Origin of the sequence: Nitrosomonas marina (assembly GCF_900111605.1) — a bacterium.
GTDB lineage: Bacteria > Pseudomonadota > Gammaproteobacteria > Burkholderiales > Nitrosomonadaceae > Nitrosomonas > Nitrosomonas marina_A.
The window spans coordinates 1-47,722 of record NZ_FOIA01000028.1; the positions used below are offsets into that span (position 1 = coordinate 1).

Annotated in this window: 42 protein-coding genes and 1 tRNA gene; 32 read left to right on the forward strand and 11 right to left on the reverse strand. The window is 47.8% G+C overall.

Features of this window, described 5'->3' with window-relative positions; translation table 11 throughout:
* Positions 1–284 precede the first annotated feature (284 nt).
* On the reverse strand, positions 285–1,652 hold the full coding sequence (locus tag BMY62_RS12080; protein ID WP_090660282.1) for an FAD-binding oxidoreductase: 1,368 nt from the start codon (positions 1,650–1,652) through the stop codon (positions 285–287).
* A 73-nt stretch (positions 1,653–1,725) separates the two neighbouring features.
* The gene (locus tag BMY62_RS12085) at positions 1,726–2,313 is read right to left on the reverse strand and encodes a BON domain-containing protein (RefSeq protein WP_090660285.1); all 588 of its coding nucleotides are present in this window, start codon (positions 2,311–2,313) and stop codon (positions 1,726–1,728) included.
* A gap of 281 nt (positions 2,314–2,594) precedes the next feature.
* On the opposite strand from BMY62_RS12085, the gene BMY62_RS12090 reads away from it, so the two are divergent.
* The 6 genes from BMY62_RS12090 (at position 2,595) to BMY62_RS12115 (ending at position 6,774) form a co-directional block, all read left to right on the forward strand.
* The gene (locus BMY62_RS12090; protein WP_090660288.1) at positions 2,595–3,338 is read left to right on the forward strand and encodes an MlaA family lipoprotein; all 744 of its coding nucleotides are present in this window, start codon (positions 2,595–2,597) and stop codon (positions 3,336–3,338) included.
* Positions 3,339–3,594: 256 nt separating this feature from the next.
* A complete protein-coding gene (locus tag BMY62_RS12095) occupies positions 3,595–3,759 on the forward strand; it encodes a rubredoxin (RefSeq protein WP_090660291.1) in 165 nt (54 codons plus the stop codon).
* A 3-nt stretch (positions 3,760–3,762) separates the two neighbouring features.
* Entirely contained in the window at positions 3,763–4,914 is a 1,152-nt protein-coding gene (locus tag BMY62_RS12100) for an NAD(P)/FAD-dependent oxidoreductase (protein WP_090660294.1), read from the forward strand.
* A 67-nt stretch (positions 4,915–4,981) separates the two neighbouring features.
* Positions 4,982–5,587 (forward strand): septation protein A, encoded by a 606-nt coding sequence (locus tag BMY62_RS12105; protein WP_090660297.1) that lies wholly within the window; start codon positions 4,982–4,984, stop codon positions 5,585–5,587.
* A gap of 8 nt (positions 5,588–5,595) precedes the next feature.
* Positions 5,596–5,898: a YciI family protein gene (locus BMY62_RS12110; protein WP_090660300.1), complete on the forward strand. Its 303-nt coding sequence runs from the start codon at positions 5,596–5,598 to the stop codon at positions 5,896–5,898.
* Between the two features lie 81 nt (positions 5,899–5,979).
* Complete coding sequence (locus tag BMY62_RS12115; RefSeq protein WP_090660303.1) at positions 5,980–6,774, forward strand: peptidyl-prolyl cis-trans isomerase; 795 nt, start codon at positions 5,980–5,982, stop codon at positions 6,772–6,774.
* Between the two features lies 1 nt (position 6,775).
* Here the strand turns inward: BMY62_RS12115 and alr are convergent, their stop codons facing one another.
* A complete protein-coding gene (alr, locus tag BMY62_RS12120; protein WP_090660306.1) occupies positions 6,776–7,897 on the reverse strand; it encodes an alanine racemase in 1,122 nt (373 codons plus the stop codon).
* A gap of 376 nt (positions 7,898–8,273) precedes the next feature.
* Between alr and lplT the strand changes: the two genes are divergently transcribed.
* From lplT to bamC, 4 genes are all read left to right on the forward strand, one after another.
* Positions 8,274–9,542 carry a lysophospholipid transporter LplT gene (gene lplT, locus BMY62_RS12125; RefSeq protein WP_090660309.1) on the forward strand — a complete coding sequence of 423 codons (1,269 nt, stop codon included), beginning with the start codon at positions 8,274–8,276 and terminating at the stop codon, positions 9,540–9,542.
* Positions 9,543–9,664: 122 nt separating this feature from the next.
* Complete coding sequence (gene clpB, locus BMY62_RS12130; RefSeq protein ID WP_090660312.1) at positions 9,665–12,250, forward strand: ATP-dependent chaperone ClpB; 2,586 nt, start codon at positions 9,665–9,667, stop codon at positions 12,248–12,250.
* A gap of 89 nt (positions 12,251–12,339) precedes the next feature.
* Entirely contained in the window at positions 12,340–13,227 is an 888-nt protein-coding gene (gene dapA / locus BMY62_RS12135) for a 4-hydroxy-tetrahydrodipicolinate synthase (RefSeq protein ID WP_090660316.1), read from the forward strand.
* A gap of 1 nt (position 13,228) precedes the next feature.
* Complete coding sequence (bamC, locus tag BMY62_RS12140) at positions 13,229–14,374, forward strand: outer membrane protein assembly factor BamC (protein WP_090660318.1); 1,146 nt, start codon at positions 13,229–13,231, stop codon at positions 14,372–14,374.
* A 199-nt stretch (positions 14,375–14,573) separates the two neighbouring features.
* Here the strand turns inward: bamC and BMY62_RS16215 are convergent, their stop codons facing one another.
* Positions 14,574–14,720 carry a hypothetical protein gene (locus BMY62_RS16215; protein ID WP_177167616.1) on the reverse strand — a complete coding sequence of 49 codons (147 nt, stop codon included), beginning with the start codon at positions 14,718–14,720 and terminating at the stop codon, positions 14,574–14,576.
* 665 nt (positions 14,721–15,385) lie between these two features.
* Between BMY62_RS16215 and BMY62_RS16550 the strand changes: the two genes are divergently transcribed.
* Entirely contained in the window at positions 15,386–15,508 is a 123-nt protein-coding gene (locus BMY62_RS16550) for a hypothetical protein (protein ID WP_256207594.1), read from the forward strand.
* A 268-nt stretch (positions 15,509–15,776) separates the two neighbouring features.
* Here the strand turns inward: BMY62_RS16550 and BMY62_RS16220 are convergent, their stop codons facing one another.
* From BMY62_RS16220 to msrB, 4 genes are all read right to left on the reverse strand, one after another.
* Positions 15,777–15,923 carry a hypothetical protein gene (locus BMY62_RS16220; RefSeq protein ID WP_177170380.1) on the reverse strand — a complete coding sequence of 49 codons (147 nt, stop codon included), beginning with the start codon at positions 15,921–15,923 and terminating at the stop codon, positions 15,777–15,779.
* 161 nt (positions 15,924–16,084) lie between these two features.
* On the reverse strand, positions 16,085–17,230 hold the full coding sequence (locus BMY62_RS12145) for a cupin domain-containing protein (protein WP_090660321.1): 1,146 nt from the start codon (positions 17,228–17,230) through the stop codon (positions 16,085–16,087).
* Positions 17,220–17,888 (reverse strand): peptide-methionine (S)-S-oxide reductase MsrA, encoded by a 669-nt coding sequence (msrA, locus tag BMY62_RS12150; protein WP_256207595.1) that lies wholly within the window; start codon positions 17,886–17,888, stop codon positions 17,220–17,222. The genes BMY62_RS12145 and msrA overlap by 11 nt, the downstream gene beginning before the upstream one ends.
* A 6-nt stretch (positions 17,889–17,894) precedes the next feature.
* Positions 17,895–18,413, reverse strand: a complete 519-nt coding sequence (gene msrB / locus BMY62_RS12155; RefSeq protein ID WP_090660323.1) for a peptide-methionine (R)-S-oxide reductase MsrB — start codon at positions 18,411–18,413, stop codon at positions 17,895–17,897.
* Between the two features lie 325 nt (positions 18,414–18,738).
* On the opposite strand from msrB, the gene BMY62_RS12165 reads away from it, so the two are divergent.
* From BMY62_RS12165 to BMY62_RS12185, 5 genes are all read left to right on the forward strand, one after another.
* Complete coding sequence (locus BMY62_RS12165; protein WP_090660390.1) at positions 18,739–19,707, forward strand: acetyl-CoA carboxylase carboxyltransferase subunit alpha; 969 nt, start codon at positions 18,739–18,741, stop codon at positions 19,705–19,707.
* Entirely contained in the window at positions 19,676–21,049 is a 1,374-nt protein-coding gene (gene tilS / locus BMY62_RS12170; protein WP_090660329.1) for a tRNA lysidine(34) synthetase TilS, read from the forward strand. The genes BMY62_RS12165 and tilS overlap by 32 nt, the downstream gene beginning before the upstream one ends.
* Positions 21,050–21,079: 30 nt before the next feature.
* Positions 21,080–22,165: a dTDP-glucose 4,6-dehydratase gene (gene rfbB, locus BMY62_RS12175; protein ID WP_090660332.1), complete on the forward strand. Its 1,086-nt coding sequence runs from the start codon at positions 21,080–21,082 to the stop codon at positions 22,163–22,165.
* Positions 22,143–23,075 carry a dTDP-4-dehydrorhamnose reductase gene (gene rfbD / locus BMY62_RS12180; protein WP_090660335.1) on the forward strand — a complete coding sequence of 311 codons (933 nt, stop codon included), beginning with the start codon at positions 22,143–22,145 and terminating at the stop codon, positions 23,073–23,075. Before rfbB ends, rfbD begins: the two co-directional genes overlap by 23 nt.
* A 79-nt stretch (positions 23,076–23,154) precedes the next feature.
* Positions 23,155–24,657, forward strand: a complete 1,503-nt coding sequence (locus BMY62_RS12185) for a porin (protein ID WP_090660338.1) — start codon at positions 23,155–23,157, stop codon at positions 24,655–24,657.
* A gap of 257 nt (positions 24,658–24,914) precedes the next feature.
* Here the strand turns inward: BMY62_RS12185 and BMY62_RS12190 are convergent, their stop codons facing one another.
* Entirely contained in the window at positions 24,915–25,538 is a 624-nt protein-coding gene (locus BMY62_RS12190) for an HNH endonuclease family protein (protein WP_090660341.1), read from the reverse strand.
* Between the two features lie 139 nt (positions 25,539–25,677).
* Here BMY62_RS12190 and BMY62_RS12195 point away from each other — a divergent pair, with 139 nt between their 5' ends.
* Both BMY62_RS12195 and BMY62_RS12200 read left to right on the forward strand, forming a co-directional pair.
* Positions 25,678–29,070: a M20/M25/M40 family metallo-hydrolase gene (locus BMY62_RS12195; protein ID WP_256207596.1), complete on the forward strand. Its 3,393-nt coding sequence runs from the start codon at positions 25,678–25,680 to the stop codon at positions 29,068–29,070.
* 365 nt (positions 29,071–29,435) lie between these two features.
* Complete coding sequence (locus BMY62_RS12200; RefSeq protein WP_090660347.1) at positions 29,436–31,202, forward strand: tetratricopeptide repeat protein; 1,767 nt, start codon at positions 29,436–29,438, stop codon at positions 31,200–31,202.
* Between the two features lie 58 nt (positions 31,203–31,260).
* On the opposite strand, the gene BMY62_RS12205 is transcribed toward BMY62_RS12200, so the two are convergent.
* Complete coding sequence (locus BMY62_RS12205) at positions 31,261–32,514, reverse strand: YfiM family lipoprotein (RefSeq protein ID WP_090660349.1); 1,254 nt, start codon at positions 32,512–32,514, stop codon at positions 31,261–31,263.
* 385 nt (positions 32,515–32,899) lie between these two features.
* Here BMY62_RS12205 and minC point away from each other — a divergent pair, with 385 nt between their 5' ends.
* The 10 genes from minC to ychF all read left to right on the forward strand — a co-directional run bounded on the left by minC (position 32,900) and on the right by ychF (position 40,167).
* The gene (gene minC / locus BMY62_RS12210; RefSeq protein WP_090660352.1) at positions 32,900–33,721 is read left to right on the forward strand and encodes a septum site-determining protein MinC; all 822 of its coding nucleotides are present in this window, start codon (positions 32,900–32,902) and stop codon (positions 33,719–33,721) included.
* A 21-nt stretch (positions 33,722–33,742) separates the two neighbouring features.
* The gene (gene minD, locus BMY62_RS12215) at positions 33,743–34,555 is read left to right on the forward strand and encodes a septum site-determining protein MinD (RefSeq protein WP_090660354.1); all 813 of its coding nucleotides are present in this window, start codon (positions 33,743–33,745) and stop codon (positions 34,553–34,555) included.
* On the forward strand, positions 34,552–34,830 hold the full coding sequence (gene minE / locus BMY62_RS12220) for a cell division topological specificity factor MinE (RefSeq protein ID WP_090634483.1): 279 nt from the start codon (positions 34,552–34,554) through the stop codon (positions 34,828–34,830). The genes minD and minE overlap by 4 nt, the downstream gene beginning before the upstream one ends.
* 106 nt (positions 34,831–34,936) lie before the next feature.
* Positions 34,937–35,599 carry a lipoprotein insertase outer membrane protein LolB gene (gene lolB / locus BMY62_RS12225; RefSeq protein WP_090660357.1) on the forward strand — a complete coding sequence of 221 codons (663 nt, stop codon included), beginning with the start codon at positions 34,937–34,939 and terminating at the stop codon, positions 35,597–35,599.
* Positions 35,600–35,635: 36 nt separating this feature from the next.
* Positions 35,636–36,493 (forward strand): 4-(cytidine 5'-diphospho)-2-C-methyl-D-erythritol kinase, encoded by an 858-nt coding sequence (gene ispE, locus BMY62_RS12230; protein ID WP_090660360.1) that lies wholly within the window; start codon positions 35,636–35,638, stop codon positions 36,491–36,493.
* Positions 36,484–36,558: transfer RNA gene (locus BMY62_RS12235), tRNA-Gln, on the forward strand. The genes ispE and BMY62_RS12235 overlap by 10 nt, the downstream gene beginning before the upstream one ends.
* Positions 36,559–36,694: 136 nt before the next feature.
* Entirely contained in the window at positions 36,695–37,645 is a 951-nt protein-coding gene (locus tag BMY62_RS12240; protein ID WP_090660363.1) for a ribose-phosphate pyrophosphokinase, read from the forward strand.
* Between the two features lie 65 nt (positions 37,646–37,710).
* Complete coding sequence (locus BMY62_RS12245; RefSeq protein ID WP_090660366.1) at positions 37,711–38,349, forward strand: 50S ribosomal protein L25/general stress protein Ctc; 639 nt, start codon at positions 37,711–37,713, stop codon at positions 38,347–38,349.
* Between the two features lie 103 nt (positions 38,350–38,452).
* Positions 38,453–39,019 (forward strand): aminoacyl-tRNA hydrolase, encoded by a 567-nt coding sequence (gene pth, locus BMY62_RS12250; protein ID WP_177170382.1) that lies wholly within the window; start codon positions 38,453–38,455, stop codon positions 39,017–39,019.
* 56 nt (positions 39,020–39,075) lie between these two features.
* The gene (gene ychF, locus BMY62_RS12255; RefSeq protein ID WP_090660371.1) at positions 39,076–40,167 is read left to right on the forward strand and encodes a redox-regulated ATPase YchF; all 1,092 of its coding nucleotides are present in this window, start codon (positions 39,076–39,078) and stop codon (positions 40,165–40,167) included.
* A gap of 130 nt (positions 40,168–40,297) precedes the next feature.
* Here the strand turns inward: ychF and BMY62_RS12260 are convergent, their stop codons facing one another.
* Positions 40,298–41,839 carry a PQQ-binding-like beta-propeller repeat protein gene (locus tag BMY62_RS12260; protein WP_090660374.1) on the reverse strand — a complete coding sequence of 514 codons (1,542 nt, stop codon included), beginning with the start codon at positions 41,837–41,839 and terminating at the stop codon, positions 40,298–40,300.
* A gap of 174 nt (positions 41,840–42,013) precedes the next feature.
* Between BMY62_RS12260 and BMY62_RS12265 the strand changes: the two genes are divergently transcribed.
* Genes BMY62_RS12265 through BMY62_RS12280 form a run of 4 tightly spaced genes read left to right on the forward strand, consistent with a single transcriptional unit; the run spans position 42,014 to position 47,127 of the window.
* Entirely contained in the window at positions 42,014–43,162 is a 1,149-nt protein-coding gene (locus BMY62_RS12265) for an ATP-NAD kinase family protein (RefSeq protein WP_090660377.1), read from the forward strand.
* A 17-nt stretch (positions 43,163–43,179) separates the two neighbouring features.
* On the forward strand, positions 43,180–44,532 hold the full coding sequence (gcvPA, locus tag BMY62_RS12270) for an aminomethyl-transferring glycine dehydrogenase subunit GcvPA (RefSeq protein ID WP_090660396.1): 1,353 nt from the start codon (positions 43,180–43,182) through the stop codon (positions 44,530–44,532).
* Between the two features lie 18 nt (positions 44,533–44,550).
* Positions 44,551–46,056 (forward strand): aminomethyl-transferring glycine dehydrogenase subunit GcvPB, encoded by a 1,506-nt coding sequence (gcvPB, locus tag BMY62_RS12275; RefSeq protein WP_090660380.1) that lies wholly within the window; start codon positions 44,551–44,553, stop codon positions 46,054–46,056.
* A gap of 36 nt (positions 46,057–46,092) precedes the next feature.
* Positions 46,093–47,127: a patatin-like phospholipase family protein gene (locus BMY62_RS12280; RefSeq protein ID WP_090660385.1), complete on the forward strand. Its 1,035-nt coding sequence runs from the start codon at positions 46,093–46,095 to the stop codon at positions 47,125–47,127.
* Positions 47,128–47,722: the final 595 nt, after the last annotated feature.

The following is a 47,722-nucleotide window of genomic DNA, read 5'->3' on the forward strand; positions in this document are numbered from 1 at the left end:
ATCTGTCACTGGCAATTCCTCTCTTTTATACAGACTAGGTAACTGAATTATAAAAGATTTAAGGGGAATTGCCTCAACCATTCATGCAATATTCAGGTTAGCTTGTTATTCTGCACTAATCATTCAGTGCATGACAGGTAAACAATCTAACGAGCTGCGTGCGGAAAATGGGCTGAACATAATGAGATCTGAAATCATATCCATATAGAAAGGCCCATGACAACGATTCCGTTGCACAAATGAGTGTTTTTCTGTTATTAACTGAAAGCACAGTACGCGTGCCATTATGGAAAGAGTTTTCCGGGATTCAGGATATTGTTAGGATCAAACAGCAATTTTATGTTTTTCATAAGTGAAAGCGTTGGCTGATCGATTTCCTTGTGAATAAATGCCCTTTTTTCGCTGCCGATGCCATGTTCGCCCGATAAAGTGCCGTTCAGTCGAATGACCAGATCGAAAATCCTGTCCAAACACGCCTCAGCACGGGCAGCTTCTTCTGTGTTATCCGGATCAATCAGCAGATTGACATGAATATTACCGTTGCCGGCATGACCAAAATTGACGTTGGCAAGTTGATACTGCCTGCTCAGCTGTTCGAGCGAATTGAGGAAATCGGGTAAAGAACTCACCGGAACCACGACATCCTCATTGATTTTTTTGGGAGCAATTTCGCGCAACAGCGGCGACAGAGCTTTGCGCGCTTTCCAGAGTGCCGCAATGTTTTCGGCCTGGTTGGCCGCAATTAATCCGTCTGTTTTGCAGGCGTTCAGGATGGAAGAAACTGTTGTGCTGATTTCATTCTCTGTACCGTCTGCTTCGATCATCAGCATGGCACTAGCGTCGTTTGGCAGCATCCTGGGATGGTGATTTCGGATCAGATTCAACGAGCCGGCGTCGAGAAATTCAAGTGCGCTGGGTAGTTGCGGTAATGCCATAATTTGTTTGATCGCAACAGCGCAACTGGCTGAATTACTGAAATACGCGGTTATACCTGCAATCATGGTTGGCAGTGCGGTAAGCTTTAGTGTTGCTTCCGTGATGACGGCCAGTGTACCTTCAGAGCCTATCAACAGGCGTGTCAAATCATATCCGACAACTCCCTTGGTTGTATAACAACCAGTTTTAATGATTTCACCTGCGCCAGTTACGGCTTTCAGGCCCAAAACATGATCGCGTGTCGTACCATATTTTACTGCATGTGGCCCGCCTGCACCGGTAGCGATATTGCCGCCAATACTAGAATATGTTGCGCTGGAGGGGTCGGGTGGCCAGAAAAAACCGTGAAGTCTGACAGCATCCTGAACTGTCTGGTTTAGTACGCCGGGCTCAGCAACGATAACGCGGTTGGCTGCATCGACAGACAGGATGTTGAGCATGCGCTCAAGTGACAGGGCTATACCGCCCTGTTCGGGCAGACTGCCGCCGGATGTGCCGGTGCCGCGTCCACGCGGAACCAGAGGCATTTTGTGTTGATTGCATAACATTACAATTGCTTGAACTTCATCGGTGGTCAGTGGAAATGCGACAGCATGTGGAGGAAATATTTTGCGGCTGTTGTCGTAGGCGTAGGTGTAGCATTCTACGGGATCGGTGTATAACCGATCTGACGGTAACAGATTGTTTAAGGCGGATACCAGTTCAGCGGGTAGCATAGAGAATGGTATTCAATGCAATAAAATAAATAATTTCATGATCGACAATTGAAAATGATGCGGATGTTTGCGTTTAGTCAAGATACTCGAACACTTTGACAACTTTGACAACACCCGATGTCGAGCGCGCGATTTCTGTAGCGTTGTCCGCTTCTGCCCGTTTAACAACGCCGAGTAAAAATACAACGCCTTTTTCGGTAATGATTTTGATATGGTTGATTTGAAATTTTCCGGATGCAAGAAAACGACTTTTAACTTTTGATGTGATAAATGTATCGTTGCTGCGTGAACCCAGCGAGCTTTTTTCGCCAATGGTGATTTCGTTGATGACATTGCGGACGTTTTCTATACTTCTGATCAGCCTGCTGGCTTCCTCTTTCATGGTTTCTGTTGGTACCTCGCCGGTGAGCAGAACGATTCGGTTGAAGCTGGTGATGTTGATATGAGCCTGATTGTCAAACTGTTCATACAGGCGTTTTGAACCTTTCAATTCAATTGATTCGTCTTCGATGAAAATGCCGCTGGTTCTTCTGTCTTCCGCCACCATGGCGCCCGTTCCGGCGCCGGCTCCGACACCCACAGCAACCATCGGCGCACAGCTTGTCAGCAGCAATAGTGGGAAAATCATCAATAAACATGACTGATTGAAAATAGGCCGCATGGCTTGTCTCCTGATATGTTCGGTGTTTAGTAGTATTCTAAGTTAATCACGTACAGCCTGTATTTCGACGTTGTCGGTTAAATTCAAATGTGCTGGCATGGCTGTTGCCGGGTGTCCAGATGATCAGCCTGCCGGTTACATTGAAGTATGAGCTGTACATGTCGATATTACATTGATGGTATTAGTTTATCAGTGTAAAAGAAATTGACTGATATTTTATTGAACCTGATATGTAAATATGGCAACATGCGAAGTAAACATCAAAAAAATAAATTCAATCTATGAAATATCTTGTAAATTCTAAAATTATTTTATTGCTGTCGTTTGGCGTTTTTCTATCTGGCTGCGCATCAACACAGAATCCGCAGGATCCATTAGAATCGATGAATCGGGCTGTTTTTGAATTCAACGAGATAGTCGATGACAACGTTATCGAACCGGTAGCAAGAAATTATGTAAGATTTGTGCCTGAGCCAATTCGTCTGGTTGTCGGCAATGCATTTTCAAATGCAAACGATGTCGTTGTGACGGCCAACTCAATTTTGCAGCTGAATTTTGAAAGCGCTGCAGCGAGTGCGACACGTTTCGTTATCAATACCACGTTTGGTCTGTTTGGTGCGATTGATATTGCCAGCGATATCAGTGAAGCCAGCGATCTTAATATCAGTAAGCGCAATGAGGATTTTGGTCAAACAATGGGTCACTATGGTATTGCTACGGGGCCATATCTCGTCATTCCTTTTCTAGGCCCGAGCACAGTGAGAGATGCAGTGGGCGTTGGCGTCGACAGCCTGGTTGCGCACCCCGTTACCACAATCGTTTATCTTGACAGTATCAATACCCTTGATGCTGCAATCCGGACTCCGGTAGCAATGGGTATGGCGCTTGATGCACGCGCACAGTTACTGGATGTTGATAAAACGCTGGAAGAGGCTGCGCTGGATAAATATGAGTTTGTGCGCGACGCTTACCTGCAGCGTCGAGACAGTCTGGTGAACAACGAAGATGTTGAGTTAGCAGACTAAGCAAATGGGTTGATGTTTTCTGGCATTTTTTCCTTTTTACTCAACTTGTGAATCGTTAATGGCAATGTATACTCGGAACATTCTGTTTTGAGATACGTTTTTTTCTTGCGAGATCAATTGATTCGCGTTTCTCTTTTCTTAAATACATTTAATCCCGTTTAAACTACATTAGCTACCAACTCACAGGAATTCTTCTGTTGAAAAATCTATAGCTATTTGTTTGTTACCTGCGAATCAGACGGGATGGTAATATCAGATGAAGAAATATCAATGTAATATTTGTGGATTTATTTACGACGAGTTATTGGGTGATCCCGCGCATGGCATAGAAGCCGGTACCCGCTGGGAAGATATTCCGGAAAGCTGGAGTTGTCCGGAATGCGGTGTGAATAAGACTGATTTTGAGATGGTGGAGATATAAGTCATGTCACAGCCAATAGTCATTATCGGTAGCGGGCTTGCAGGTTATGCGGTGGCGCGGGAATTGCGGCGGTTGACGACTGATAAAGCCGTTGTGATGGTAACAGCTGATCATGGTGGTTTTTATTCCAAGCCAATGCTGTCCAATGCACTGTCCACTGGAAAAACACCGGAATCGATTATCAATGGTGATGCCGAGAAAATGGCGGCGCAACTCAACATTACCATTTATTCACACACCCGGGTCGAGGCCGTAGACACCAGCAATCAATCGGTTGAATTGTCAAATGGGGAACGATTGTCATACAGCGCACTTGTGATGGCTATCGGTGCGGATCAGGTAAGACTGCCGTTGCAGGGAAGTGGCGTGTCAAAAATTCTTACAATCAATGATGTTGATGATTACAAACACTTTCGTGACGTACTGGTAGATAAAAAGAGGGTCGCTATCATTGGTGCAGGACTGATTGGTTGCGAATTTGCCAATGATCTTTCTGCGACAGGCTATCAGGTCGACGTAATTGATATTTCGCCCCAGCCGCTCGGGCGGCTACTGCCGCCTGAAGCAGGCGCTTATCTGCAACAGAAACTGGAAGCTGTCGGCGTCAATTTTCATTTCAATATGACGGTGGAATCGGTGGATCAAACCGACACAATGATGCAACTGAGGTTGACGAATGGCGAGAAAATCGAAACTGAAATTGTCCTGTCCTCTGTCGGGCTGACGCCGCGTATTAATCTGGCAAAGAAGGCCGGATTGCTCGTCAATCGTGGTATTGTTGTCAATCAATTGTTGCAGACCAGCGATAAGAACATATTTGCGCTGGGCGATTGTGCCGAGGTGGAAGGCAAGGTGCTCCCTTTTGTGATGCCAATTACGCATGCTGCCCGGGCACTGGCGGCAACATTGGCTGGGAAACCAACGCCAGTTGTTTACCCAGCTATGCCGGTTCTGGTGAAAACACCTGCCTGTCCTACGGTTGTTGCACCTCCTGAGTCGGGTCATGCTGGCGAATGGCGCGTCGAATCGAATGGAGAAGGTGTGAAAGCGGTATTTCAGAATAATTCCGGTAGTCTGCTAGGTTTTGCGCTTCTGGGTCAGGCGACTGCAATGAAAAACGAATTGGCCACGAAGTTGCCTCCGATTTTAAACTGATGAAAGGGCGTGGTGCGCAACCGGCTTTTTTATAACCCGATGGGCTGCACGCCAGTGTTGTGTGACGATGAAATTTTTTTTCGACTTATTCCCGGTTATACTTTTTTTTGTAGCGTTTAAGGCATATGATATCTATATCGCGACGGGCGTGGCTATGCTTGCAACGGTTATACAAATCGCTTGGGTGAGATACCGTCACCACCGGATTGAGAACATGTTATGGATCAATTTGATCGTTATAATGCTGTTTGGTGGTGCGACCCTGGCATTTCAGGATGAAACGTTTATTAAGTGGAAGCCATCAGTACTTTACTGGTTGTTTGCAACGATACTGCTGGTATCTAATCAATTTTTTTCCAAAAATCTTATACAAGCATTGCTGGAAAAACAGCTGGTACTACCGTTACAGGTATGGCAGAAACTTAATTTAAGCTGGATTGTTTTTTTCATGTTCATGGGGTGTGTTAACCTATATGTCGCATATGGTTTTTCAGTGGATACCTGGGTGACATTCAAGCTGTTTGGCGTAATGGGATTGATGTTGCTTTTTGTTGTACTGCAGGTTGTGCTGCTAAACAAGTATCTGCGCTCCGCGGATTTTGTAAAGGCTGATTTACATACAACTCAAAGGGGTATTGCTGAAGCTGGTGAAAATCGAGAACAGGATAAGTAAGGACTGATATGTTTTATGTGATTTATGCGGAGGATGTGCCTGACAGTCTCGAACGCAGGAAGACTGCGCGTGCCGCACATTTGGAGCGGTTGCAACAGTTACAGGAGAATGGGCGATTGCTACTGGCTGGGCCATATCCAGCAATCGATTCAGCTGATCCGGGTCCGGCCGGTTTTTCCGGTAGCCTCATTGTTGCTGAATTCGAATCGCTACAGGCAGCGAAAGACTGGGCAGATACCGATCCATACGTTATTGCTGGTGTTTATCAGGCCGTAACGGTGAAACCCTTCAAAAAAGTTTTTCCGAAATGATGCCGCTACATTGGTATTTGTTACATTGAAGCGTATACTTACCGCCGCCATACTATCCAAATTTTTCAGAAAGGAAATTTCATGCGTTTGACTAGATTGTCGCAATATTTAATTGTTGGTTCTTTTGGTTTCATGGTCATGACGGCTCATGCCCAGTCAGCTTCGACAATGGCTACTGTCAATGGTGTAGCGATTCCGCAATCGCGACTTGATTTGATGGTCAAGGCAAGTGGCGCCCAGGGACAGGAGGACGGACCGGAATTGAGAAAGGCGCTAAGAGAGAATTTGATAACGGAAGAGATACTGACGCAGGAAGCGATCAAAAAAGGGCTGGACAGAGACCCTGAAGTGGTATCTCAAATAGAGATTGCAAGGCAGGCAGCGTTGATTCGCGCGCTTCAGGCTGACTACATCAAGAACAACGCGGTAGGCGAAGACACACTGAAACGCGAGTATGATATGTTGAAGGTGCAAATGGGTGACAAGGAATACAAGGCGCGCCATATACTTGTGGAAAATGAAAGCGAAGCCCGCGATATTATTGCAAATTTAAAAAAAGGCGGTGATTTTGCCAAAATTGCAGCAGAAAAGTCCATTGATGACGGTAGCAAAGTTAATGGTGGGGAGTTGAACTGGAGTCCGGCTGCTGCTTATGTCCGTCCTTTTGCAGAAGCTTTGGCTAAACTGGAAAAAGGAAAGCTCACAGACAACCCTGTTCATACCAATTTCGGCTGGCACGTTATACAACTGATCGATACGCGGCCGATGGATGTCCCGCCTTTCAATGAAGTTAAGGAAAACATACGGCAGCGGGTATTGCAACGCGAATTTGCTGCATATGTGCAGGAGTTGCGCAGCAAGGCCAAAGTTGAATAAATTATTTTGATTCCACACAGATGCGGGTAGCGCTGCTCTGAGACTCTTCTTGCGAAATCTCCAGTTCTACCCTCGTTGGCAGCGCGCAAAGCAGCTCATAGCTGATGGTATCAGCTGCGCGCGCAATATCTTCAACGGGTAATCCGTTTCCCCAAAGTGTTACTGTGCTGTTGATCGATATGTTGGGCAACTCTGTCAAATCAACGGCAAGCATGTCCATCGAAACTTTACCAATCAAACGGCTTCTGAGATCGTTAACCAGTACTGGCGTGCCTGTTGGCGCATGCCGTGGATACCCATCTGCATAACCACAGGCAACAATTCCAATACGCATTGGTCTGTCAGTCTGGAAATTGCCGCCATAGCCCACAATGTCGCCTTGTTTTAAATGCTGTATGGCAATGATTTTGCTGGTTAGAGACATCACAGGCTTCAATTTGAAATCCTCTCCCCTGTGTGCAGCAAATGGAGAGGCACCATACAACATCAGTCCCGGACGGACCCAGTCACGGTGTGCTTCCGGGTAACGGATGGTTGCGGCTGAATTGGCGAGTGTACAGGGCATTGCGGTCAATCCGGTGATTTGATCAAAAACCTGTAATTGTTTGTGAAACTGTGTGTTATCAGTAGTGCCGTCCGCGGTTGCAAAATGCGTCATCAGCGTTATCTGAGAAACGGCAGGATTGCCTGATAACTGCTTGATGATTGACGGGAACCGTTCAGATGCAAAGCCCAGACGGTTCATGCCGGTATTGATTTTTAAAAAAATATCCAATTCCCGGTGGTTGCAGCCTGTTAGCATAGCAAGTTGTTCATCATGGTGTATGACTGTGCTCAACCTGTATTTTTCCAGTAATGCCAGCTCGCGCGTCGAAAAAAACCCCTCCAGCAATAAAATAGGGTGTCGAAAACCAGCCTCGCGCAGACAAATTGCAGCTTCCAGTTCGAGCAATCCAAAACCGTCCGCGTTCCTTAACGCGTGGGCTGTATGCAATAATCCGTGCCCGTAAGCATTGGCTTTGATGATGGCCATAATTTTTGCGTTGGGTGCATAGTGACGCGTTATCAATAGGTTGTGTGTTAATGCGGGTAGATCGATATAAGCTTTAATGGGACGTTGCATCGGGTATGCTAGCTGGAGAAAAAAGTATGTCTATTACGATGGATTTACGTCAATCAATGCGAAAATACTGACCCTGGCTTGTCGCGGTATTTATATAGAGACTAATGTATAAATGTCGCATGGTCGTTGATTGATGAGAATTTATTTGCAATGACCGTGACACAAAAGCCTACTATGATAATGTAAATTGGCTTGTTTTCGTACCTGCTTTTATCAGATAAATCTACTTTCCTTATTATATTTGCGGCCGATTGAGAACATTTTTCAATTTTGAGGGGACGTGGTGTATTTCTTGCTATTGTTTCATGGTATAACCCCATTACTGACTAACTATTGCGTATCAAAAAAAACAATAACATTCTGAGAGGTGGGACGTTTGAATCGCGGTTTTTACACCATTATGGCTGCGCAGTTTTTCTCTTCTCTTGCTGACAATGCACTGCTGGTTGTGGCCATAGCATTACTGATTGAATTGCATGCACCGGCTTTTCTGACACCGCTACTCAAATTCGTTTTTGTGCTGTTTTACGTGATTCTTGCTCCTTTCGTGGGCGCATTCGCTGACTCAATGCCAAAAGGGAGGGTAATGTTTATCAGCAATACCATCAAGGTATTAGGCTGTACTCTCTTGTTCTTTGCCATGCATCAGTTTTCTGCCCTGGCTGCATACGCCGTTGTCGGATTGGGTGCAGCAGCCTATTCACCTGCAAAATACGGCATATTGACAGAACTGTTGCCCCCCGAAAAACTGGTGGTTGCTAATGGCTGGATCGAAGGATTGACAGTTGCTTCAATAGTGCTGGGGACCATGTTGGGTGGAATTCTAATCACGCCCGTTGTATCCCAGATGCTGCTGGCTTTTCAGCTTCCTTTTATACATTCCGATACGGAAATGAGTATTTTCGTAGTGGCTGCAATTTACGTGATTGCCGCGGTTTTTAATTTGTTTATTCCCAATACCGGTATTGATCATCGTATGCCCCAGAAAAACCCGCTGTATCTGATTCATGAATTTTCTCATTGTGTGAAATTACTATGGGTGGATAAGCTTGGACAGATCTCTCTGGCGGTAACGACGTTATTTTGGGGTGCAGGAGCAACGCTACAGTTTATTGTAATAAAATGGGCTGAAACGGCGCTTGATTATTCGCTGAGCAAAGCAGCTCAATTACAAGGTATTGTTGCACTCGGTATTGCGATAGGCGCTGTAATGGCAGCACGCACAGTTTCGCTCAAGCAATCTTTGTCTGTTATTCCACTCGGATTTGCTACCGGCCTCGTGGTAATGCTGATGGTTTTAGTACATAACTTTTGGCTGGCGGTAATATTTTTGATCGTAATTGGCGGTATGGCCGGTTTTTTTGTAGTTCCCATGAATGCTTTGTTACAGCACCGGGGCTACATTCTAATGGGTGCGGGCCATTCAATCGCAGTACAGAATTTCAATGAAAATCTGAGCATACTCATGATGCTGTCACTGTATGCGCTGCTGATTTATTATGAGGTACATATCTATGTGGTCATTGTGTTATTTGGTTTGTTCATGTCGATCATCATGGCCCTGGTGCGCAAATGGCATAGGTATAACCAGAGCAAGGAAGATTCGCTGCATTTGATTGGTACTAGAAAGATTCACAGACACTGAAGTTGCAACATTCAGTATTGCATTCGATCCGCACTGACCAGTGGTAAATTAACATGACAGTCAGCTTGAAATTTTGAATCGACTCCCCCACGTAGTGATCAGTGACCTTTTAGGAGAAATGAATGCGTTTTGACAAATTAACCACGAAATTTCAGCAGGCTTTGGCCGATGCGCAAAGTATCGCTGTCGGGCAGGATCATGCCTATATTGAACCCGGCCACTTATTGCTCGCCTTATTACAACAGGAAGATGGCGCGACTGTGTCGTTATTGCAGCGGAGTGGCGCCAATGTTGCCCCGTTGCGTGAGGCCGTAAAGCGCGACATTCAACGGTTGCCAAAGGTTGAAGGAACGGGTGGAGAAGTCAACCTGTCACGAAATCTCGCCAATCTGCTTAATATAGCGGACAGGGAAGCGCAGAAAAGGGGAGATCAGTTTATTGCTTCAGAGATGTTTCTGCTTGCATTGTTGAAAGACAAGAGTGAAACAGCTGCGCTGCTAAAGGAATTTGGTGCTACCTATGAAGCATTGGAGCAAGCGGTAGCTGCTGTCCGCGGTGGCGAGCAGGTTGACAGTGCAGAAGCAGAAAGCAGCCGTGAAGCCTTGAAGAAATATACGCTGGATCTGACCGAGCGCGCGCGTCAAGGGAAGCTTGACCCGGTTATTGGGCGTGACGATGAAATTCGACGTGCTATTCAGGTTTTACAGCGGCGAACCAAAAACAATCCCGTTTTGATCGGTGAGCCCGGTGTTGGCAAAACTGCTATTGTTGAAGGTCTGGCCCAGCGTATCGTCAATGGTGAAGTGCCTGAGAATCTGAAGAGCAAGCGTGTTTTGTCTCTAGATATGGCTGCGTTGCTTGCCGGGGCAAAATATCGAGGTGAATTTGAGGAACGTCTGAAATCCGTGCTGAAAGAACTGGCACAGGATGAGGGTAACACGATTGTGTTTATCGACGAACTGCATACCATGGTTGGTGCCGGAAAAGCAGAAGGCGCGATGGATGCCGGTAATATGCTCAAGCCGGCGCTGGCGCGCGGTGAATTGCATTGCGTGGGTGCGACGACACTGGATGAATATCGTAAATACATTGAAAAAGATGCCGCACTGGAGAGAAGATTTCAGAAGGTGTTGGTTGAAGAGCCGAATGTTGAGGCGACGATCGCAATTCTGCGGGGGTTGCAGGAAAAATACGAAGTGCATCATGGTGTAGACATCACCGATCCGGCTATCGTCGCAGCTGCTGAATTATCTCATCGCTACATTACAGATCGGTTCTTGCCTGATAAAGCGATTGATTTGATTGACGAGGCTGCTGCACGGATTCGTATGGAAATCGACTCCAAACCGGAAGCGATGGATAAACTTGATCGCCGTCTGATTCAACTTAAGATTGAACGTGAAGCGATTAAGAAAGAGCAGGACGAGGCCTCACGAAAGCGCTTGCAATTGCTGGAAGAAGAAATTGCACTCAAGGAACGTGAGTATGCTGATCTTGAAGAAATCTGGAAAGCGGAGAAATCGCATATTCAAGGTTCACAGCAAGTGAAAGAAGAAATCGAGAAAATCAAGCTGGAGATTGAAGCCGCGACACGCAAAGGTGATTGGCAAAAAGTATCCGAGTTGCAGTATGGGCGTTTGCCTCAATTGGAATCTCAACTGAAATCGCAGGAAAGTCCTGTACAGAAAGTTGACACAGAAAAGCCTAAACTGCTGCGAACCCAGGTCGGCGCCGAAGAAATTGCAGAAGTTGTTTCGCGAGCAACTGGTATACCGGTCGCCAAAATGATGCAGGGAGAGCGTGAGAAATTGTTGCTGATGGAGGAGAAGCTTCATGAGCGCGTTGTCGGCCAGGACGAGGCAGTACGGCTGGTTGCCGATGCAATTCGCCGTTCACGCGCGGGCCTGGCCGATCCAAACCGCCCTTACGGTTCTTTTTTGTTCCTGGGCCCGACCGGTGTCGGCAAAACAGAATTGTGCAAGGCACTGGCCGGCTTTTTGTTCGACTCGGAAGAACATCTGGTTCGTGTGGATATGTCAGAGTTTATGGAAAAGCATTCTGTGGCGAGACTAATAGGCGCACCTCCTGGATACGTGGGTTATGAAGAAGGCGGCTACCTGACTGAAATCGTGCGCAGAAAACCTTACGCAGTAATTTTACTGGATGAAGTCGAAAAAGCGCATCCGGATGTTTTTAATGTCCTGCTGCAGGTGCTTGATGACGGGCGGATGACAGATGGCCAGGGGCGTACGGTTGATTTTAAAAATACCGTTGTTGTGATGACCTCCAATCTGGGTTCGCATATGATTCAGGAAATGCACGGGCAGGAATATCAGACGATCAAAAACTCGGTCATGGGGGAGGTGAAAACACATTTCCGTCCGGAGTTTGTCAATCGTATTGATGAGGTGGTTGTATTTCACGCGTTGAGCGAAAAACATATTCAATCTATTGCGCGGATACAGCTTCAATATCTGGAAAAAAGAATGACTGCGATGGAAATGCATTTGCAAGTCAGCGATGCAGCGCTTGCCGAATTGTCTCAAGTCGGGTTTGATCCCGTTTTTGGAGCCCGTCCACTCAAGCGGGCTATTCAGGCGCAGATAGAAAATCCATTGGCCAAGGAAATTCTTGAAGGTCGTTTTGCCGCCAAAGATACTGTAGTGGTTGATTACAGGGATGGCATTATGCAATTTACTAAAATTTAACGGCTAGATTTGGGGCTGTTTAAACGGGGGTATCACTTTTGTATGTTCAGTTCAGGTAAAATACACAATTTGCACATGGAAAAGTAATCATGTTTAAAGGTAGTTTGGTTGCCCTCGTTACACCAATGCATGAGGATGGCAAATTAGACCTGGAGCGTTTTCGGGCTCTGATTGATTTCCATATTGATCAAGGTTCGGACGGTATTGTTGTAGTTGGAACGACCGGTGAGTCTCCGACGGTCGATTTTGAAGAACACCATTTATTGATGCGCACCGCAGTAGATCATGCTGCCGGGCGTATTCCAGTTATTGCCGGGACGGGGGCGAATTCAACGCGTGAAGCGATTGACTTGTCAGTTTACGCAAAGGATTCCGGGGTTGATGCCTGTCTCTCTGTGGCACCTTATTACAATAAACCGACTCAGGAAGGGTTGTATCAGCATTTCAAGGCCATTGCTGAAGCTGTCGATATTCCGCACATTCTTTACAATGTACCGGGAAGAACTGTAGCTGATATTGCCAATGACACCTGCTTGAGGCTGTCGCAGATTCCGAATATTATCGGGATAAAGGATGCTACCGGTGATATGGCCCGAGGAAGTGACTTGATACTTAATTCGCCAGAAAATTTCATGATATGGAGTGGTGATGATGTTTCTGCGCTGGCTTTGATGCTGCTTGGTGGTCACGGTGTGATATCCGTCACAGCCAACGTTGCACCGGCACAGATGCATGCCATGTGCAGTGCAGCTGCAACAGGAGATCTTAAAGCAGCACGCGCGCTGAATAACGCACTCATGGGTCTGCATACCGATTTGTTTGTAGAGGCAAATCCGATTCCGGTTAAATGGGCGGTTGCGCAGATGGGGCTTATGGAGGCTGGTATTCGACTGCCTTTGACTCCGCTATCTGAAAAATATCATCAGCGAGTACGCATAGCAATGAACCAGGCGCAGATTCAAATTCCAAAGGAGTAACATGTCAGGTAAACGGTGGCGCACATATCTTGTTGCAACGGTAATGGTGCTTTCAATAACATTTTCCGGGTGTACTATTTTTCCGGAGCAAAAACAGATTGACTATAAATCTGCTAGTAAATTGCCACCACTTGAAGTCCCGCCTGATTTGATCGCGCCTTCAACAGATGATCGTTATTCCATACCCGGAGGGGCTTCAGGCAGTGCAACATTTTCTTCATACAGTAATGAGCGTATTGCTCAGCCTGGTACTGGCACTTCTTCACTACTGCCGATATCGGTGCAAAGTGTTCATATTGAGCGTGCAGGTACACAGCGCTGGCTGGTTGTGCCACAGCCACCCGAAGCAGTCTGGCCCATTGTGAAAGAGTTCTGGCAGGAACTGGGTTTTCTCATCAAACTGGAAATACCGGAAGCGGGCATCATGGAAACAGACTGGGCGGAAAACCGGGCAAAAATCCCCCAGGATTTTATCAGAAACATACTCTCCACATTTCTTGATAGTTTCTATTCAACGGCTGAACGTGACAAATTCCGTACGCGACTTGAACGTACCGAAATGGGAACCACAGAGGTGTATATCAGTCATCGTGGTATGGATGAGATTCTGGAGACAAGTGGCGCAAACCGGACAATCTGGCAGCCGCGTACGGCAGACCCGGATTTGGAGGCTGAAATGCTGGCGCGTTTAATGATGCGTTTTGGCGTTGAAGAAGAACGAGCCAGAATGGAATTGGCCAGCACAGGCGGAAACGTGCAGGAAAAAGCCTATATTGACAAGGAGAAAGGGAATGTGCTGGTTGTCAATGAAGCGTTTGACCGTTCTTGGCGGCGTGTCGGTCTGGCTTTAGATCGTATCGGGTTTACGGTGGAGGATCGTAATCGCGTGGATGGCATTTATTTTGTTCGTTATGTGAATCCTGAAGATGACAGCTATAAAAAAGGAGACGATGATGGGTTACTGTCTGGTCTCATGTTCTGGAGGAGTAAAGATGATAAAGATGCCAGAGCTGCCCGGTACCATATAATGGTCAAGGAAACCGGTACCCGTACGAGCACGCTGACTATTTTAAACGAGGATAATACGCCGGTTCGTTCGGCAGTAGCAGGAGGTATTCTCAAACTGCTGCACGAGCAACTTAAATGAGTTTTTTAAAACCGGATTAATAGCTCCGATATCTGTGAACCGCCCATCCAAACAGAGCCAGTTGGGTGTGGATAAAAAATAATTGCCGCTACTGGCAACTGAAGAAGGAATGATAAAAAATAAAAAAAACCGCCATTTGGCGGTTTTTTTATGGAAACATCATTAAATAAATATGACGTCCTTTTGAAACTGCTTATACTTATTCGTTGTTGTTTTTTGCAGCTTCTTCTTGAAGAATTCTTTCAAAATTCTCTTTCTCTTGTTCAGGTAACGCCTGACCTGGTCTGCCACCACATGCTGCTAAAAAGAAAGATGCTAATACCAAAACTAGAAAAGCTTGTTTCATTATTGAATTTCCCTATTATTTATGTATAAAAATTAAAGTCCGAAAACGAAGCAGCTTATACCATCGCTCCAAGCAATGTCAACAGTGTCAAACTCAACTGCTCAACTCGGAGTCAAACCTACTTATTATTTTTAATATATTTATAGTGAGGAAAAACTAAACGATATAGTCATGCTGCTAGCATAAGTATAAATCTTTTAGTAACAAGATACTACCCATTCTGTGATTTATTTGGTCTGGTCGAAGTGTCGTTCCAAACAAGAAGCAGGGTTTGATAAGTTAACGAGAGGAACCGCCCATAAAACAGAGCGGCTTCTCGATATTATCAGCAAAAGATCATTACTCGGGTTCTGAGCCGCGTTCATCCATGAACCCTGGGAGATATTATCCAGGCCCGGGATCGCCACAACCCACTAAAAACATTGCCAGCAAAGCAACTATCAATAAAGCATATTTCGTACTTAAAATCTCCTGTACTGGAATTTTTACGAATTTATTTTTTTGTTAAACAGCTCTATTGTCCATTAAATATCAAGGGATTATAAGTTAATTACCAGATTCAAATATTATCGCACAGTCAAGTGGCAAATAATATGTCGGGCTGATCGTAAACTCGGGGATGGTGTGTGATGAGACGAGCGGAATGGCAACAGGAGAAATGGAAAATGAGATTTGAAGTAACCGGTGGAAGATGGAAGAAAGGCGGTTTTACGCAGACGACTGGTTTGCAAGGTGTATGTGATCGTACATTTAAATGTTACATGGACAGATACGGACAGATACGGTGAAAGTGGCTTGGATGTATTGATGGATAAGCGACTAATTAAGGATTCATCGCACTTACATTAAAAGTGGATAATTTTATTTGTTGCCAAAGGTATTTTGGCGCTGAATGGTAGATGAAGGAAACAATTTTGAATGATTACTGTGATGATGTGATTGTTACGAGAAGTTTTGAGTTGAATTGTTATAAAGAGAATTGTTTCAGCTGCTAATCCTGAATAATAAAACGGCTCCTGACAATCGGCAGGAGCCGTTTGCTAGTTAATCAGTCAATTATTTCTGACCGGCAGGTGCGCCCAGTCTTTCGCCTGTTTCATCTTCATACAGGCTTGGTGGATATTGGCCTGGTTTCCCCCCGTCACCACCACAACCAACTAAAAACATTGCCAGTAACGCAGCTATAAATAAAGAGTATTTCATACTTAAAATCTCCTATTCTAGAATTTTTACGAATTAATTTTGTTAAACAGCTCTATTGTCCTTCAAATAACGAGGGACCATAACCTTAATACCAGATTCAAAAATTTCTGTCCAGTACCTTTTAAAAAAGATCAGCGAAAATATTTTGAGACATGACGTGCTCAGGAGTGTGAAGTTACCTCGATAAAGCCGTTAACATACCATTGATAAAGAATTTTTCTTGATTCGTCATTCAACGGACTGTCGATCGAGATTTCTTCACGGTTGGCGAGTATGCACAGTGCATTTTTTGTTGCCGGACTGACCGGGTAATTTTCGCCATTGAGAAAAATCTGGCGGTGACCGGTGAGCATCCGGCTTTTTAAATTAAGCTGGAATTTTCTTGTGTGGATAGCGGTATTAAATACTTCAAATGGTAAAGGGTCCTTGGGTCTGTCAAAAAAAACATGCGCTTTGGGTTCCGTCAGGTAGATACCGAGAAATTTTTCCACGTCCGCCGCCTGCCATTCGATTTTGTTTAGAATCTGACCGGTCTGCTGCAAAAGATCAGGATGGATTTCCCAAGGCCTGCTCTGACACTTTAAATCGGGGTCGTTATACCAGCCTTCGGTATGCAAATGATCCTGTAGATAAATCAGAAACTGATGAATCAATTCCTGATGGCTGGGTGCCCGGAAACCGATGGAATAGGTCATGCAGGCATCCACTGCAACACCATGATGAGCATAGTTCGGTGGCAGGTATAACATGTCGCCCGGTTCCAGCACCCATGACTGTTCAGCATTAAATTGTTGAAGAATTTTTATCGGAGCATCTGCAACGAGCTGATTGTCATAATTAGCAGCTATCTCCCAGCGTCGGCGCCCGGGACCCTGCAACAGAAAAACATCATAGGAGTCATAATGAGGCCCGATACCACCACCTGCGGGCGCGTAGCTTACCATCAGGTCGTCCAGTCGTGAATACGGAATAAATCCGAATTTCAATAGTAAACGATTAGCCGATGGTAAAAAATGATTGACGTCCTGCACCAGCAATGACCAGGTGTTTTCAGTTGAACCCGGAAGATCTCGTTTTCTCAAGGGACCGTGCTTTAACAGCCATTGCCTATCCTTTTGAATCACCAGGCGTGATTGTGCCTCGTCATTGGCGGCCAGCTGAAACAGCTCCTTGCGGGACAACAATCCCTGAAACCCCGGTAAAGCATTACGAACAAACAGTGGTTTTTTCTGCCAATGTTGCTGCAAAAATGCATCGGGTGTCAGGTTGCCCAGGGAAATATAGGACGTGGCAGGATTAATGTTCATCTCCCCAAAGCTGTTGCAGGCGGTCGTCGCGTCCGCAATTGCTGCGGTAGAATGTATAGCGCAGCGGATTCTTCAAATAGTAATCCTGATGGTATTCTTCGGCAGAATAAAATTGAGTGGCCGGTAAAATTTCAGTTGCAATGGGCTGTTCAAAACGTCCACTGGCTTCCAGAGCTGCCTTGGAAGCTTCGGCCAATGCCTGTTGTTCTGGACTTAGATAAAAAATAGCGCTGCGGTATTGCGGACCGATATCGCAGAACTGGCCGCCTTTAAACACTGGATCAATCGTGGGCCAGAAAGCTTCCAGCAGCGCTGCGTAAGTGGTGATGGTCATATCGTATTCAATCCTGACTGCTTCGATGTGTCCGGTGTTGCCGACTACGACCTGCTTGTAGGTCGGATTGGCAACCGTGCCGCCAATAAATCCGGATGTTGTGGAGATGACGCCAGGTACTTTATCAAAGTCCGATTCGGTGCACCAGAAACAACCGCCGGCAAAAATAGCGATGCCCAGGTTTTCTTCAGGTATTGAACGTGCAATGGACTTTTGCAGAGTACCGTTGCCGGACTGCTGACATGCGGTTGCCAGAACCGCTATGATCGCCAGCATGAAAAAAGCGGTGCTGCTGATGATATGGTATCTGTTTGATCGTACCATCTGTCCTTATCCCCTCAATGGCGGAAGCGATTCCGTGTGAACAATAAATTTCAACGCCAATCCGTTGTTGCACCAGCGTTCGCCACGTGGTTTGGGGCCATCATTAAATACATGCCCCTGATGCCCGCCACATCGTGCGCAGTGATATTCAGTGCGTGGAATGATAAGTTTGTAATCCTTTTTGGTGCCGGTATGTCCAGCAATTGGTTGTGTGAAGCTCGGCCATCCGGTACCGCTGTCGTATTTATACTGACTTTCAAATAAAGGCAAATAGCAAGCTGCACAAATATATGTGCCTTCGCGGTATTCGTCATTAAGTGCGCTGCTGCCGGGTGGTTCGGTATGTTCCTCGAACAATATCTTATAAGCTTCCGGTGAAATCATATCGCGCCACGCTGTATGCGGTTTCTTCAAACGTTGGACTGTCGCAGGCGTTATTGCCTGTGCCTGTCTTGAAGGGTAAAAAACAGCCAATGGTGACAATGCCGTCACGCCTGCACCGATCAGGAAAGTTCTTCTTTTCATGTTTCCTCCGTATCTTCTTGCGCTGAAATTTGCCGGGTAAACTACGCGAAATTATTCGTGCAGTACACACCGCGAGCAGTGCCAGGTTTTATTTATTTAACTTCTTTTTTATTTTGCTCATTGAACGCAGCAACCGTGCATTATGCTTTGAAAATAAATTAAGTTACTGCTGTTTGACACATAAAAATGATTTGAGTTTTTTACCGCTGGAAAAACACGGCAGGGTTGTTGAAAAGTGATAATAACAGCTCAAAATGCATTGATGCCTGCAGATTCAAAGCTAAATCCTGTATCATCACGTTTTAAAACTTTTTTTTATGCTTACATGAAAATCACTTTTCTGGATTTTGAGCAGAGTATTGCAGAGTTTGAATCAAAAATTGAAGAACTGCGATTCGCCCAGGAGGATTCCGCGCTGGATATTTCAGCAGAAATTGAGCGACTGAAGACAAAAAGTGAAGCTTTGACCAAAAGTGTTTACGCGAAACTGACGCCATGGCAGATTTCGCAAGTTGCAAGACACCCGCAGCGGCCTTATACACTTGATTATATTGAACATATTTTTTCAGACTTTGAGGAGTTGCACGGCGACCGTAACTTCGCTGACGACCATGCCATTGTTGGTGGGCTGGCACGTTTTAATGGTCATGCAGTAATGGTGATTGGCCATCAGAAAGGGCGGGATACGCGAGAGAAGATTCATCGAAATTTCGGTATGCCAAAACCGGAAGGATACCGTAAGGCATTGCGATTAATGCGTTTGGCCGAGAAATTTTCCATACCCCTGATTACCTTTATTGATACCCCGGGTGCATATCCTGGTATAGATGCTGAAGAACGCGGGCAATCCGAGGCGATCGGAAAAAACCTGTATGTGATGGCTGAACTCAACGTGCCTATAGTGTGCATCGTCATTGGTGAAGGCGGTTCGGGTGGTGCACTGGCGATCGCCGTCGGTGACATGGTACATATGCTGCAATACGCCACTTACTCAGTCATATCACCTGAAGGATGTGCGTCGATACTCTGGAAAAGCGCGGATAAAGCGCCAGAGGCGGCAGAAATAATGGGCATCACTGCCGAGCGGCTTAAAGCAGCGCATTTAATTGACAGTATTGTTGTCGAACCGGTTGGCGGTGCACACCGCAACTATCCCGCTATGATGCAATCTGTAAAATCTGTGATACAGGATTCACTCAGAAAGCTGCAGGGTTATTCTGGTGATGCGCTTATTGAGAAGCGTCTGGAACGATTGATGATGTATGGTTCGTTCAAGGAGGAAAAAGTCGAATAATACAGATTATCTGGTAGACGATGTCGAAACAGTATTACGGGCAACCACCAAGCCGGGAGATCGCCTGACTGTCGGTCTGAGCGGCGGTGTCGATTCAATCGTACTGCTTGATGTGTTATCGATAGTATCCAGGCGCATGCCGTTTGAATTATCTGCAGTGCACGTGAATCATGGAATCAGCTCACAGAGTAAAGCCTGGAGTCATTTTTGTTGTCGTCAATGCTATGGATACGATATTCCTGTTTTGGTTGCGTACCTGAAAGTTGAGAAACCCCGGGGAATGAGTCTTGAAGCTGTTGCGAGAGAAAAAAGATATCGCATTTTCAGTCAATTGAATGGAGACTATCTGGTATTGGCGCAGCATCGGGACGATCAGGTGGAAACACTGCTGTTGCAACTGCTACGCGGCGCGGGTGTCAGGGGATTGAGCGCCATGCCTGTCATGCGCAAGCAGGCTGAACATACGGCGCCAACAATTTTAAGGCCGCTTCTAAACGTGCCTCGCGCTGATATTGTTAGCTATGCGCGCCGGCATGGACTGAACTGGATTCATGACGAAAGCAATGATGACCGGAATTTTAACCGAAACTTTCTTCGCCATGAGTTATTGCCGGTCTTGCGCAGGCGTTTTCCGGCTTATTCGAAGACGCTGCTGCGATCCAGCCGGCATATGGCCGAGGCGGCCCTATTGCTCGACGAACTGGCAGCAATGGATGCAAAAAGCTGCCTGAATGGCGACAATCTATATGTCCCTGCACTGCGTGAACTCAATCTGCCGCGCGCCAGAAATCTGATACGGTTTATGTTACACAGACATAATATCCAACTGCCGGCAACGGTCAAGCTTGACGAGATACTGAACCAGCTGCGTTGCGCCAAAAAAGACACACAATTGCGGGTAGTGATCGACAATGCCGAAATTCGATATTTTAAGGACCGTATGTATATCCTGCCTGTGCAAAAACCGCCACCCAGACATTTTCAGCATACATGGCAAGGGGAACAGTGCATGCAGCTTGCGGAACTGGGTGGCTCGCTACGTTTTGTATCGATACAGGGCAGGGGGCTGAGCGCGTTCAAATTAAGGCAGGAAACGGTGTGCATCCGGGTACGAGAGGGCGGTGAACACTTTACACCCGATTGTAAGCGGCCGCGACGCAGTTTGAAGAACCTGATGCAGGAGGCCGCTATTCCACCCTGGCAGCGATGTTCCATACCATTAATTTTCTGCGGCGAGAAGCTGGCGTGGGTGCCGGGTATTGGCGCAGATTGTGAATTGCAGGCTACGCCCCAAGAGATGGGAATTGTGCCCGAATGGCTACCGGAAAATCCCGGGGAATAATTTTTTCGTGGTTAACTATAGGCAGATTATATGATTTTAGTGACAGGCGGGGCGGGTTTCATCGGTTCAAATTTCATTCGGGAGTGGTTGATGCACTCAAATGAGACCGTTATCAATCTGGACAAATTGACGTACGCGGGAAATCTGCAGAATTTGGCGTCGATATCGAATGACAGCCGTTATATTTTTATACAGGGGGATATCGGCTGTCAGGAGCTTGTATCAGGGCTGCTTGAGCAGTATTGTCCAAGAGCGGTGATCAACCTTGCGGCCGAGAGCCATGTCGATCGGTCGATCCACGGGCCCGGTGAATTCATTCAGACTAATATTGTAGGCACGTTCCAGCTGCTTGAAACGGTTCATGCGCACTGGTTAACGCTTGATGGGCAGGCAAAATGCGGTTTCCGTTTTCTGCATGTCTCGACTGACGAAGTGTTTGGCTCTCTGGAGTCGGAAGAAGCGGCCTTTACGGAAACGCACCGATATCAGCCGAGCAGCCCGTATTCAGCCAGCAAAGCATCCAGTGACCATCTGGTCAATGCGTATCACAAAACGTACGGTTTGCCGACACTGATGACAAATTGCTCCAATAACTACGGGCCATACCAGTTTCCGGAAAAACTGATTCCACTTATGATCACTAACGCTCTTGTTGGCAAGGCGATGCCTGTTTATGGTGATGGCAGGCAAATACGCGACTGGCTATATGTATCCGATCACTGCAGTGCGCTGCGTCGTGTGCTGGAGACCGGAAGGCCGGGTGAAACATATAATATCGGGGGGTGGAACGAAAAACGAAATATCGACATTGTGCAAACCATCTGTGCATTGTTGCAGGAATTGGTCGTGCCATCCCCAGTTGGTGACTATCACAAACTGATCACGTATGTGGCGGATCGGCCGGGTCACGACACACGTTACGCCATTGATGCCCGCAAAATAGAGCGTGAATTGAACTGGAAGCCCGCTGAAACATTTGACAGTGGTATTCGCAAAACAGTGCAATGGTATCTGGACAATCAGGACTGGATAGCCAGTGTTCAGACCGGCAGCTACCGTCAGTGGATTGACCAGCATTATGGTCGGAGCGTTCATGAAAATACTGCTGTTCGGTAAAAATGGCCAGGTTGGCTGGGAGTTGCAGCGCAGCCTGGCGCCGCTGGCTGCGCCGGTTCAGTTGATTGTTCTGGGATCGGACAGTTCTGTTTTATGCGGTAATCTGACGAAACTCAAGGGTATTCGCCAGACAGTAGAAACTGTCAGGCCGGACATCATTATCAATGCGTCGGCGTACACCGCGGTTGATAAAGCGGAGCAGGAACCCGAACTGGCGCAAATCATCAATGCCGAGGCACCGGCTGTGCTCGCCGATGAAGCCCGGCGGATAAAAGCATGGCTGATTCACTATTCGACTGATTATGTGTTTGACGGTAGTGGTGACCAGCCCCGAACAGAAACTGCAGCGGCAAATCCGCTGAGCGTATACGGCAAAACCAAATTGAGTGGGGAAAAACATATCATCGCATCAGGTTGTGCGCATATCATTTTGCGCACCAGCTGGGTATATGCCACTTATGGCAACAATTTTGTCAAGACCATGCTCAGGCTCGCCCGAGAACGCGATCAACTGCGAGTTGTTGACGATCAGTTCGGCGCTCCAACGGGCGCTGAACTGATCGCTGATGTGACTGCGCATATTATTCACGCGTTACATACCCGAAAAAAAGAATCTTCTGTCAGCGGACTGTATCATCTGACCGCGCAAGGCTGCATATCCTGGTTCGGATTTGCGCATTTTATTCTTGCTCATGCGGCCAAAACCGGTTTGCCCTTGAACGTACTGCCGCAGGCTTTGCATCCGATTCCCAGTAGTGATTATCCGACACCGGCAAAACGTCCATTAAATTCACGGCTGGATACAGCAAAGATTCAGAAAACGTTCAACCTGTATCTGCCTGAATGGCAGCACGGTGTGTCCAGAGTGCTGACTGAATTACTAGTCGATTCTGTCTTTGTTACCCGATAAATATTACTAATTTGTTAATGTAATATAAATGTAACACTACTGTAATAACCTTCTCTCCGGAATTTTCACTGGAGAAAACATGAACATTTTTGGACGAAAGGGAAGGGCAAGTCTGTTCGGTTCGGGACGAAAAATATTGTCGTGCTCTGCGGCAATCCTGTTGTTGACAAATGCTACCTATGTGTTGTCGGCATTGACGCTCTATGTCGATACGAAGACCAATCAGGTGTATACCACGCCGGGCAAAAACCGGGTAAAGCTGGGCGATTTCGAGCCCGTGAGACAGGCCGAAAATGCAACTGTTCAGGCTGATGAGAAAAACGCGCAGGCGATTGAGGCGAGAATCGATCATAAGATGCAAGAGCTCAAAGCGCTTGAAGCCAGGCTGGAAGAACAACAGCAGGCAATACAGGCGGCAGCTGAACAGCCTGAACCGGTTCTGGTGCCTGAAACCGAGCCGGAAAAAACTGCAGCCAAAGAAGAAACGAAATGGTATGACAAAATCAAGATTGGCGGATATACGCAGTTTCGTCAAAGTGCCGGCCTAGGTGGTGATCTGGAAAATCTGTCGTCGCCCGGTGACAAATCGATCGAAGAGGATACCAATTATTTCATTCGTCGTGCACGCCTGGTATTCCAGGGCGATATCACTGATCATTTGAAGCTTTATATGCAGACAGAATTTGCAGGCGGCGATGTTTCGGTGCGTGATATGTATGGCGACCTGTACTTCGATAAGAAAAAGGAGTTTCGCGTGCGTCCGGGTATGTCTAAGATTCCGAACAGTTTCGAATTGTTGCAGTCTAGCCGTGACCGTCTGGCTTTCGAACGCGCCGACGCGCTCAGTACTGGAGTTCGCAACGAACGGGACACGGGTGTGTTCTTTTACTGGACGCCCGAACATATCCAGAAGCGTTTCAGTTTCCTGAGAAAAGGACTTAAGGGGTCGGGAGATTATGGCGTAATCGGCTTGGGCGCGTATACTGGCCAGGGTATTAACGAACGCGACAAGAACGACAACCTGCACTTTGCCGCGCGGCTGACATATCCGTTCCAGTTCAGTAACGGGCAGATTTTCGAAGCTGGCGTGTATGGTTACACCGGTCGTTTTGTGCCGACTGTCGCGGCAAACGCCGATGCCGGCATTCTCGCAGCGCCGGTCTTCAATAAAAAAGGTTATCGTGATGCACGTATCGGGCTTCATGCGATTTTATATCCGCAGCCATTTGGTCTCCAGGCTGAATGGAACTGGGGCAAGTCACCACAGTTGAATGATGACAGGACGCGCATCGTATCCGGCGACATCAACGGCGGTTACGTACAGGCGATGTATAAATACGACAGTTCGTGGGGTCCCCTTATTCCGTATTTCAAGTGGCAAAAATATGATGGTGCGGAGAAGTTCGCGGATAATGCTCCATTTGCCCGCGTCCGGGAAATCGAAGCGGGGCTGGAATGGCAGATACGGCCGGAAGTTGAATTCGTTATCGCTTATTCGCACATGGACAGAACCAACGTCAAAAACCTGATCCATGTGAAAGATGCGAATTTGATGCGGTTTCAATTGCAGTGGAATTATTAGCCGGTAACTGAGAAACAGTCTGTATAGCCGCTGCCATGTCTGCAGTGGACGAAAACAGGTTTGGCTATTGGTTGAATAACATGTTTTCGTCCGATTCAGTTTCGTATCATTTTTTTCAGCCTAACGCTGCTTATCGATTTTTCGGCAAACAATATGTCAATCAGGCTGAGCTGTGCGCCATTCGCAAAATGAATTATTGCAAATAACGCTGTCCTGTGACATGTCTGTTGACCGACGTCGCCGTGTCATCAATGCTTTTATCTAGGCGAACAATCGGCAGCTAGCCGTTTTAGAATGGTACGTTCCTCTCTGCTGTATATCAGCCGGTACTTGTCCTTGACATGTTGCCAGCGGCGGCCGTATTCGCACCAGAATGATCTGTCTGGCGGCAGCCATTCATGTGGAGCTTTGTCGGATTTGGCCTGGTTGGTGGCATCATCGACAACGAGCAGATTGTCGAAATCGTTGGCGAATGTGCGGCGCTGCGCGCGCGTCCAGTTGTCTGCACCATGCCTGTGGGCATGCGCGAGCGGCACGATATGGTCGATATCGACATCGGAAGCTTTGGTGAATTTCCTGCCGGTGTATGGACCGACCCATACACCAGTCTTGACAGTACACCGACGTGCGTCTTTGAATTGAACAGGTATACGGCTGGTTGCAATGAGCATTTCCTGTCGGGTGTTCTGGCAGTCCCTGTCCGCATCAATCCAGTGCGGCCAGTCTTTGCGCTGATAGGGAGTACTGGCTGCCTGGATACCGTCGGCTGGTTGTACTTGCTTCGCAAGCTGCTGACAGCCGGACAAAAAAATCAGCGCCAGTAGCGTAAGCGCGGTAGCAAATCTGGCCGAGGCCACTGTTTTTCCGAGTTTGCTATGCATGTTCAGCTACCAGGCTTTATCGCGCGGATGGATTTACCAAAATATATGGGTTATGCTTGAACGCCAAACAGCCTTGCTGCAATTCAATGCCGCCGTCTGCGGTTCTGTAATTTGATATGACCTGGATAAATCTGAATACATGAATGTATATAAAGCGCGTCAATTATTAATTGTTCTTATAGCCGGTCTTGCTATGCTGTTTTGCAGCATGACCGCAGTGGGCTACGGTGAGAGATTTCATCATCAGATGGATGTGTCAATCATACCGGATTCAGCAGAAATCAAAGTTGTCGACCGGATCAAGATTCCACAACGCTACCTCGAGAGCGCTTCAACAGCGATTCAATTCAGTCTGCATGCGCATCTGACGATCGATGCCGTAGGAGGCGGCAAGGTGGTCCCCGCTGAAACAGGTACGCTAAAAAGCGCATCTGTACCATTGCGTCATTATACGTTGATACCGAAATCCTTGTCCGAACCGGTTACGCTGCATTACAGCGGCACCATTCATCATGCTGTTCAGGAACCAGGGCAGGAATATGCGCGCAGTTTCAGTTATACGCCTGGTGTCATTTCATCTGAAGGGGTATTTCTTGCCAGTTCGAGTGTCTGGTATCCTCATTTTAGTGAACCGATGGTGTCGTTTCGCATGAATGTGCGATTACCGTTCCAATGGGATGCGGTCAGCCAGGGTTCGTTGATCAGCGAACATGTTGATGAATCCGGTACTGTAGTTGTCTGGGAGGAATTGAATCCGCAGGATGATATTTACCTTGTTGCAGGTCGTTACCAGCGTTACAGTCAGCCTGCCGGCGCAGTGCAGACACTGGTATATCTGCGTGAGACGGATGAGCTGCTTGCGCAGCGATATCTGGATGTCACGGCGCAATATATCGGTATGTATGGCAAGTTGATCGGTGCTTACCCTTACGGCAAATTCGCGCTGGTCGAGAATTTCTGGGAAACCGGTTATGGCATGCCTTCGTTCACTCTGCTAGGGCCAAAGGTGATTCGCTTTCCGTTTATTCTACATTCGTCGTATCCGCATGAGATCCTGCATAACTACTGGGGTAATGGTGTGTTTGTTGATTACACCAGAGGCAACTGGGCGGAGGGACTCACGGCGTATCTAGCCGATCATCTGGTTAACGAACAGCGCGGCAAAGGCGAGGAGTATCGGCGCGACGTGCTGCAAAAATACGCCGATTTCGTCGGCAAGAAGAAAGATTTTCCTATTGCACGTTTTGTTGCACGGCACAGTTCGAGTTCTGAAGCGGTCGGGTACGGCAAAACCATGATGTTTTTTCATATGCTGCGAAGGCAGGTTGGCGACGAGACGTTTATTCGTATGCTGCGGCAGTTGTATGATCAGTATAAATTCAAGCAGGCTGGTTTTGACGATTTGCAGACCCTGTTTGGTGAACTGGAGCCAGGCGGTTTTTCCACATTTTTCGAGCAATGGGTACATCGCACCGGTGCACCTGAACTGACTTTGCAGGATGCAGTCGCAAAAAAAACACCGCATGGTTACGCACTTAAAATCAAACTCGAACAATCACAGCGAGACGAGGTGTATCAGCTACAGGTGCCTGTTGCGGTCCACCTGGAGGGTGAAGCGCAGGCATATCAGACGCAGGTGAACATGAAACAGCGTGAGCAGGCCATTGAAATGGATTTTCAGACGCGTCCGTTGCGTGTGGAGATCGATCCGCAGTTTGATGTTTTCAGACGTCTGGACAGCCGTGAAATACCGCCAGCGCTTTCGCAGGGATTTGGCGCCGAGTCACCGCTGCTGATTTTGCCCAGTGGTGAAGGCGCGCACATGCGGCAGGCATATACAAAACTGGCTGAAACCTGGCAGCGGTCGCAACCGGGCCGGTTTGAAATAAAGCGCGATGATCAGCTGGAAAACCTGCCACCGGACCGTATGGTCTGGATCATGGGCTGGCAGAACCGCTTTGCCGAACAAGCTGCAGACATATTGACAGAACATGCTGTGCGATTTGAAGGAAGGCGGTTGAAATTGAACGAACAGACGTTTACAGATGATGCCCATGCGATAGCATTGACCGCGCGTCAACCGTCGCATGCGGACAAGACGATCCTTTGGGTGGCAGCACATAATCCGCTGGCTGTTGCCGAACTGGCCCGAAAGCTGCCGCATTATCGCAAATACAGTTATCTGGCTTTTGAAGGCGACGACCTTGTGAATATCCATAAAGGTCAATGGCCGGTTATTCAGTCGCCGTTATCGGCTGTTGTCCGGCAACCGGACGATGAATCAGAAAATCCCGTTTATACGGCCAAACTGGAAAAACGCGTGGCACTGGCGCAATTGCCACCGGTTTTTTCGTCCAGCCGTATGATGAAGGATATCACCTATCTGGCTGGCGAAGCATTGATGGGGCGCGAATTGGGAAGCGCCGAGCTCGATGAAGCCGCTCACTATATTGCACAGCAATTTCAGCAGGCAGGCTTGCAACCAGGCGGTGACGGTGGCAGTTATTTCCAGAATTGGCAGCAGAATGTCGGCAAGGCCAAGGGGACAATTGCCTTGCGCAATGTAGTCGGTATTCTGCCTGGTAAAAATCCGCAATTGACCGAGGAGAGTGTAGTGATCGGTGCACATTACGATCATCTTGGTACGGGCTGGCCGGATGTGCGTACAGGTAATCAGGGAAAAATTCACTATGGTGCAGATGATAACGCCAGCGGTGTGGCTGTAATGCTTGAGCTGGCGCGCGAGGCCGCTTCTAAGTGGCAGCCGGAACGCAGTATCGTGTTTATCGCCTTTACCGGTGAAGAGTCCGGATTGCTGGGATCGAAGTATTATATAAATCATATGAAAGATTATCCGGCTGAAAAAATAACTGCCATGCTGAATCTCGATACCGTGGGGCGTCTGGGTGAGCACCCGGTCACTATACTGGGGGCAGGCAGTGCGCAGGAACTGGTGCATGTCTTTCGCGGCGCGGGCTTTGTGACAGGCGTTCCGGTAAATGCGGTGCTTGACGACTTTGGGTCCAGTGACCAGGCAGCCTTTATCGAAGCGGGCATACCGGCAGTGCAGTTTTTCGCGCGCGCCCACGAAGACTATCATGCGCCTGGCGATACGGTTGATAAAATTGATGGTGCCGGACTTGTCAAGGTTGCGGCTGTACTTAAAGAAACAGCTGAATATCTGGCCAGCCGTATCGAACCGTTGACTGTGACGCTGCAATCCGGCACGGCTCACGGTGCACAACAGACAGGCGAGCCAAAAGCCAGACGCCGCGCCCGACTGGGTACCGTTCCTGATTTTGCATACCGCGGACAGGGCGTGCGCGTTGACAGCGTCATAGCCGGCACTCCCGCGCATCATGCGCGACTACAGACTGGGGATATCCTGATACGTTTGGCCGATCAACAAATCAGCGATCTGGCCTCATATTCCGAGATTCTGAAAACGCTGCAAGCGAGACAGTCGGTCGAACTGCACTATCATCGCGAAGGGCAGGTGCATATGGTTGAAATCATACTCGATGTACGTTAACCACTTGTTTTGTAATTATTCATCTCAATGAACTTTTGTGGAACAACGGTGTTCTCAAATACAATTAATGTGATCATGGATGAATGTCCATAGATTTTTTCGGTCATGACCTGTTTGTGCAGACAAAGTGTATGAACAATAATATCAATTGGAAATTATAAGCCCGTTTTATACATATGCTGAATGCGATTTGCTCTGATTGTCCAGTGTGTTAGAAATGCACGGTTTTGCCGGGTTATATTCAGTGAAAAGTAAAACAGAATCTATTAAAATAATAGGAAACAACGAGATTGTTCATCTGTCCTGTCAAGGTTCAAGCATTGTCAGCGCACTGTTTTTTTACTTTTATCGTCTCTGGATTTTTAATGAAACTTAACATTCTTGTTCTTCTGTTGATATTTGGTCTGACTGCGTGCGCCCAGCTTCCCGTACAGGAAGATAGCGAGATAGCGAAAAAATCCAGCCAATCCGAAAAAGCCGCTGACTCGGATAATTCCAGTCATGACAACGCAGAAGAACAAATCGATGAAACAAAGTTGCCCAGGCAGGAACTGACCGCGCCGATATTATTTGATTTTCTGCTTGCCGAAACTGCATTGCAGCGTGGCAATCTTGAGATTGCTGTCAGTCGTTATCTGAAGCTGGCGCACATGACTCGCGATCCGCGTATTGCCAAACGTGCCAGTGAAATTGCGCTGCATGCACGCCAGCCGTTTGCGGCCGAAAAAGCTGCATCGATGTGGGTCGAGTTCGATCCGGATTCACTTGATGCACGACAGACATACGCTGCGATGCTGGTTAATTTCGGTAAACTTGATGCAGCGTTTCCTCACCTGGAAAAACTACTGGCCTCAGACAAGGAAAATGTCGGCGCGGCGTTTATGCAGCTCAACCAGTTATTGTCCCGTAATCCAAATAAAAGTGAAATACAGCGATTGATCCAAAAGCTGGCTGTACCGTATCCAAAATTGCCGGAGGTGCATTTTGCTATTTCGCAGGCGGCCTGGTTTGCAGGGGAATATAAGACGGCTCAGGCTGAGATGGAACAGGCGCTTTCACTGCGCCCCAACTGGGAGATTGCCGCCGTACAGAACGGCAGAATGTTGCAACGGCATTCCAATATTGATGCCGCCAATTTTTACCGCGCCTTTCTTAAGAAATATCCGGAAACAACCGAAGTGCGAATTGCTTATGCACGGCTTCTGGTTGAACTGAACGAGAAAGAACTGGCACGGGAGCAGTTACGGGTTCTCTTTGACAGGAATCACGAGGATGCGGAAATCATGGTGGCAATTGGGCTGATTTCAACGGAACTGTATGATTTTGATATGACGGAAATGAGCCTGAAAAGAGCCCTGACTTTGGGCTATAAGGACGCCAGTGCGATACATTTTCATCTGGCCAGAGTTTATGAGGAAATGCAACAGTCCGACCTGGCGATGGAATCTTACCGGCAGGTCAAGCGAGGCGGGCGATATTTACCCGCGCAGATTCGTTATGCTGACCTGCTGGCGCAAAAAGGACAACTGGATGATGCGCGTTCGCATATTCAACAGTTACCGGCAGCAAACGATCAGCAAACTGCACATCTGATTCTGGCCGAAGCTCAGATTATGCGTCGCGCGGGCTCGCATCAGGAAGTATTCAGAATCCTCGATCGCGGGTTGGAAAAATTGCCCAATTACCCGGAATTGCTGTATGACCGTGCGCTGGCGGCTGACAAAATCGGAAAGTTTGAAATTCTGGAAAAAGATTTACGGAAATTAATCGAGCTCAAGCCGGATAATGCGCATGCCTATAATGCACTGGGATACAGTTTTGCTGAGCGTGGTCTGCACTTGCCCGAGGCGCTGCAGCTAATTAAAAAAGCAGTCGAGCTGTCGCCAGATGATCCGTATATCATGGACAGCCTGGGCTGGGTTTATTACCGGATGGGGAATATATCAGACGGATTGAATTATTTAAATCGTGCTTTTGCAATCAGTCAGGATAGTGAAATCGCTGCGCACCTGGGTGAAGTGCTATGGGTTCAGGGTGCGCGCGAAGACGCTGAGGACGTCTGGCAATCCGCGCTCGAAAAAGACCCGGACAATGAAGTACTGCTGGAAACTATTAAACGGCTGAAACAGTGATTTATGCTCAATAAAGCAATAACTATCAGGCTGTAAAAAGGATAGTCGTCATAGGGATTCAGTATACAAAGGGCAATGATTCCACGCGCTGTTCAATCGTACTGACCAGCTGTTGATATGCCGGTGTATCAAAGTTACCGTATTGTTGCCTGAAAACGGTTTTGGACAATGATTCGGGAAGGTCGTCCCATTTCGGCATGAGACCTTTGTCATCAATTCCCTGATTGATCAATTGCTGTAATCGAACCGCGTCTGTATGACTGGCTGTGGCAATTTCCCCGAACCGGGTGCCGGCACGGTCTGCCGCGATATCATTAAATGAGAAACCGCTGCCACTGCGTTTATCTTCAATTTCCTTGTAAAGTCCGATGGCGTCAGACAAAGCCGTGTCAGCGTAAGCAGTAATAGCCGCTGAAATAATAAAATGCTGGGCAAAATCCTTGCGACCATCAAGGGTTACGACCGGACGATGGAGAAAAGAGGGGGGTGCTGTCTCAGGAACCAGAAAATTGAGGGGCAGACCCATGATGTAAAATGTTGCTGCAAGTATGGCTGCGCGATTTTCCTTTTGTGCAGAATTATTAACTGAATATCGTGCAGCCATTTGCATGAGCGGCTGTAAGATCTGCGACAGGTCAAGTTCAGTCTGGTGCCGGTTGCTTTGGGCAAGCAGATTGTAATAGCGGTTAACGCGTTGTTGCTCAGATTTGCGGAGTACGGGAAAATGGCCGTTTGACAAATTGAGCCCCCCTTGCCACTGATACCGGATTCTTAGCGCGGTGGCTGAAATGCGCATGTGTTTGACTGCAGATAGTATCGTGTCGTAGCTGGAATAATTGTGCAGCCAGCTGATTGCCTGATTGACTAAAAACTGGCTGACAGAATCCGGTATTGAAATGTGACCGATACTGACCGCGTGTGGTTTTGGCAGCCAGTCGCTTTCCACAAAGGTGGCTTCAAGGTTAATAAATCCCGGGACGGCATTGAAAGGTAGTGGCAGGCTGGCCCGGATTTTTGCCTGGCGATGTGCCATGTGCATTTGTGCCTGACCGTTAGCCAGATGCTTTACCAGATAATTTGCTGCGATATCTGCATCTTCTGGATGAATACTGATTGTCACAATACGGTTGTTCAGTATACGCTGGCGGTGCTGATCAAACGCTTGCCTAAAGCGTTCTATATGTTCAGGAGAAACTTTTGTCTGTTGTTCGACATACGGTTTTTCGTCAATGATCAAAAAAATCAACAAGCCGAACAGTAATGATGCGGTGCAGGCAGTTGCGACCAGGAAAAATAACAATTTTCGAACCATAGTCGTTATAAATCACTCGTACAGTAATTGTGTATTAACGCCACAATATCATTAAAACTGTATTGTGGGAAAATTACATTTTTCTGATATCCGTACTGCTGGTTTATAAACAAGTTATAATTACCCACGTATGGTCAAGTGGCATGTTTTCGCCTGAATGGATCCAGACATCAAATAATTGATGAACGTATCAAATAGTCGTGAAAAGACCGTATCAGGCTCGCAATGCAAGGGTATGGATTATTGTTGAGAAATTTGCTGAAAATATTCTGCGGACTAAATATTAATGATGGCATCGATATGACCAATTCTGATCTATCTGTATAATTACGAGAGCCAATCCCAATCCAACAATTGATGAAAGATGTCGACGAGTCCACAAAAAATGCTTAATTCATCGTCTGTCCTTGAATTCAAAAGTACTACTTTTTTTACGCCTATCTTGATTTTGAATACTAATGACATCGCTGCCATCGAGCAGACATTGCAAGAAAAAATCAGTATGGCGCCGGATTTTTTTAAACATTCTCCACTAGTGATCGATGTGCGCGAACTGAATAAATCAGAGCTGGATTTTAGTGTAACCGAGATTGTTGAAACGCTGCGCAGAATCGGCTTGTTTCCGATTGGTCTTCGCGGCGGCACTGAGCAGCAAAACAGTCAGGCACAAAAACTATCGATACCAGTTGATGCCGGACGTGATCATGATGCCGGAGCTGCTGCACAGCACGACAGGCGTGCCGCTGTAGCTACGGACGCCGGTGCCGAAAACCCGGCTGCAGAATCAATGAATGGGGAAGACAAAAGTCCGAAAGCAGCTGCAACTGCAGCTTCAGCAACTGCGGGCCTAACGGCTCAATCCGCGGTACCTGTTCAGCCTGTCAGGACTATGCTTGTTACACAGCCTGTGCGTTCAGGGCAGCGTATATATGCGCCAGGGGATTTAGTGGTGATGTCGCAGGTTAGCGCCGGTGCAGAGATTATGGCTGAAGGAAATATTCATGTCTATAATACTTTACGTGGCCGTGCGTTAGCGGGTGTACAGGGTAATACCAGTGCACGGATATTCTGTCTGGATTTGCAGGCTGAACTTGTTTCTATCGCTGGAGATTACAAGACCAGCGAACATATTACCAAAGCAATACAAAAGAAACCGGTACAGATTTATTTGCAGGACCACGCGTTAATTATTAATGAAATTGCCTAAATTTTAGCTAAGGAGACTCAATTGGCAAGAATTATTGTTGTGACATCAGGAAAAGGTGGTGTTGGTAAAACAACAACAAGTGCGGCGATTGCCATGGGATTGGCAAAAAAAGGCCATAAAACCGCTGTAATCGATTTTGATGTGGGATTGCGCAATCTCGATTTGATTATGGGCTGTGAGCGTCGTGTTGTTTATGATTTTATTAATGTAATCAATGGGGAAGCGAGTATTAATCAGGCTCTGATCCGTGATAAGAACTGCAACCAGCTTTATATTCTGCCGGCTTCGCAAACCCGGGACAAGGATGCGTTGACGCTGGAAGGTGTTGGTAGGGTTCTGGAAGAGCTGGCAAAAGAATTCAAGTATATCGTTTGCGACTCACCTGCGGGAATCGAGAAAGGCGCGAATCTAGCGCTTTATTTTGCGGATGATGCATTTGTTGTAACCAATCCTGAAGTTTCGTCAGTACGTGATTCGGACCGCATGCTGGGTATTCTGGCCAGCAAATCGCGTCGGGCCGAGCGGAATGAGGAGCCGGTTCGAGAATATTTGTTGTTGACACGTTACGACCCGAATCGGGTGAAATCTGGTGAGATGCTTGGGCTCGACGATGTGCAGGATATTTTATCACTGCAACTGCTGGGCATTATTCCTGAATCAAAATCTGTTTTAACGGCTTCTAATGCCGGTATTCCAGTAATACTGGATGAAAAAAGCGAAGCAGGACTGGCATACCAGGATGTGGTCGCGCGTTATCTTGGAGAAGATCGTCCGCATCGTTTTATTGATGATAAAAAAGGATTCTTCAGGAAACTTTTCGGAGGCAGATTATGAGTTTGTTGGACTATTTCAGAGCGTCCAAGCCAAAATCGGCAGCCATTGCGAAGGAAAGACTGCAGATTCTGGTTGCGCATGAACGAACCGAACGCAATCGTCCCTCGTATCTTCCGCAGTTACAAAAAGAACTGCTCGAAGTGATACGCAAATACGTGCACGTCGACCAGGAAGCCATTTCGGTAAAATTCGAACAGGATGAAAACCAGGAAACGCTGGAACTGAATATTGTATTGCCCGATTTTCAACAGGAAGAGAAACGTGTCAATATCTGACACGCAGGATACTTTAAAGTAACAAACTGGCGATCGGGTTTCTGTTTACATTTTTTTCAGCATCATTGAAGATCAAACATCCATCATCGAACGACCCGACTTGAAAATGGTATGTTATTTCTTTTTCGGCACCTTTAGCCGATACTTAGGAAACGGCAGATGGTGGCTACATCTTATTTGTTTGCCCATGCTTGCTGGTTGTGCCGGATTGACAATTCAGACAGATCAGGTTTCCAGAACGGTAATTTTTGAACCTGCGACAGATCGTGTTGCCGCAATGGCAGATGGTTTTGAATTGCTTGGCAGGGTGGCGGTACGTAACGAACAACAGCGATTTTCCGGGAATGTACATTGGCAGCATACAAGCATCGAGGATACGCTGATGCTGTTGTCGCCACTTGGTCAGGCAGTTGCCGAGATCGTCAGAAAACGAGGTGGTGTCACGTTGACTACGTCCAAACAGGAAACATTTTATGCGGACAATGTGGAAGATTTGACTGCCGCTCTGCTCGGGTGGCGTTTGCCTCTGAATGGTTTGCGATACTGGGTTCAGGGGATGCATTCACCATTGAGTCGGGCAACTGTCGATTTTGACAGTGAAGACCGTATAATCGCAATCAGGCAGGATGGCTGGGAGATTATATATAGGCAGTATTATCAGAACGAGGATGAATCATTCAACCGCCAAACGGTGCGGCCAAGAATTGTTGAACTGCAAATTGAAGATTTAACGATCCGACTGGTCGTGGATAACTGGACCGAGATCTGATTTGGTGGTGATATTTTCGCGATAGTGATGCCATCAATGACGACACTGACCTGTTCCGCCCCGGCCAAGCTTAACCTGTTTCTGCACGTCGTAGGTCGGCGGCCGGATGGCTACCATTTGCTGCAGACAGTTTTCCGTCTGCTGGATTTCTCGGATGAGTTAAGTTTTACATTACGTGATGACGGCAAGATAAAACTGTCTGCAGAAACAATGGGCGTGCCCGCGGATCAGAATTTATGCGTGCGTGCTGCAAAATGTCTGCAGGCAATGAGTGGAAGCGGTCCGGGTGTCGATATATCCCTGGATAAGAAAATTCCCATGGGTGGTGGCCTCGGTGGCGGGAGTTCAGATGCGGCGACGACTCTGGTAGCGTTGAACAGATTATGGAATCTGAACCTTGACAGGGAAACGTTGCTGGAACTGGGGCTGCAGCTCGGTGCGGACGTGCCGGTGTTCATTTTCGGGCAAAATGCCTTCGCCGAAGGCGTCGGTGAAAAATTGTCTGCCCTGGAACTGCCTGCAGCATGGTATCTTGTGATTATTCCACCCGTTCATGTGTCGACTGCAGAAATTTTTTCAAGTAAAGAATTGACACGAAACACGATTCCTATCAAAATACCGCCCTTTTCCATATGGCAGGGACATAATGATCTCGAGCCTGTGGTATGCCGTCTTTATCCGGAAGTGGCGGTTAGATTAGAGTGGCTAAAGCAGCTGAAAAATACTACAATAGCTGCCATGAGTGGGTCTGGTGCCTGCGTGTTTGCCGAGTTTGCGACGGAGCGCGAAGCGTGTGCGGCCTATGCCAGCTTGCCGGATGATATGACAGGGTTTGTGGCACGTGGATTGGATTGTCATCCGATGTACACTGCTTTGAAAAAGAATGGGGAGTAGCCAAGTGGTAAGGCACCGGATTTTGATTCCGGCATTCGTAGGTTCGATCCCTACCTCCCCAGCCATTATAAAGACTTCCAGAACATTCAGAAAAATGCTGGCGGACAGACTGATACCAAACCGCATTATTTGCCGGTCTATGTTGACGGGAGCCGCAAGCATTCCTGATATGCGCGTCTAACATATGCCTAAATCAATATAATGTCTTACGACAGTTTAATGGTATTCACCGGCACGGCTCATCCGCAGCTGGCCCATGATGTTGTCAAGCACCTTAATATCCATCTGGGACGTGCGACGGTGGGGCGTTTTAGTGACGGTGAAATTATGGTGGAAATCCTCGAGAATGTGCGTGGCAAGGATGTTTTCGTCCTGCAGTCGACCTGCGCTCCAACCAATGACAGCCTGATGGAAATTCTGGTAATGGTTGATGCGCTTAAACGTGCATCTGCAGGAAGAATTACTGCGGCCATACCTTATTTCGGTTACGCGCGCCAGGACAGAAGGCCGCGTTCAGTAAGGGTGCCGATTACCGCCAAGGTGGTCGCCAATATGCTGACCAGTGTCGGTGTGGACCGTGTGCTGACGATGGATCTTCATTCTGATCAGATTCAGGGTTTTTTTGATATTCCCGTCGATAATGTTTATGGCATGCCCATTCTGTTGGGCGATGTCTGGAAACATGACTATCAGGATCTTGTTGTGGTCTCTCCCGACGTTGGCGGTGTTGTCCGGGCCAGGCACATGGCAAAACGTTTGGAATGCGATCTGGCAATTATCGATAAACGTCGGCCGAAGCCCAATGAGGCAAGAATCATGAATATTATCGGCGAGGTGAAAGGTAGAACCTGCGTCATTATTGACGATCTTGTCGATACGGCCAATACGCTGTGTAAAGCAGCGGATGCCTTAAAAGAGGAGGGCGCTGTTGCTGTGATCGCCTATTCGACGCATCCGGTTTTATCGGGGAATGCCGTTGAGCGCATCAACAACTCGAATCTAGATAAACTGGTGGTGACGGACACCATACCGCTGAAGGAAGAGTCTACAGCGTGTGAAAAAATCTGTCAGTTAAGTGTTGCAAATCTGCTGGCTGAGACAATGGTGCGTATCAGTAATGAAAGTTCCCTCAGCTCGTTGTTTATGGAGTGAATGTTTCGCTCATGTGTCATCGATTTGTTTGGTCGCGGACAAATCATTTTTTGTGGAGATATTAAATGAAGATTGAAGTCAGTGCTGAAAAGCGCACGCTGCAGGGAAAAGGTGCGAGCCGCCGCCTGCGTGGTTCCGGCAAGGTGCCGGGGATCATTTATGGTGGAGATAATGCGCCCCAGGCCATTGAGCTGGATCATAACGATATGTATTACAAGCTTAAGATGGAGGCGTTTCATGCATCGATATTGACTCTGAGTGTGGGTGGCTCAAAAGAGCAGGTGTTGTTGCGTGATGTGCAAATGCATCCATATAAACAACTGGTCCTCCATTTGGATTTTCAGCGTGTGGACCAAAAGAAGAAAATTCACATGAAAGTGCCGTTGCATTTTATCAATGCAGATATTGCACCGGGTGTTAAAACATCGGGCGGTAATGTCAGCCATGTATTAACTGAAGTGGATGTCACTTGCTTGCCGAAAGACCTGCCCGAATTTATTACCGTTGATCTGATTGATCTTTCAGCAGGGCATACCCTGCATCTCAGTGATATCATTGTTCCGGAAAATGTTGAAATTACGGCACTGGTCAAAGGCGATGATCAGGCCGTGGCAACAATTACCATACCGCGTTCTGTTCTGTCGAGCGGGTCTGCAGAAGAAGGCGGGGAAGCAGAAGGAGAGGCTGAGGCGTCAGAGGAGTAACAAACCGTTTTAAATGGTGGCCTAAAAAATCTGCTGGATTTGATTATAATCCAGCAGATTTTTGTTTTAGGACTTGTGAACACTGGAACACGTTTGAATTGCGATGAAGCTGATTGTCGGACTGGGTAATCCGGGAAAAGAATATGAGCATACGCGCCATAATGCCGGTTTTGTCTGGATTGATTGCCTGGCGGATGAACTGAAAGTAACGCTGAGACCTGAGGCGCGTTTTAACGCATTGTGCGCGCGTGTCACCATGAATTCGGCTGATTTATGGTTGCTTGAGCCGCAGACGTACATGAATCGCAGTGGCCAGTCAGTTGCCGCGTTATGCCGGTTTTACAAGATTCAACCCGATGAAATTCTCGTCATTCATGATGAGCTCGATTTATTGCCTGGTGCGGTTAAACTAAAATGGGGCGGCGGTCTGGGTGGACATAACGGCCTTAAGGATATTGCCGCTCAATTGGGAACCCGGGATTTCTGGCGATTACGGATTGGTATCGGGCATCCGGGTGACCGCAGTGATGTGGTGCGGTTTGTGCTGCACCCGCCCGGAAAAGAAGAATCCAGGTTGATCAATGAAGCGATTGACCGGAGTCTGCAGATATGGTCGCTGATCGCACAAGGCGATTTTCAGACGGCCATGCTGAAACTGCATACCAAGTAAGTCACCCTGTATCTTAACGATTAAGCAATTCAATAAACCCGAATGAGTACCCGATTATGAGCCTGAAATGCGGTATTGTGGGTTTGCCCAATGTTGGCAAATCGACTTTATTTAATGCGTTGACCAAAGCGGGCATCGCTGCTGAAAATTATCCCTTTTGTACCATTGATCCAAATGTCGGTATTGTTGAGGTGCCCGATCCACGTCTGCAAAAGCTGACGGAAATTGTCAAACCGCAGAAAGTTCAACCTGCCATTGTAGAGTTTGTCGATATCGCCGGGCTGGTGGCAGGCGCGTCCAAGGGAGAAGGACTGGGCAATAAATTTCTGGCAAATATCCGGGAGACGGATGGTATTGTTAACATGGTGCGTTGTTTTTCCAATGACAATGTTACGCATGTTGCGGGCCGTGTGGATCCCGTGTCCGACATTGAAGTGATACAGACAGAACTCGTGTTGGCCGATATGGCAACAGTTGAGAAAGCGTTGCTGCGTGAATCCAAAATAGCCAAGTCTGGTAACAAGGAGGCAATCAAACTGTGCGGTTTTCTTGAAACCGTGCAGGCGCATCTGGACCAGGGCAAACCTGCACGCTCACTTGAACTTGATCATGACCAGCAGCAGTTGCTTAAACCATTGTGTCTGCTGACTGCCAAGCCGGCAATCTATGTCGCCAATGTTGATGACAACGGTTTTCAAAACAATCCGTTGCTTGATAGTGTCAGGGAATATGCGGCGCAGGAGAGCGCGCCGGTTGTTGCAATCTGCGCGTCGCTGGAATCCGAAATCGCGGATCTGGCAGATGAAGACAAACAGGTTTTTCTTGAGGATATCGGCCTGGAAGAGCCGGGGCTCAATCGCCTGGTGCGTGCCGCCTACGACTTGCTGGGACTGCAGACTTATTTTACAGCAGGCGTCAAGGAAGTCAGGGCGTGGACGATTCACAAAGGTGACACCGCGCCTCAGGCCGCAGGCGTTATTCATACCGACTTTGAAAAGGGTTTTATCCGCGCCGAAGTGATCAGTTATGAAGATTTTGTTGCCTGCAACGGCGAACAGGGTGCCAAAGAAGCCGGTAAAATGCGCCTCGAAGGAAAGGAATATATCGTCAGGGATGGGGATGTAATGCACTTCAGGTTCAATGTGTAGCAGACTTCATTTTCAGTCTGCTGCAACTCCTGACAATCGTGAACCGCACCTGTCTGGGAAGTGGCGGAAATCAGGGATCATTGATGGTATTGTAGCCTTTCATACCGGGCCTGCCAGAGAATCAGGGCAATCAGGGAACCTGCGGCTGCGCTCCGGCCGGATATGCCATCAGGTAACTTGTACCATTCTCGATGATCACGTTATAAACAATTCCGTCCGGAGAAATAGCAGGCGAGGATACCCCGCCAATGGCATCACTGTCGTTGGCGCGGGTAAAGAAATCGAATGAACGGGTACGCAGACCTGTTGTCGTGCTGTAGTAAACATAATTGGCTGAAACAGCCGGCGAGGCGATGGTCTGTCCGCCACCGAGGTAAGTCGAGACAATGGGCACATCGGCAAATGCTCCATTCGATTCCAGAACATGAAGCCGGTGGAGCGAGTTTAAAAATATCTGTCTTCCAATAGAGGCGGGTGTGGCCATGACCGCCTCACCAACATTCTGGTTCCACAGTTTAGCGCCGGTTTCTGGGTCAAAACCCTGAATGAAGCCATCTTCCCGGGCAATAACCAGAAGGCCGTTACTAAAAACAGCTGGTGACGAAAAATAATTTTTGTCGCTGTCGTCGTCATAGGTCCAGATTCTGTTTAACTGGGGCGTGGCCAGATCGAGCCGCCAGTGAAATCCGGTCATGCGCAGTCCGAGGCAATTGTCGGCGACAATAATCAAAGGACGCTCCGGCTGTGTTATCGTTGATAAATCCACCAGGGCAGGTGTCGGGTCCAGCCATCCAAATTGTTCATACAGGGGACCGAAAGCATCGCCGATAACTGCGGTGCCTTTTGGAAAGTCGCTGATGATGTCCCAGATATCACTCAACAGGCCACTGATGTCGCTTCCTCCACCCCTAACGCGCAAACAACCGCCTACCGTGCGGCGGTCAATCACGCTGCCGCGGTCATTGAAAACAAACAGTTCGTTTAACCCATCTTCGTAATCGTCGTTGTCAGCGCCATCCCGCTGGCGCGACAATCTGACTGGAAGAAAAATATGAATGCCACGGCTCGACTCCATGACCTTGGGCGATGCAGAAGTATGGCCGCGAATGACTTCATTGATATCGGGAAATGTATACGACCATCGGGACTCGCATTCCGGTGTAATACTGTGCAATGTACTCAGGTAGGAATCGGGACCCACTTCCCGGATTGATACGATGTAGGAATTTCCGTTTGAAGCTATTGCAGGCGTTGAGAGGATAACACCGGTTGACAAATCGACTGAGCACTTGATTGTGCCATTCGAATTGACGATAACGAGTTTGCCTTCAGTGGTACCGAGAAGTATTGAACCGTCCATGGCAACAACGGGGGATGAATGAGCGACCGGTCCGACATCACGCTTCCAAAGCGGCGTGATCGCCGGTGAACTGTTGACTGCAATGAATCCCTGGCTTCGATTATCGGCATGAAACTGAGACCAGGTCCCGGTGCCGACATTTCCATTACCGCATGCGGATAACAGTGCGGCGAAGCAGAAAGACACAATAATACTGATGATTCGATAACTGTTCTGGTTCATGTTCAATGCCGGGCTGGTTGATAAATTCAGACAGACGATGAAAATCGAATTGTTTTCTGTGCTTCTCCAGTCTGCGTTATATTTAACCATACATGTGTCTTCAAGTCAGTTTAAAAATACTTTTAACCAGTCATGTACCTGATTGAGATAAGTGAGAATGCATATGCAAGGCAGGCGGCATTGCACTGTGTATAAACCCAGCTATTTGCTTTCCAGTGCCGGATAAGGAAGGTATGTGAAGACGGATGAACAGGGTGCGTGAGTATGTGTGATAAAAAATGCGTCGGATTCCTGATTAATCCAATTGCGGGCATGGGCGGCCGGGTTGGATTGAAAGGTACGGATGGCATGGAGAATCAGGCTCGGGCGCTGGGTGCACGGCCTGCCGCACACCTTCGTGCGATGGATGCCCTGTGTCGGTTTGTTCAACTGATGTCGCATGCAACGGCTTTTCCGTTACGATGGCTGACCTGTTCAGGGGAAATGGGCGAAGCGGTGTTGAAAACAGCCGGCATTCCTATGAACGTTATAGAAATCGTGCATATCGTAACTGGACAATCCACGGCGGAAGATACGCGGCGGGCGGTGAGCAGTTTTATGGCACAGAAAGTGGACTTGATCGTTTTTTGCGGCGGTGACGGAACCGCGCGGGATATTTGCAGCGTTGCCGGAAATGGCGTACCGATTCTGGGCATCCCTTCGGGCGTCAAAATGTTTTCGGGAGTTTTTGCCATCAATCCCGTGCGTTGTGCCGAAACCATGCTCGCTTTTTTGCAGGATCGGTTGACGGCTGTGCAGACAGAAGTGCTGGATCTGGACGAGGCAAGCTACCGGGCTGGTGAATGGAAAGTCAAGCTGTATCATGCTGCGTTGACGCCATTCGAACCCAGGTATATGCAATCATCCAAGGCCTTGATCGAAGACGTCGACGATACTGCGGTCAGGGCGGGCATAGCGGACTATCTGTTGGAACAATTTCAGCATGAAACACCGGCGCTCGTATTTCTGGGTGCTGGGAGCACGGTCAAATCGGTTGGCGATCGCTGGGGTATCGATAAAACGCTGCTGGGCGTTGATGCTGTTGTCAATGGAGAATGTATCGGCAGCGATCTGAACGAACAGCAGATACTTGAATTGCTCGGCAGATTCAAAGCGCGTAAACTGATCCTCAGCCCAATCGGTGCGCAGGGATTCGTGCTGGGCAGGGGGAATTCGCAGCTTAGTCCTGCTGTTATTCGGGAAATAGGTTGCAACAATATCATTGTAATTGCCACGCCTGCCAAGCTCGCAAAAACACCTGTACTCCGGTTTGATACCGGCGACGCCATGCTTGACCGGGAACTGGCGGATGATGGTTATATTCGTGTTGTTACCGGTTACCGCCGAAGAACGCTGGTGAAAACGATGCTTTAGCAAGAATGGTACAGCAAATGAATTTTTTGCCGCATACTGAAACCGAACGCCGCGAAATGCTCAGCACGCTGGGAGTGTCGCAGCTGGAAGCACTGTTTGCTGATATTCCTGAACATGTGCGATTTCCGGACCTAACCTTGCCTTCGCCGCTGTCGCAGATGGAACTGGAAGCACACCTGAGCAAATTAGCTGGTCGTAATGCAAATGCATCGAGTCATGAATGCTTTCTGGGTGCGGGCGCGTATCATCATTATGTTCCGGCAACGGTGGATTATGTTATTCGCCGTGGTGAGTTTTTTACCGCGTATACCCCTTACCAGCCAGAAGCCAGCCAGGGGATGCTGCAGGCCATGTTCGAGTATCAGAGCATGATCTGCCAGTTAACTGGAATGGACCTGGCGAACGCCAGTCACTATGACGGTGCGACCGCACTGGCAGAAGCAGTGCGCATGGCGCTTGATCTGGCTTCAGGCAACCGGCAGAAAGTCGTTTTGTCGCCCGCGATCAACCCGCATTACCGTGAAACGGTAAGGACCTACCTGTGCGGCAGCGAAGCGTCCCTGGTCGGTGAAGACACGGCACCGGGGAAACTGGACAGTCTGTTATCGCAGCTGGATGATCTGGTAGCCGCACTGGTGATTCAGAATCCGAATTTTCTGGGGCAGTTTGAAAATATCTCCGGTCTTGCTGAGAAGGTGCATCAGGCCGGGGCGCTTTTGATTGTAGTAGCAGATCCCATCGCGCTCGGCCTGTTTCAATCGCCGGATTCCTATGGCGCCGATGTTGTGATAGCCGATGGACAGCCGCTTGGTATACCGCTCTCATTCGGCGGGCCGTCTCTCGGGATTTTTGCTACACGAATGGCTTATGTGCGTCATATGCCCGGACGGGTGGTCGGCGAAACGGTCGATCAGGCCGGTCGGCGTGGCTATGTGTTGACCCTTGCGGCGCGTGAGCAGCATATCCGGCGCGCTCGCGCCACCAGCAATATCTGCACCAATTCAGGACTGATGGCGCTGGCGGCGGCAACGTATCTGGCAACAGTGGGTGAATCCGGCTTGCGCAAGGTGGCAGAATTGTGTTTTCACAAAAGTCATTATGCTGCACAACAGCTGGCCGGGAAAGCGGGACTGAATATCAATACACATGCGCCGGATCAACCTTTTTTCAAGGAGTTCTATGTGCAACTGCCGCGCCCGGTCGATGAGGTCAACCGGATATTGCGAGAGGAATACGGCATCATCGGCGGTTTTGACCTTGGTGCCTGCTATCCCGGCTTCGAGCGGCAGATGTTGATCGCGGTGACCGAGATGAATACCAAAGCAGCGATAGACCGGCTGGTTGATGCGCTGGTTACTGTGACGCGATGAAAATGGAGGGCGCTGATCATGCCTGAAATCGATAACAGAAATTCTGAAAAGACAGTGTATGAGTTGAGTGCCGTGGGTCGCGGCACGAACCTGATGCCGGAATGCGATGTGCCCAAAACGGAACTGCCGGGCGTATTGCTGCGCAAAGATACTGAAACTATCGGACTTCCCGGGCTTTCCGAACTTGACGTGGTGCGGCATTTTGTCCATCTGTCTCAGCGCAATTTCAGCATCGATGGCGGGTTTTATCCGCTGGGTTCGTGCACCATGAAGTACAACCCGAAAATCAGCGAGACATGCGCCCGGTTTGAAGGTTTTGCGCAATCGCATCCGTTGCAGCCGGATGAAACGGTGCAGGGGAACCTGAAACTGATGTACGATCTGCAGGAATGGCTGAAGGAAATCGGCGGATTCGCCGCCGTTTCGCTGCAACCCACCGCGGGCGCGCAGGGTGAACTGACCGCGCTGCTGATGATGCGCGCTTTTTTCCGCAACTGCGGTGAAACCGGACGCACCCAGATACTGATTCCGGATTCGGCGCACGGCACCAATCCGGCGTCGACGACGATGGCTGGTTTCGAATCGCTTGAAATCCCGTCAGACAAGCATGGTAACCTTGACCTTGCCGCGCTCAATGCGGCCTGCGACGATACCGTTGCCGGATTGATGCTCACAAACCCCAACACACTGGGTTTGTTCGAGCGTGACATCGAAACCATTGTTCGTTGTGTGCATGATTGCGGCGGACTGGTCTACGGCGACGGCGCCAACATGAACGCGCTTGCCGGCGTGGTGCGGCCGGGGGATCTGGGTATCGATGTCATGCACTACAATCTGCACAAAACGTTCGGCACACCGCATGGCGGCGGCGGTCCTGGCTCCGGTCCGCTGGGTGCGGGCGATAAATTGGCCGCATATCTGCCCGGCCCGATGGTGCGCCGGATTGATAACGCGGAGAAACCAGACCCCGGTTATATGCTTTTTACACCGGAAAAAACCATTGGACGGATGAACAGCTACTTCGGCAGCTTCGGCGTGTTTGTCCGCGCGTATGCCTACATCCTGCAGCATGGCGCCGAAGGTTTGAAGCAAAATGCACTGCATGCGGTACTCAATGCCAACTACCTGCGCGAAAAGCTGCGCGGCATCTATCCACTGTCCCATGACCGCACCTGCATGCATGAATTCGTGCTGCAGGGCAAAATCGATGGCAGCAGCGTGCGCGCGGTGGACATCAGCAAGCGGCTGCTCGATTACGGATTCCATCCGCCGACTATCTATTTTCCGCTGATTGTTCCCGAAGCGCTGATGATTGAACCCACCGAAACGGAAAGCAAACAAACGCTCGATGCATTTGCAGATGCGATGAAGGCGATTGCGCTGGAAGCAGTCGATCATTCTGAAACACTGCATTCCGCACCACATACCACGCCGGTCGGACGTCTGGATGAAGTACGTGCCGCACGTCAGCTCAAACTGAGGGAAGACGATAGGAAGGTAAAAGACAATCTTAATAAAGCTTAATTCATGTCACATATTGATTATTTGAGGAGAGCAAATATGAAATATCCATTCAAAAACTTGGTATTCGAAGGTGGTGGCGTAAAAGGAATTGCGTATGTTGGTGCAATGAAGGTTTTAGAAAAAGAGAAAATTCTGGAAAACATAAAAAGAGTCGGCGGAACATCTGCAGGATCAATCAACGCCGTACTGTTCGCCTCCGGATTTGGCAATCAAGAAATACTAAACGTATTAAGCACGCTTGATTTTAATGATTTCAAAGATGATAGCTGGGGTACTCTTCGCGACATGAATCGCTTGAGAGAAGAATATGGCTGGTATAAGGGCGATTTTTTCAGGGAATGGATTGGTGAACTGTTAAAGAAGAAGACAGGGAGTTCCAACATTACATTTAAGGCCATCAGCGAACATTCCGGAAAAGATCTTTACGTTTATGCTTCAAACTTATCAACACAATTCGGAGAGGTCTATTCTCCCGAGCATACGCCACGCATGAGAGTTGTAGATGCAGTCAGAAGGTCAATGTCGATACCTTTGTTTTTCAGGGCCATTAGAGACGATCGGAAAGATGTGTTTGTCGATGGCGGGGCTATAAATAACTATCCTGTTAAATTGTTTGATAGAGAAAAGTATCTCGAAAATAATGATCTAAAACGGATTCCAAAATACTATGAATCTGCAAATTTGATTTTAGCTGAAAAATCTCCAAAAAGCAGTCAGTATATTTATAATAAAGAAACGTTGGGTTTTCGCCTAGATTCTGCAAAAGAAATAGGAGTGTTTCGTGACGGACAAGAACCTCAGCACGCAGAAATTGATAATTTTTTAGATTATACGATGCAACTGATAAAAACGGTTCTTGCGGCTCAAGACAGCCAGCATCTCCATAATGACGATTGGCATAGAACCGTGTATATAGACTCTCTAGGCGTTGGTACAACAGATTTCGATCTTAGCGATAGTTTAAAAAAGGATCTTGTTGCTTCGGGAAAAAAATGTGCGGAGGAGTATTTAAAGTGGTGGTCGGACGAAAGCAAAGATCTTGCTATCAATCATCCGAAATCAACAGAATAATTTTTGATTTTTTGGAAAAATGACAGCTGACGAATGACTCCAGCGGACGCTCGAAACCACAGTAACACTCCAAGTCCGGTTCTGCGAGGGCGGCGGGACGTACCGAAAGGGATTCCCGCTGCTACTCTCCCCATTCAACATACGTTAGCCTCCGACCTTTTTAACAATCCCGGCTAACCCATAGTGCACACCAAATTCATCAAAATGTGTCAAACTTTTTATATTTGTTCATTATTTTCATTGCTTTGTGTATTAATTCAGCTAAATGTTCATCTTCGAAAACCCACCTATCAAACTTGGCCATTGAATCTAAGATACTTGCAATTGAACTACAAAAAATTAAGCACCAAGGAACAAGCAAAGCTGAGTATCATTGACTATCCGGCTTTTTATAATGAAAATGTACACACTCAAAATTAGATTACCAATCAACTTTGGAATTTAAACGTGTACTTTATAGAAGAATGCTTAAAATAGAGTCCGGTTTTAGTTGACCATTACACTACGACCCACACCCAATAGCCGGCACATGAGGCCAACCGGGTAGGTCTTCTTCTTTCGGGTGATGAACGAATACTTTACTTCGTTTCTTTCG

Bases quoted from the DNA above. Each gene is read 5' to 3' on its own strand.
- BMY62_RS12080 (WP_090660282.1), bottom strand. From the start codon at position 1,652: ATGCTACCCGCTGAACTGGTATCCGCCTTAAACAATCTGTTACCGTCA.
- BMY62_RS12085 (WP_090660285.1), bottom strand. From the start codon at position 2,313: ATGCGGCCTATTTTCAATCAGTCATGTTTATTGATGATTTTCCCACTA.
- BMY62_RS12090 (WP_090660288.1), top strand. From the start codon at position 2,595: ATGAAATATCTTGTAAATTCTAAAATTATTTTATTGCTGTCGTTTGGC.
- BMY62_RS12095 (WP_090660291.1), top strand. From the start codon at position 3,595: ATGAAGAAATATCAATGTAATATTTGTGGATTTATTTACGACGAGTTA.
- BMY62_RS12100 (WP_090660294.1), top strand. From the start codon at position 3,763: ATGTCACAGCCAATAGTCATTATCGGTAGCGGGCTTGCAGGTTATGCG.
- BMY62_RS12105 (WP_090660297.1), top strand. From the start codon at position 4,982: ATGAAATTTTTTTTCGACTTATTCCCGGTTATACTTTTTTTTGTAGCG.
- BMY62_RS12110 (WP_090660300.1), top strand. From the start codon at position 5,596: ATGTTTTATGTGATTTATGCGGAGGATGTGCCTGACAGTCTCGAACGC.
- BMY62_RS12115 (WP_090660303.1), top strand. From the start codon at position 5,980: ATGCGTTTGACTAGATTGTCGCAATATTTAATTGTTGGTTCTTTTGGT.
- alr (WP_090660306.1), bottom strand. From the start codon at position 7,897: ATGCAACGTCCCATTAAAGCTTATATCGATCTACCCGCATTAACACAC.
- clpB (WP_090660312.1), top strand. From the start codon at position 9,665: ATGCGTTTTGACAAATTAACCACGAAATTTCAGCAGGCTTTGGCCGAT.
- dapA (WP_090660316.1), top strand. From the start codon at position 12,340: ATGTTTAAAGGTAGTTTGGTTGCCCTCGTTACACCAATGCATGAGGAT.
- bamC (WP_090660318.1), top strand. From the start codon at position 13,229: ATGTCAGGTAAACGGTGGCGCACATATCTTGTTGCAACGGTAATGGTG.
- BMY62_RS16215 (WP_177167616.1), bottom strand. From the start codon at position 14,720: ATGAAACAAGCTTTTCTAGTTTTGGTATTAGCATCTTTCTTTTTAGCA.
- BMY62_RS16550 (WP_256207594.1), top strand. From the start codon at position 15,386: ATGAGATTTGAAGTAACCGGTGGAAGATGGAAGAAAGGCGGTTTTACG.
- BMY62_RS16220 (WP_177170380.1), bottom strand. From the start codon at position 15,923: ATGAAATACTCTTTATTTATAGCTGCGTTACTGGCAATGTTTTTAGTT.
- BMY62_RS12145 (WP_090660321.1), bottom strand. From the start codon at position 17,230: ATGAACATTAATCCTGCCACGTCCTATATTTCCCTGGGCAACCTGACA.
- msrA (WP_256207595.1), bottom strand. From the start codon at position 17,888: ATGGTACGATCAAACAGATACCATATCATCAGCAGCACCGCTTTTTTC.
- msrB (WP_090660323.1), bottom strand. From the start codon at position 18,413: ATGAAAAGAAGAACTTTCCTGATCGGTGCAGGCGTGACGGCATTGTCA.
- BMY62_RS12165 (WP_090660390.1), top strand. From the start codon at position 18,739: ATGAAAATCACTTTTCTGGATTTTGAGCAGAGTATTGCAGAGTTTGAA.
- tilS (WP_090660329.1), top strand. From the start codon at position 19,676: ATGGTTCGTTCAAGGAGGAAAAAGTCGAATAATACAGATTATCTGGTA.
- rfbB (WP_090660332.1), top strand. From the start codon at position 21,080: ATGATTTTAGTGACAGGCGGGGCGGGTTTCATCGGTTCAAATTTCATT.
- rfbD (WP_090660335.1), top strand. From the start codon at position 22,143: ATGAAAATACTGCTGTTCGGTAAAAATGGCCAGGTTGGCTGGGAGTTG.
- BMY62_RS12185 (WP_090660338.1), top strand. From the start codon at position 23,155: ATGAACATTTTTGGACGAAAGGGAAGGGCAAGTCTGTTCGGTTCGGGA.
- BMY62_RS12190 (WP_090660341.1), bottom strand. From the start codon at position 25,538: ATGCATAGCAAACTCGGAAAAACAGTGGCCTCGGCCAGATTTGCTACC.
- BMY62_RS12195 (WP_256207596.1), top strand. From the start codon at position 25,678: ATGAATGTATATAAAGCGCGTCAATTATTAATTGTTCTTATAGCCGGT.
- BMY62_RS12200 (WP_090660347.1), top strand. From the start codon at position 29,436: ATGAAACTTAACATTCTTGTTCTTCTGTTGATATTTGGTCTGACTGCG.
- BMY62_RS12205 (WP_090660349.1), bottom strand. From the start codon at position 32,514: ATGGTTCGAAAATTGTTATTTTTCCTGGTCGCAACTGCCTGCACCGCA.
- minC (WP_090660352.1), top strand. From the start codon at position 32,900: ATGCTTAATTCATCGTCTGTCCTTGAATTCAAAAGTACTACTTTTTTT.
- minE (WP_090634483.1), top strand. From the start codon at position 34,552: ATGAGTTTGTTGGACTATTTCAGAGCGTCCAAGCCAAAATCGGCAGCC.
- lolB (WP_090660357.1), top strand. From the start codon at position 34,937: ATGGTATGTTATTTCTTTTTCGGCACCTTTAGCCGATACTTAGGAAAC.
- ispE (WP_090660360.1), top strand. From the start codon at position 35,636: ATGACGACACTGACCTGTTCCGCCCCGGCCAAGCTTAACCTGTTTCTG.
- BMY62_RS12240 (WP_090660363.1), top strand. From the start codon at position 36,695: ATGTCTTACGACAGTTTAATGGTATTCACCGGCACGGCTCATCCGCAG.
- BMY62_RS12245 (WP_090660366.1), top strand. From the start codon at position 37,711: ATGAAGATTGAAGTCAGTGCTGAAAAGCGCACGCTGCAGGGAAAAGGT.
- pth (WP_177170382.1), top strand. From the start codon at position 38,453: ATGAAGCTGATTGTCGGACTGGGTAATCCGGGAAAAGAATATGAGCAT.
- ychF (WP_090660371.1), top strand. From the start codon at position 39,076: ATGAGCCTGAAATGCGGTATTGTGGGTTTGCCCAATGTTGGCAAATCG.
- BMY62_RS12260 (WP_090660374.1), bottom strand. From the start codon at position 41,839: ATGGTTAAATATAACGCAGACTGGAGAAGCACAGAAAACAATTCGATT.
- BMY62_RS12265 (WP_090660377.1), top strand. From the start codon at position 42,014: ATGTGTGATAAAAAATGCGTCGGATTCCTGATTAATCCAATTGCGGGC.
- gcvPA (WP_090660396.1), top strand. From the start codon at position 43,180: ATGAATTTTTTGCCGCATACTGAAACCGAACGCCGCGAAATGCTCAGC.
- gcvPB (WP_090660380.1), top strand. From the start codon at position 44,551: ATGCCTGAAATCGATAACAGAAATTCTGAAAAGACAGTGTATGAGTTG.
- BMY62_RS12280 (WP_090660385.1), top strand. From the start codon at position 46,093: ATGAAATATCCATTCAAAAACTTGGTATTCGAAGGTGGTGGCGTAAAA.